Here is a 51,002-nt window from a genome sequence, read left to right as displayed (position 1 = left end):
GCCTCTGGTTGAATCCACAACATGACCAGCGCCGCAGCCGCCAAAACAGTTGCCAAAACCAAGGCCATTCGCAGGTTTTTGCGGTTCAGTAGGCCCAAGGCTTGTCGAGCGGATTGGATGGCGCTCAGGCCGTGTTGGTAAAAGCCGTCCATGCGAGAGCGGGCCTCAGACTTGGGCGACTTTGGAGCCGCCACAGCTTGTTTAATGGGTGCAGAGGGCGCGAAATCGTCGGGTGTCATCAGGGCAGGCGAAGCTGCGTCTGACCAAGCCCTGGACTGGATGCGCCGGAGAAGTTGTTGAACTGGCGCGATCCGACCCTCGGAGCGGGCCAACTCGAGAGCAGCTTGGCTTTGCTCTGGATTGGGTGCCTCGATTTCCCAGCGCAGTATTTTTCGACCAAAAGCCGCCAGGCTGTGGTGTGACCCGCGCACACCCGTCATGAGCAAAATGGCCCGGATGTTGGCGCCAGGAAAGTTTTGGATGAGCCGAGCCAGAAGCTGGATTTCGGTCTCGGGCAGTGCTTGTGCGTCATGCACCACCCAAATTTGCGCCTGACTCGAGGCCTCTGGGCTCTGCGTGGCCTGCGCCAGGGATTGGCGTGCCAATGCGTCGTTGAAACGCGCAAGCAGGGCGTCCGCATTGGTGGGGAAGTAGACCTCAATGCTGTGCTCGGGTGCTTGCTGCCTGAGCCGAGCCAGCAGCAACCCTAAATAGTGGTCAATCAAGGCTTCGTGTTCGCATTGCAAGGCGAGGCTGAGGCCCTCTCTGGCGATGGCGTTGGTGCAGCCGTCAATCCGCATGCGGTCGGCCGAGCGGAACACAAAATCGTTGACCGTCAGTGCTGCTGGGGTAATCGGGATGTTCATACGGCGGCAGCTTTCTCGGCGCTGGCGCGCAGGCCTTCAGGGCTGAATTCCATGTTGCTCGGTACTTTGACGGTGGGTCGAGGGCGCGCTGGGTTCATCGGCGATGCGGCTTCCAGGCTGAAGACGTAGGCAATCACCTGCGCCACAGCGTGATAAAGGTCTTCTGGAACTTGTTGTTCGACTTCAGTGGTGAAGTAAATGGCTCGAGCCAGCGGTGCTGCTTCAAAAATATGGATCCCATGCGCGGTGGCCTCAGCACGAATCAGCGCCGCCATGTGGTCAGAACCTTTGGCCACCATGATGGGGGCGCCCTCGCCAGTGGGGTCGTATTCGAGAGCAACCGCAAAGTGCTCAGGGTTGGTGATGACCACGTCGGCATCTTTGACACGCTCCATCATGCGAGCATTGGACATCTCGCGTTGGCGACGGCGAATTTGGGCTTTGACTTCAGGGCTTCCTTCCATTTGCTTGAATTCGTCCTTGATCTCTTGCATCGACATTTTCATGCGCTTGTTGAAGGCATATTTTTGATAAGGCACATCGATCATGGCAATGACAGCCAGACTCAAGGCGACCCATAAACCTGACTCGACGATCATGTAACCCGCAGCGCTGAGGGCGGGCTCCAAGTCCATTCGGCCAATCAGGACCAGTGTGTCCATGTGGGCCAACAGGGACCACCAAAGCACACCTGCTACTAAGATAAATTTAAGGATCGCTTTGCACAGTTCGACGATGGCATGGGTGCCAAAAATACGTTTCATACCGCCGATAGGGTCGATTTTCGAGCCTTTGGGCATGACCGCTTTGAAGGTGAAAACAAAACCTCCGGTCATGACCGATGAGATGAGGGCAGCGGCCACTGTGAAAGCAATGATGGGGAGTAACAGCACGAAAGCGGCCAACAGTTGTTCGCTAAAGTGAGCGGGCAGCAAAAGAGGTTTTTCGATGAGCTGTCGATCAAACACAAAGCCTTGTGCAAACACGGTGGAAAGGCGTTTGACCAACCAGCTGCCCGTCAACATCAGCAGCAGAAAGACACCAATGACGATCGCAGCAGCAGGCAACTCGATGGAGCGGGGGACCTCACCGTCTTCGCGCGCTTTGTTGAGCTTTTGCGCCGTGGGTTCTTCGGTTTTTTCTTGGGCGCTGTCAGACACGGGAAACCCCTAAAACATCACGCACCACCGAAAACCCTTGCACCCATAGCCAGTTGATCCGACCTCCAATGCTGTCCATGGACATGATCAAGATCACAAAGCCAGCCATGATCATGGCGGGAAAGCCAACGGCAAAAATGTTCAAACTGGGTGCAGCCCGGGTGACCACGCCCAAGCCCACGTTGATGAACAACAAGGCCACCATGACGGGCAGTGCCATGAGGACTGCACCTAAAAACATCATGGAACTCCATTGCAAAACACGGCCATAGGCCGCCTGGTTCATGATGGAGGTGCCAATGGGCAGGCTCTGAAACGATTCCACAATCAAACCGAGCATGATGGCGTGACCGCCGAAACCGACAAAGATCAGGGTGGACATCACAATCAGCAGCTGGGAGATCGTGGGCACGTTGCCCATGTTGGGGTCGATCATGTTGGCCATGGACAAACCCATGGCGGCGGCGATGCTTTGGCCCGCAACCACCACGGCGGCGACCACCACTTGCAAAATCAGGCCCATGGTGGCGCCGATCATGATTTGGTTGAAAACTTCCACCAAACCCTGAGCGGATGTGGGATCGATCACCGGCCAGGTGTGCAAGGGGTACACCAGCCACGTCAAGACCAAAGCCATCAGAATCCGCATGCGGGTGTTGAAAGCGCTGAGCGAAAAAATAGGGGCCGTGATCATGAGGGCCGAAATGCGCAGCATGGGCCACAAAAAGGTATAGAACCTTTCTACGATGTCAGCTGCTAAAAAGTTCATGCTGTACCCACGCTCGGATCAAAGGAACAGGGTCGGGATGCGCTGAAAAATATTGCGCGTGAAATCCACGAGTGTGTTGATCATCCAACCACCAAACAACAGCAAGGCCACGGCTTCGGCAATCAATTTGGGGATGAAGCTCAACGTCATTTCGTTGATGGAGGTGGCGGCCTGGATGATGCCGATGACCAAACCCACAGCCAATGCCACCAACAGCAGTGGGGCGCTGACCAAGGCAATGGTCCACATGGCGTGGCGGCTCAGATCGATGACGGTAGCGGTATCCATGGTGGTTCTCTTTCAGGGCATGGCGAAGCTGCCAGCGAGCGATCCCATGATCAGACTCCAACCGTCAACCAACACAAACAGCATGAGCTTGAAGGGCATCGAGATCATCATGGGGGACAACATCATCATGCCCATGGACATGAGCACGCTGGCGACGATGAGGTCGATGACCACGAAGGGGATGTAAATCAGAAAGCCAATGGTGAAGGCGCTTTTGAGTTCTGAGGTCAAGAATGCCGGCACCAAAGTGGTGAAAGGGACATCTTGCGGGCTGGTGAAATTGGTGTTGCGCGCGATCTCCATGAACATGGCGATGTCGTCTTCACGGGTTTGCAGCAGCATGAATGCGCGAATGGGTTTTTCGGCGGCGGCCAGTGCTTTGTCAAAGCTCAAGCCTTGGTTCATGTAGGGCAGCAAAGCGGTTTGGTAAACCTCGGTCAGCACCGGGGTCATGACAAACAAGGTCAAGAACAGGGACAAACCCACGATGACCATGTTGGGTGGCGTTTGGCCGGTGCCCAAGGCTTGGCGCAGCAAGGACATCACGATCACGATGCGCACAAAAGCGGTCATCATCAGCAACAGCGATGGCAAGACCGACAAGGTCGTCATCAAGGCCAACAACTGCAGTGTCAGGCTGTACTGCGTGCCGCGAGCGGTGTTGGTGGCTGTGATGGCGGGCAACTCGGGTGCAGCTTGGGCCAGCACGGGCAAGAGGCCAAAGACCAGGGTCAGGATCAGCCCAAGGCTGAGGTGGCGCTTCATGGCGGGGTTTCTTTGGAGAGGTGAGTTGGCATGGCCGAATGGGCAGGCCAAGTGGACAGGGCGGTCATTTGGTGTGCGGTCACGCCCACCAGGACATCTTGACCATCCACTTGAATCAGTAAAATTTTTTGCCGAGTGCCAACGGAGAGGGTTTCAACCGTGTGCATGCGCTGGTTTTTCTTGCGCAGCATGGTGGAGCCGTTTTGCATTTTCCGCAAAGTCCACAGCAGGGCCAGCAACAAGCCAATGACCAAAGCAAAGCTCAGGGCATATTGCAGCCAGTCGACGAAGGTCCATCCAGTGTTCATGGGGCGGTGCCGGCGTTCAGAGGTTGTCTAAGCGTTCGGACGCCGGGACAACCCGTGTCAAGCGAATGCCGTAGCGGTCGTTGACCAACACCACTTCGCCCTGAGCGACCACGGTGTTGTTGACCAGCAAATCCAGGGGTTCTCCTGCGATGCGGTCGAGTTCGACCACGCTGCCTTGGGTCAGTCGCATCAGGTCGCGGATCTTGATTTGGGCACGTCCCACTTCGATGGACAAGGTGACCGGTATGTTTTGCAACACATCAGTATGGATCTGGCCCTTGTCGCTGGAGTCAAGCTGCGGTTCGTTTTGATCGGTGATTTCGCTCATGGGAGGTCCTTGAAATGGAGATCAGGCCGGTGTATTGGGGCTGACGGCGTTGACAATTTTGACGGCCACCTGGCTGCCCATGGCGCCGATTTCGACGTCGTAAACGGGCATGTCTTCGATCATGGCGCGGGCAAAGTCGGCCTTTTTAAAGGGCAGGATGTCACCCGGCTGCATGGATTGAAGCTGGCTCAGTGAAACACTGAGTTTGCCCAGCAAAATTTGGATTTCCAGTTCGGCGTCATGCACGGCATCTGTGAGTTGCTCGCGCCAGACTTTGTCTGAATCTTCGTTGCCATCGCCGGTTTGAACCCGGCTGCGCAACAGGTCACGCACAGGTTTGAGGGCCACGTAAGGGATCACCATGTCGACAAAACCGGAGCCTTGCGAGGTTATCTCTGATTCAAAACGGCACAGGATGACCAAATCGTTTTCATCGACGATTTGTGCAAATTGTGGGTTGATTTCTGAGCTGACGTGCTCGAAATCTACGGCAGTCAGCGGTGCCCATGCTTCTTTGAAAGAGCGAAAGAAGACCTGCAAGATGATCTTGATGATGCGGCTTTCGGTCGGGGTGAAAAGACGTCCTGCGGGCAATTGCCCCACACCCCGCCCAAATCCACCAAAGAAACTGTCCAGCGAGCTGAACACCACGGTGGGCTCAATGACCACCATGGCGTAACCCCTGAAGGGGCTCATGCGCACAATATTGACCGACAAGGGCGCTTTGAGTTCTTTCACATAGTCCCCAAAACGAACCATTTGGGTTCGGGTGGGGTTCATGCGGGGGCTGGTGCGCAGCACCTCCAGCATGCCCAAACGGAACATGCGGATGAAGCGCTCATTGATCATGTCCAATGAGGCAACGTTCACGCCCAAACTGCTGTCTTCGGCGGCCAAGTCGTGCTTGCGAACTTGCACATCCACGTTGTAGCCAGGTTGGCTGTCCAGTGTGCCGTCGCTGAGGCTCGCCGACAAGGCGGCCAATTCTTCAGGGGACAACAGGGGTTGGGTATCGGACATGGTCAATGCACTGCTCTAACTTCAAGATGTTCACTGAACCACAAAGCTGGTGAAATAGACTTCTTCAATGCCGCCGAAGTCTTCGTACTTCTGAAGCACAGCGTTCATCTCTTCGCGGATTTTGGCCGCCAGATCTTTGCGAAATTCGGGCTTGGCCAAGTCGGCTTCGGTCATTTGGCGCATGACATCCAATGCCACCGAGCGCAGAGCGAACTCGTGTTTTTTGGCGTTCTTGAAAACCCGCTCGTCGTAGTGGGTCATGATGGCCAGGTTGAGCTGGATCACCTTGCGAGTATTGGTGAGGTTGGAGACCAGGGGCTTTTCCAGCTCCATGTAGCTGTTTTCAAAGCGCTGGAGCTCCGGTGATTCTTTGGCCACCTTCTGAGGACTTGCATCTGCCGCATTGGCGCCAGCCTTGTTGGCCGCACCGCTTTCGAGGTTTTTCAGGGCCTCTTCGGCTGCAACGGTGTCTTTTTTGTCAAAAAACCCGGTCACAAACAAGGTGCCGACCACAGTGCCGACCAGCAACAGGATGGCCACCAAGGCAATCACGATGATCTTGATGAGAGGAGATTTCTTTTTGCCTTCGACTTCAATTTCTTCATCAGCCATGTTGATTCCTTCTTGAATATTGCTTACACCAGCACATCCCAGCCATCAGTGCCCATTTTGTTTGGGGCAGCTACGCTTGAAAACACTGGCGCATCCGCCGAGTCGGTGGGTGCATTGTCCTTGAGTTGGGCTTGCCGGTCAGGTGTCGACTCTCCGCCACGTTGACGGCTTTGCCCATCGTCTACCTTGAGTGAAGCAACATCCATGCCCATTTGATTCAGGGTGTCTTTCAGTTTGGACATGCCTTCGTTCAGCAGTTCGCGGGTCAAGGCTTGTGGCGCGGTGAATACGGCATCCATTTCTCCACTGCGCATGCGCATTTCTACCTCGATATGTCCCAAGGTAGCAGGCCTCAAAGACAGTTTGAGGTGCCATTGTCCGCGCTCCAGCTCAGACAATATCCTTTGTCCCACGGCTTGCCCCATTTTTTCAGCCAAGGTGCTGATGTTCTCACGCCTTTGGGCGCTGTCTTGCTCGGCCGGGTTCATCGCATTCGAAGTTGAATCGGTGCGCGTCAACGGGTTGGCGTCTGATCGCCCGTTGAGCTGGCCTTGTCCTTGCGAGGGTGAGTCTTGACCAGAAGCGAAACCGTCCATGGCCATAGATTCCAAGCTGCCTTGAAGGTCGGCCGGCAAAAGGGCGCTCAAGTCCAAGAGGGCAGGCGTGGGCTCTAATTTGCTGCTGACATGGGCTTTGACCAGCTGGACCGCCAAGGTGTTGCTTTGCAGCCATTCGGATGCTGTTGTGCTTGCAGCAGCCCAAGTTGGTGGACTTTTCATCAAGTCAGTGGCGGATTGGAGTTTCAGGTGGGTGATTTCCAGGGGTTCCAATGAGGGTTCTGATTCTGGCTGCAAAAGCGCTGCCATCTTCATCGTGCCCCCGTCAAGGTCAGTCCCCGAGTTCGAACCGGTACCTGTTTTGTTTGGGCGGATCGTTTCAGGGGCCATGAGCACTTTGCTCATTTCAGCTGTGGCTGCAGGGGGGGAGAAGTTGCCTGATGGGGTGGGTAAAGTCAAGTCAAGGCTAGCCAGTTCTTGTGAGCCGCCCGCCGCTGGTGCTGTAGGGCTGGAAGGTGCAATGGGTAATTGTGCTGAAACTGAAACTGAAAATGGTGTTGGTGCTATTGCGGAGGCTGATGCTGGTGCTGGTGCTGGTGCTGGTACTGAGGCAGAGACAGAGGCTGAGGCTGAGGCTGAGGCTGAGGCTGAGGCTGAGGCTGAGGCTGAGGCTGAGGCTGAGGCTGATGTCGCGTTTGTGGGTGTTGTGTTCGTCAAGTGCGACGCACTGGATTGGCCCATCAACCACTGCAAAGCCGCCTCATCCAGACCCTGAGAGCGTGCAAAGACCTCTAAGCTCTGGCCTTCAGGTGCAGCGGTTTGGGGGGTGATGACTTGCAAATGAGGTCCGAGGTGAACGGCCGTCAAAACCAGGGTTTCACCGACAGTGACCAGACCTGGGGTCAGGTTCAGCATGTCGGCCAGTGCCTCTTCTGTCAGCGCCTCCGAGAGGGCCAGTGGGTCTTGGCGGGCATCGGAAAAAGAGGTCGATGCCTCTGCGACGCTGTTTTTGGCCAGCAAAGTGTTCATGACAGCGCCAAACTCTACAGTGGTGTTTTTGGATACTTTTTCATCCAATGTGGGCATCGCTTCCAGCGTACTGGTGCTTGTGGATCGCGTTGAAATGTCAATGGTTGTCAGGTTCATGGTCTTCACGCTTCAACGGGTGGGTTAGGGTCGGATGGCGGTGGCAGAGCTGCGGCAAAAAATGGCCGCTGATCACCTTCTTATCTGGTTACAGCAATTTGCGCACCAGTTTTACGGCGTGAATGCGAAAAAGGGCAGATCAATTTAGCGGGTTGTGGCACGCGACTTGCTTCAAGGTGTTGAAAAACCCACACCCCATCGCCTTGTTTGATTCCATCACTTCATGAACACTTTGACCCTGTCAGCGATTCGGCAGAACCTTTCCAGCTTTAATTTGGCGGGATTGGGCTTGCCGGCTTTGGTCTTGTTGATCATGGCCATGTTGGTGGTGCCTTTGCCGCCGTTGCTGTTGGACATTTTGTTCACCTTCAACATCATGATCGGCTTGGTGGTCATCATGATTGCCATTGGCACGCGCAAGCCTTTGGAGTTTTCATCCTTTCCGTCCGTGCTGTTGTTCGCCACCATGCTGCGTTTGGCTTTGAACGTGGCCTCGACCCGGGTGGTGTTGGTCAAGGGGCATGAGGGCCCAGAGTCTGCCGGCAAGGTGATTGCGGCGTTTGGCGAGTTTGTGATTGGTGGCAACTATGTGGTGGGCTTCATCATCTTTGTGATTTTGATGATCGTCAACTTCTTCGTGGTGACCAAAGGTGCCGGGCGTGTGTCAGAGGTCAATGCCCGATTCACGCTGGATGCGATGCCGGGCAAGCAAATGTCGATCGATGCGGACTTGAACGCGGGTGTGATTGACCAAGAAACCGCTAAAAAACGCCGAGAAGAACTCGCGCAAGAGTCGGACTTTTTTGGCTCGATGGACGGTGCTTCCAAGTTTGTCAGCGGTGATGCTTTAGCAGGCTTGTTGATTTTGATCATCAACATTGTGGGTGGCTTGGCCATTGGCATCGGTCAGCACGACTTGCCAGTGGGTGAGGCCAGCCGTATTTATGTGCTGCTGACCATTGGCGATGGCTTGGTGGCCCAGATTCCAGCTTTGTTCATGTCTTTGGCCACGGCGATCATTGTGACGCGGGTGACGACTTCCGAGTCGATGACCGAACAGGCCGGCAGCCAGTTGTCCAATGTGCCTGCCCTGTTCATCTCGTCAGGTATTTTGATGGTGATGGGTTTGGTGCCTGGGATGCCTCATTTGGTCTTTTTGACCTTGGCCGCGGCCACCGCTGGCGTGGGCTTCATGGTGATGCGCAAACAAATGTTGTTAGAGCAGGGCGCCGCTGCGCCGCCTGCTGCGCTCGATTCAACGCCGAAAGAGCTCGATTGGGACGATGTGGAGCAGGTGGATTTGATCGGTCTTGAAATTGGTTACGGTTTGATTCCTTTGGTGAACGTGGAGTCGGGTGGGCAGCTGATGACCCGTGTCAAGGGCGTGCGCAAAAAACTCTCTGCTGAGTTGGGTTTTTTGGTCCAGCCAGTCCGCATCCGGGATGCGCTGAACTTGGAACCCGATGCCTATCACATCGTTCTCAACGGTGTCGTGCGCGGTCGCGGCGAGGTGAAAGTCGGCCGAGAGTTGGCCATCAACCCCGGCAAGGTTTACGGCAAAGTGGAGGGGCAGGCGACCAAAGAGCCCGCTTTTGGTCTTGAGGCGGTGTGGATTGAGCCCGCATGGCGAGATCAGGCCCGTGCACTGGGTTACACCGTGGTGGATCCGAGCACGGCCATTGCCACGCACATGAACAAAGTTTTGCGCGAAAACGCATCTGAACTGCTCAGCCATGATGAAGCGCAAAAGTTGCTCGATAAATTGGCCCTGAAATCTCCCAAACTGGTCGAAGAATTGGTGCCGGGTAAGCTCTCATTGGGTGTCGTGACACGGACGCTACAAAACCTCTTGCAAGAGTCTGTGCCGATCCGTGACATGCGCAGCGTGGTGGAGGCCCTGACGGAGGTCTGCGGGCGTACTCAAGACCCAGATCAATTGGCGCAATTGATTCGCCCCAAGATGGGCCGGATGATTGTGCAAGGACTTTTGGAGAGTCGGGATACCTTGTCTGTCTTGACATTGGACCCCCAGTTGGAGCAACTTTTGCACAACGTCTTGCAGCAGAACAGCGGTTCTGCGGGCATGGTGTTGGAGCCCGCTTTGGCAGAAAGTTTGTTCGCCGCGTTACGCGACAGCACCCGTACCACCGAAGAGCAGGGCTTGCCAGCCGTCTTGGTGGTTTCGCCGGCCATTCGACCCTGGATGTCCAAGGCCGTGCGGTACCGGGTGAGCGATTTGACGGTGCTGTCCTACAGCGAAATCCCAGATGACCAGCCCGTCAAGGTGATCAACACCGTGCACGCCGACCCCCGAAACAACCCCTCAGCGACCAAGGCTTGATAGATCATGGAACTCAAACGCATTTTGGCTCGTGACAGCCGCTCGGCCAACGAAAAAGCCATTCAGTTGTATGGCAACGACGTCCTCATCATTTCGAGCCAGCGGTTGGACAATCAAATCGAGTTGATCGTCGCCACCGATGTCGATCCTGCGGTGTCGCCTGCTGCCGACGCGTCTTTGCCGAAGGCTGAATCTTCATCGCATGCCAAAGCTCAGATGCCCTTTGTGCCGTTTTCCCAATTGCTTGACGAAGTCAATTCCGAGCAGGAGATCGGTGTATCAGAAGACGGGTTGCAAGAACACAAAAAAAATCAGACAAGCTCAAGGGCGGTGTCAGCCTTGCCACCTGTGACAAACGGTGAACGCTTGAACAGCGCCCACGAGAGCCAGAGAAGTTTGGAGATTGTGGACATGTTGCGGCAAGAGATGGCATCTTTGCGAAAAGAGTTCACTTTGTCGCGTCAAATGCAGCCTTGGCAAGATGGATTACGACTCTCGCCAGACATCCAGCCCCTGATGCAAGCCATGAATGAAATAGGCGTTCCCGCCGCTTTAAGAGCGCTTTTGACAGACAGCATCCAGCCGCTGCACAGCAAGGACGAGGCCATGGAGGTGATGCAGCGTTTGTTGGTGACTTCTTTGATGCGTCCGGATTATGAGTTGCAGCCTGCAGTCGCGCATGCCCTGTGTGGGCCCTCCGGATCTGGCAAAACATCCATGGTCGGGCGCCTGGCGTTGGCCTCGGCCCAAAAGCTCGGTCCAGAGAAGCAGGCGATGGTGAGCTTTGCTGACCACCGTCCCGGGGCTTGGGCGCAGATGCAACTTTTGGCTTCGCAATCGGGGGTCGACTGCTTCCGCGTTTCGGATGCCGACATGTTGAATGCTTTGTTAGAGGATTTGCAGGGTAAAACGGTTTGGATTGATACTTGTGGCGTGGATTTTGGAACACAAGCAGCCCAGTTGCATTTGCATTGCCCACAAGTTTTAAGGCATGCTGTTTTGCCGGTTGATGCGACGGTCACCAGCGTGCGCAAAATTCTCCAAATATCAGCGATACCTTGGGCATCTTTGATGCTCAGCAAGATGGACGAGGCAGCTCACCCTTGGGCCTTGGTTCAAGGTCTGACGGAAAACAGCTTGCCTGTATCTTGGGTAGCGGGAGACAGTCGAATCTCTACTCAGGCACATGGTTTTGATCCAGCGCAATTGGTGGCTTTGGCTTTGTCACCCATGATGCCTTTGTCTGGCTTGAGCACTGTGAACGAGTCCGTTCCAATGGTTTTAGCGGATCAGCCGAAACCCCCTGTGGCGCACAAAAAACCGGTGCTTGCAGCGCCTTATACTGTCCCCATCAGTGATGTTGCCGCTGCCGTGGCTGCGAAGCCCAAAGTGAGGGCCAAGGTTCAAGTCAAACCAGTGGTTTCAGATGAGATTGAAATTCCCACGCTGATGGGCCCAAGCGTTTCAACCCGTTCACCTGTCCGATCCAAGCCATCACCCTCAGCATAAGAAGCGACAACATGGATTTCAAGTTTCCTCAAGTGATCGGTGTGGCCAGCGGCAAGGGCGGGGCTGGAAAAACCACCGTGGCCATCAATTTGGCCGTGGCCCTGTGCATGCGAGGTCACAAGGTCATGCTGATGGACGGTGATTTGGGCATGGCCAACGCGCAAATTGCTTTAGGCGCGCACGCGCCCTTCAACATCAGCCATGTGTTGACCGGTGAAAAGACTTTAGACGAGGTCATTGTGACCACCAAGCAAGGTGTTCGCTTGGTGCCAGGGGCTTCAGGTTTGCGCGACATTGCCGCACTGGATTCCATCCAAATCGCCAGCATGGTCCGTGCTTTTGACAGCCTTCAAGAGCCTGTTGACTATTTGGTGGTGGACGTGGCGGCCGGTATTGCACCGGCTGTTTTGGAGTTCATGGCGGCATGCCAGCGCCGATTTGTGGTGGTGTGCAACCAGCCCTCATCCATTGCAGACGCCTATGGTTTGATCAAGGTGATGGCCACAGAGCAATCGCTCGATGAAATTTACCTGATTCCAAACATGGTCTCTGGCGCTCAGGAAGGTCGCCAATTGCACCGACGCCTGAATGACGTCTGCAACCGGTTTCTGGGTGTGTCGATCAAATTTTTGCAATCGATTGAGGCCGATGAAATGGTGTTGCAATCACTCCGAAAGTACACCTCCGTGATGGAGTTTGCGCCAGGCAGTGCCGCTTCGCGCGATTTCAGAGGATTGGCGGAGGCCATCGACCAGCTGCCCCCCACGGACGGCCCGTCCGGGCGTGTGCAGTTTTTCTCCGAACGCATGCTGCGAGTCTCGCAGCCAGGGGAGTGACCGTGGCCCATACCATTTCTCATTACGAGCAGGCTGAAAATCGCCATGAGTCCCTGATCTTGGGCCATATGGCCATGGTCAAGCGGGTGGCGGTGCACCTGAAAGCCCGACTTCCCCCCTTCATGGAGCTCGATGAATTGGTTCAGGTGGGTATGGTGGGCCTGATTGAGGCGGCACGCTCGTTCGACCCCACCAAAGGTTTTGAATTTGAGCACTTTGCCTTGAGCAGGGTCCGTGGCGCGATCTTGGACGAAGTCAGGCGGCAGTCATTCTTGCCCAGATCGGCCGTAGCATTCAACAAAAGTGAGAACGAGGCGGTTCACGTGTTGGCAGCAGAGTTGGGCCGTGCCCCATCCCAAGCCGAATTGGCTTTGTTCATGGGCAAGGACATCGAAGAGTTTCACCGTGAGCGCGGTCAGGCCAAGCGCTTTGAGACCTTTTCCATGGAGGTTGTGACCGATGAGGTCATGAGCATGCCCGCTGACAGCGCCATGCAGCCTGAAATCATGGTCGAAGAAGCGGAATTCATGGAGGCTGTGGTGGCGGCGATTGATCAGTTGCCCGAGCGTGAGCGCTTGGTCATGTCGCTTTACTACGTCGAGGAGTTGAACCTCAAGGAAATCGGTGAAGTTCTGGGGGTCAGTGAGTCCCGTGTTAGTCAAATACTTTCTGCAGTTGTTAAAAAATTACGGCAAAATCTACAAATCTCTTAGATTTAAAAAAAGTTCAAACCTATGCTCGGTTTTTTTAACAAAAACAATCCCGCTGAAGAAATGAAGCGGGCTGTTGCAGCATATGAAAAAGTCGTGAGTTTGAAGTCCGACACGCACGACGCACGCATCGTGCGCATGCGAATGGGCATGCTTTGCCGAGCGCACTTGGACAAAACCTTCATTGCGGGCGCCGAACAAACCGCCCTTTGGCAAGAGCATGCCAACTTGGCTTTGATGGAAGGTAAACCCGCGCCAGATTTGCCTGTGCCTTCAAAATTTCAAAAAATCCGCGCTGGCGAAACCGATATTTACGTTTACCTGCCCGAAGAACATGCCAACGAGGCTTTTGGGCTCGGAGCGAAGTACCAGAAAATGGAGATGACGGCTCCCAAAGCCATTGAGGCCATGCAGGCGCTGGCCAATCAGATCAGTTACTACGACCTTCGGCTGAAAGAGCCGTTTCAGGTGATGAATTTTTTGAGAGAAGAATTGGCTTCACAAGATGTCCCGGAATCTGGCGAAGAAGGTTCTTTGAGCACACCGACCGATCCCGAGGCAGGCGTTCGCTGACGCCATGGATGCTTTGATGAACGCACTCATGGCCATTGGTTTATTGGTCATCTTGGTGTTGATCATTTACCTGATTGACAGGGTCAGCACCATCGAAAAAGAAACCCGCCAAGTCCTCTCATCCATTCAGCAACAAAAACCAGCACAAGCTGTTTCATTGCCTTTTTTGGGGATGTCGTCCAAAAAGCTTTGGGATGCCATGACGGGTCGACCTGACAGTGACATGGACCCTTTGGCTATTTTTGATTTGCAAGGTCCGTACCAAGTGGTTTTGTCAAAACATGTGGAGGCCTTGTACAGAGAAGGTTTTAAAGATGGCCAAAGGGGCATGTCTGGTGAGCCCAAAAACGCACGGCAGATCACCACCTCGGCCGGTACGGTGGAGTCGTGGATACCGCCCGCCCAAGCCAATGCCATTTACCAGTGTGGTGTACAAGCCGCTCAAACGCCTGAGGCCAATTGGGGGCCCCTGCGCGTGGCTTTGGATGAAGCGGGGAGTTATCTTTATGCCAAGGCGCAGCTGGATATTTCCAGCCCATTGTCGGAGTGGCTCATGCCATCCGCTTCTGGCCTCAAGGCCGATGCCACGGACACCGTCTGAAGACAAGCTTCTGCGGTTTTGGTTTCGGCGTCCTGAACCCTGAAAACTGTTTTGACTGGGGCCGTCATTCCCACAATTTTCTCCTCAAGTTTCCAATCGCCGGGTCGATTCTCTTAGTACTGAAGTTGTTAAGGGTTTTTTCCATGCGCGCTTATTCCAAATTTGCTGAAAGCTACGGCTCTGTTCAAGTGGTGACTGGGGTTGCCACTGCTGACAACATCCAACTCATTCAAATGCTGTTCGATGGCTTGACCGAGAGCCTGGCGTCTGCAAAGGGTCACATCCAAAACAACGCCATCGAGGGAAAATCCAAGGCCTTGTCGCGTGCGGGTCGCATCGTGGTGGGTTTGCAAGGCGCGCTCGACTTTGAGCGTGGCGGTGAGTTGGCTCAAAATCTCAATGAACTGTATGCCTATGTCACCCGCAGGTTGCTCCATGTCAACGCCTACAACGATTTGTCGGTTTTGGAAGAAGTTCAAGGTTTGATTCAAGACATCGCTCAGGCGTGGCAAACTCTGCCAAGTTTGCTCAACCAAACTCAATCTGTTCGACCCTACCCCAACTGAATCGCGTCAGTTCGACCACCCTAAAAAGCCTCTTCTAGAGGCTTTTTTGGTTTTTAAACAAAAAAATGGTCTGCCCGACAGGGATCGAACCTGTGACCCACAGCTTAGAAGGCTGTTGCTCTATCCAACTGAGCTACGGGCAGTGAAAACACAAAAGGCCCTAGAGTGGGCCTTTATTGTTGGATCAACGGTGTCAATGCGCTGGTTGGGCATTGAATAAATGGTCGGAGCGGCGGGATTCGAACTCGCGACCCTCTGCTCCCAAAGCAGATGCGCTACCAGGCTGCGCTACGCTCCGACTGCACGTATTCTAACCTCCAAACACAGGCTTTTCATGACCTGCGCCGCAAAAATCTAAGCCCCCCTTGCGACAGCCTTGCAACCGTGCAGGGAAGGCCTCAGTGCTTCAACTGCCGCGCGTGATGGGCATGCCCATGTCACCGGGAAGCGCCAATTGCTTGGCCAGTTCCAGCTTGGCCAGCGAGTTGCGGTGCACCTCGTCTGGGCCATCGGCCAAGCGCAAAGTGCGCTGGTGCGCGTAGGCATAAGCCAGAGGGAAGTCTTGCGAGACACCGCCACCGCCGTGGGCCTGAATGGCCCAGTCGATGATTTGGCAGGCCATGTTAGGGGCCACGATCTTGATCATGGCGATCTCGGCCTTGGCCACCTTGTTGCCCACGGTGTCCATCATGTAAGCGGCTTTGAGCGTGAGCAAGCGGGCTTGCTCGATCATGCAGCGCGACTCGGCGATGCGCTCTTGCCACACAGTTTGGCGAGCCACTTCGCGGCCAAAGGCGACGCGTTCGTTCAGGCGTTTGCACATCAGCTCGAGGGCACGCTCGGCAATACCGATGGTGCGCATGCAGTGGTGGATGCGGCCAGGGCCCAAGCGGCCTTGGGCGATTTCAAAGCCACGGCCTTCGCCCAGCAAGATGTTCTCAGCTGGCACGCGCACGTTTTTGAGCAGCACTTCCATGTGGCCATGTGGCGCATCGTCGTAGCCGAACACAGACAAAGCGCGCACGACCGTGATGCCTTTGCTGTTGGCGGGCACCACGATCATGGACTGTTGCTCGTGACGGCCCGCATCGGGGTTGGTCTTGCCCATGACGATGTAGACCGCGCAGCGTGGGTCACCCGCGCCGGACGACCACCATTTGCGGCCGTTGATGACGTACTCGTGACCGTCCCGGCGAATTTCACACTCGATGTTGGTGGCGTCTGATGACGCCACATCCGGCTCGGTCATCAAAAAAGCCGAGCGAATTTCGCCACGGAGCAGGGGCTCGAGCCATTCGTCCTTGAGGCTTTCGCTGGCATAGCGCTCCAGTGTTTCCATGTTGCCCGTGTCTGGCGCGGAACAATTGAACACTTCAGCAGCAAAAGGCACGCGGCCCATGATTTCACACAATGGCGCGTATTCCAAATTGGACAGGCCCTGTGGGGCGCGGGTCGACTTGGGCAAAAAGAGGTTCCACAAACCAGCAGCCAGGGCTTTGGGTTTGAGTTCTTCGACGATTTTTGTAGGGACCCAGGCATTGCCTTTGGCGCGGTTCTCAGCGATTTCAGCGAAGAAGCGGGCTTCGTTGGGGTAGATGTGTTCGTCCATGAAGGCCAGCAAGCGCGCTTGCATGTCTTTGACCTTGGGGGTGTATTCAAAATCCATGGTCTCTCTCCTGAGGGTTGGGGTGGTGGTTTGGTAATAAAAGAATCAGGCTTGGCAGGCAAATCGCCAAGCCAATTCGGCCATGGGCCTGGCGCCTGCGCCTGAGGTTTTGGCTTGATCGCTCGATGCGGTGCCGTCTTCGACACGTTTGGCAATGCCCTGCAAGATGGCCGCAATGCGGAACATGTTGTAGGCCAGGTAGAAGTTCCAGTCCTTGGCCAAAGCTTCTGGCGTCGTGAATCCGGTGCGCTCACAGTAGCGGCGAATGTATTCGGCTTCAGATGGGATGCCCAGTGCGGCCAGGTCGAGCCCACCAATCCCTCGGAAAGTGCCCGGTTGGATGTGCCAAGCCATGCAGTGGTAGCTGAAATCGGCCAGAGGGTGCCCCAAGGTGGACAACTCCCAGTCGAGCACCGCCAGCACGCGGGCCTCTGTGGGGTGGAACATCAGGTTGTCCAGCCGGTAGTCACCGTGTACAACGCCGACCAAGGATTCGTCTTTGGCACTGTCGGGAATGTTTTTCGGCAACCATTCGATCAATCGGTCCATCTCGGGGATGGGCTGCGTGATGGACGCAGCGTACTGCTTGCTCCAGCGGCCAATCTGGCGCTCAATGTAATTGCCAGGCTTGCCGTAACTGGCCAAGCCTTGTTTGGCCACATCGACCCTGTGCAGCGCCGCCAGCACCCGGTTCATCTCGTCGTAAATCGCTCCGCGCTCGGCGGGTGTCATGCCAGGCAAAGACTGGTCCCACAGCACACGGCCAGGCACGAAATCCATGACATAAAACGCCCGGCCAATGACGGACTCGTCATCGCACAGCACATGCATCTGGGCCACCGGCACGTCGGTGCCGTGCAGGCCCTGCATGACCGCGAATTCGCGCTCGATCGCGTGCGCTGATGGCAACAACTTGGCAACGGGGCCGGGTTTGGCCCGCATCACGTATTGGCGCGATGGGGTGATGAGCTTGTAAGTCGGGTTGGATTGACCGCCCTTGAACATCTCCACGCTCAAAGGGCCCAAAAAACCGGGAAGCTTGGCGCTGAGCCAAGTTTCAAGCGCCGAGATATCGAAGGCGTGAGAACCCGTGACAGGCCGGGTCCCCACAAAATGATCAAAAGCACTCATGGGTGGACCCGTTCTAAGTCTTGTGCCGCAGTTCGGTGCGGAGGTGTTGAAAAGCCTGCCGGTGTCAGTGGTCGGCGTTCACGATCAGCAACAGTGCATCGCGGTCCAGCACCACCAAGCCGCCCGGCTCTATGCGAATGATCTGCTCGCGCTCCATTTGCTTGAGTTCTTGGTTGACCCGTTGGCGCGATGCACCCAGCAGCTGGGCCAGCTCTTCTTGGGCCAACTGCAAGCTGATTCGGATCGCCTTGGCATCCGACAAACTGGGCACGCCGTAGCTGCGCAGCAAGTGATTGAGCTGTTTGGCCAGCCGGGCCCGCAAGGGCAGGGTGTTGAGGTCTTCCACCAAGCCGTAGAGCTGGCGAATGCGCCGAGCATGCAAACGCAGCATGGCATCGTAAAACTCGACGTGCTGAGACAGGATTTTCTTGAAGTCGGCCTTGGCCACGTTCAAGGTGGTGGTGTCGCCGTGTGCATAGCAGTCGTGTGTGCGCCGGTCTCCGTCGAAAATCGACACATCGCCAAACCAGATCCCCGGCTCCACATAGGTCAGTGTGATCTGTTTGCCCGACACCGAGGTTGAACTCACGCGCACCGCCCCCTTGGCACAGGCAAACCACTGTTCGGGTGGATCGCCGCGTGCTGCAAGCATGTCGCCGTCTTTGTGGCGTTTGACGTAGGCGCATCGGAGTATGTCGTGACGAAGTGAAGGGGAGAGGGTAGAAAACCAGCGACCATTGTTGATCGCTTCTCTTTCCTCCATTGTCAGAATCGGTTCGTCCATGCTCTGTCCTTTGAGTGACTGGTGTTCAGATTTATGTCGCCTGGGGGACCAGGCGACTCAGTTGTATTGAGGGTTTTGCTTGTTTAAGAAAGCAGAAATGCCGATGCCAGCATTGGCATGGTGCAGATTTTTGACAAAGTGGTCGCGTTCGCGGGCCAGCTGGGCATTCAAACAGCTGCCATCCGCGTCTGCCATCAATTCTTTGATGCTGGCCAAGGCATTGGGTGCCCGCGCATTGATTTTTTCGCACAGATCCAATGCCTGCTGGAGTGCTTGGCCTGCTTCGGCCAAACGGTTCACCACGCCCAATTGCTGCAGGCGCTCGGCCCCGATGCGTTCGCCACACATCAGCAATTCAGTGGCCAACTGTCGCGGCATGGCGCGAGACAGGCTCCAACTGCCACCGCCATCGGGCGACAAGGCGATCGAGCTGTAGGCCATCACAAACACGCTGTTGCGTGCGGACACGATCATGTCGCAAGCCAGCGCCAAAGAGAAACCCGCACCCGCGGCAGGACCTTCAACGGCCGCAATCACGGGCTTGGGGAAGGTGCGTATCGCTTCGATCCAGTTGTGCAGGCCTTCGATGCTTTGCGCTTGGTGCTCGGGTGGCAACTGCCGGTTGTTTTGCAGGCGCTGCAAATTACCACCTGCACTGAAAATGCCATTGGCACCCGTGATCACGACGCTGCGCACATCGGCGCTGGATTCGGCCACGCTCAAGGCTTCGACGCCAGCGGCGTACATCTCGGGGCCGAGTGCGTTGCGAAACTCAGGGTTGCTGAGGGTCAGGACCAGAGTCTGGCCTTCGCTGGTACTGAGCAGTTGGGCAGTCATGTTGTTTCCTTAAGCCGGATTCAGCGCCGAAGCACGGTTGAACAAAGGCCTCATTCTTCGGTGTGCATGAGGGACAGGCCAATGGCGCCACGGCGACGCAACCAAGGGCTGGGGCGATAGCGTGGGTCGCCATAGACGGTTTGGAGGTTGAACAAAACTTCAAGGATGCTGTCAGGCCCCAAGCGGTTGCCCATGGCCAGTGGGCCCATGGGGTAGGCCAGGCCCAAGGTGACCGCTGTTTCCAGGTCTTGCGGACTGCAGATGCGTTGTTGACAGATGTCGGACGCGATGTTGACTATTGTTGCCACCACGCGCTGAGTCACAAAGCCCCCGCTGTCGCGGATGACGGAGACCGCTTTGCCGTCGCGAGCGAACAGCGCATGCGCAGCGTCGCGCATGTCGTTGCGGGTGGCGGGGTTGGTGGCCAACACACGGCGCTGGGTGGCGCCGTCGTCAAACAACATGTCAATGCCGACGGTGCGGGCCGGATCCAAGCGCTCGACCACAGCCACGGTGGTGATGTCAAAACCAAGTGGTGCCACGATCGTGAGGGCCTCGGGTGAGGGCGATGCACCGGTTTCAATGTGTGCGCCGAGGTTTTTCAAGAGTTGCAGCAATTCCATGCGGCGTGCGGCTCGAGGCGAGACCCAAACCGGCGGGGTGTTCTCAACCACGGGGACAGGCGGTTCGGCGGGCACTTGCGCCACGCCCTCTGCGTATTTGTAAAAGCCTTCGCCCACTTTTTTGCCGACCACGCCACCTGCTAAGCGCTGGGCGGTGATCACGTTGGGACGGTAGCGAGGCTCTTCGTAATACTGGTGGTAGATCGCTTCAATAACAGGGTGCGAGACATCCAGTGCCGTCAAATCAAACAGTTCGAAGGGGCCGAGTTTGAAACCCACTTGGTCACGCAAGATGCGATCGATCGTGGCGAAATCGGCCACGCCCTCGCTCACGATGCGCAGCGCTTCGGTGCCATAACCGCGACCTGCGTGGTTGACAATGAAGCCGGGTGTGTCTTGCGCCTGCACAGGCGTGTGGCCCATTTGGCGGGCAAATTCGGTCAGGCGCTCGCACACCTGCGGGTTGGTTTTAAGACCCGCAATCACCTCAACCACTTTCATGAGAGGCACGGGATTGAAGAAGTGGTAACCCGCAAATTGTGCTGGGCATTGCAGCGCGGCTGCAATGGCCGTGACCGACAGCGATGACGTGTTGGTCGCCAAGACGGCCTCGGGGTTCAACACCTTTTCCAAATCGATGAACAGGCTTTTCTTGATCTCGAGCTTTTCGACGATGGCTTCGACCACCAAATCACATTCGGCCAAGTCTTGCAAGCTGCTGGCAGCCCGCAAACGGCTTTTATACCCCTCCACGGCTTCGCTTGTCAGGCGGCCTTTTTCCTGCAACTTGTCCCATTGTTGGAACACGGCGAGACGTGCTTTGGCAATGGCCTCAGGCTGGGTGTCATAAAGCCAAACCTGACTTCCGGCTTGTGCTGCGATTTGGGCGATGCCCCGGCCCATGGCCCCTGCGCCAATCACGGCGACTTTTTGAAATGAAACGGTCATTGTTGTGTGGCAGGGCCGAAAGCCCTGATCAGGGTCGTTTTTGGATTCAGAAGGTTGTCAGACAGGGGAATCTGTCAGTAGTTAACAAAACAGCCAATTATGAAGCGGCTTTCAGCGACGAACTTGCAAGGCGCCGGGGTTCACGATGTTGGTGGGCGTGCCTTTGATGTAGTTCACGACGTTGTCGAAAGCCGTGCCAAAGTAAAGTTCGTAGCTGTCTTTTTCAACGTAACCGATGTGCGGGGTACAAATGCAGTTTTCCAGCCTGAGGAGGGCCGATCCCTGCAAAATGGGTTCTGACTCAAAGACGTCGATGGCGGCCAAGCCTGGCCGACCGCGGTTCAGGCCACCGATCAGCGCAGTGGGCTCAATCAGCTCTGCGCGTGAGGTATTGACCAAGAGCGACGTGGGTTTCATTCGGCCCAAGTCTTCGGCAGTCACGATGCCTGTGGTCACCTCGTTCAGACGCAAGTGCAGCGACAAAACATCGGCATTTTCAAAAAAAGATTCGCGGCTGCTTGCAGCGGTCAAACCGTCTTTGACGGCGCGAATTCTGGATTCATCGCTGCCCCAAATTTGGACATTCATGCCAAAAGCACGGCCGTAGCCCGCCACCATTTGGCCAATTTTTCCGTAACCCCAGATGCCCAGTGTTTTTCCTTTTAGAACCGTCCCCATGCCAAAGTTGGTGGGCATGGCGCTGGATTTGAGGCCAGACTGTTGCCAGGCGCCATGTTTCAGGTTGCTGATGTACTGCGGAAGCCTGCGGGCAGCGGCCATGGTCAATGCCCATGTCAATTCAGCCGGTGCCACGGGTGAGCCGACACCCTCTGCCACGGCAATGCCCCGCTCGGTGCAGGCTGCCAAGTCAATGTGGCCACCCACTCGACCCGTTTGCGCGATCAGTTTGAGACGGGGCAGCTTCTCTATCAGGGCCTTATTCAGTGCGGTTCGCTCGCGAATCAGAACAAGTACGTCAGCGTCTTTCAGCCTGACTGAAAGTTGGCCGATGCCCTTGATCGTGTTGGTATAGACCTTGGCGGAATAGTTCTCGAGCTTGGACGCGCACTCAAGTTTGCGGACGACATCTTGGTAGTCGTCAAGGATCACAATGTTCATGCCCGACATTGTGCCTTGTCCATCAAAGGATTTGAGCGGCTGGGCAAGACAATGGCTTGCCCATTGTCTTGTGAATCAATGGCTCAGATGACGCATTTCGAGTGCGGCCAGTCGGTCCAGTTCGGCGCAGACGTCGGCCATGCGGCCAGAAATCACCATTCTCCCTGAAGTTTGAGGTCCATCACCGGATTCGCGCACCCTCAATACCTTCAGGCATGGGGCTTTGGTCACAGTGGGTGTGACTTTGGAGACCGGTGTGGCACAAACGCCCGTTCTGGTGGCCCAGCTGGGGTGAAGGCGGCCAGATGAGCGAGGAGTGGTTGAAGGTCTCTGGTTTTTGGCACCCGAAAAAGCCTTGAAAAAACCAGAAAGAGCAAGCAGAGCGATTCCCATGTGAAACCTTTCAAAAGCATGGAGGTTGGACACAGACAGGATTTCACAAAAGAGTCTTTGCGTTCAGGGCTGTTGAACAGCGCCCGCCACCTGCACGCAAGACAAATGCTTTACATCAAGGCGCTGTTCCGGATCAAGCCCACGGCCAAACCCTCGATGTCAAAGGGTTCACCAGGGTGAACGCGGATCGTGGGGTAGTCGGGGTTTTCGGGCAGAAGTTCAATGCCACTGGCGGTTTTGTTGAGGCGTTTGACCGTGACTTCGTCGCCCAACCGGGCGACCACAATTTGCCCGTTGCGCACCTCTTTGGTGGATTTGACGGCCAAAAGATCGCCATCCATGATGCCTGCATCTCGCATGGACATGCCTCGGACACGGAGCAGGTAGTCGGGTTGCGTTGAGAACAAGCTGCTCTCGATTTGGTAAGAGCGGTCAACGTGCTCTTGGGCCAAGATGGGCGACCCCGCCGCAACCCGGCCCACCAAAGGCAAACAAAGTTGGCCCAAGCCGGGCAAACTCAGGCTGAAGAGGTCGCTGTTGGCCCGCTGGCTGTTGCGGTTGTTGCCTTTGAGACGAATACCGCGTGAGGTGCCACTGACCAGCTCGATGGCGCCTTTTCGAGCCAATGCTTTGAGGTGTTCCTCGGCTGCGTTGGCTGATTTGAAACCCAGAATGTTGGAGATCTCAGCGCGCGTAGGAGGCGCGCCGGTGTTGGCGATGGTGTTCTGGATGAGCTCCAGAATTTCTTGTTGCCGTGCGGTCAGTTTGGGGCTGTCGGTCATGGTGTCTCCGTGAATGGCTGTTTTTTCATCCAGTGACTGTATTTTTAACCAGCTTTTTGATTTGTGCAAGCAGTTTCCATCAAAATTTTCCATGTCGTGCCATCCGGCCCTGAAAACAACAAAGCCCCTGAACGGGGCTTTGACAAGAAGGTGCTGCGAAAGTGGCAGCGTATCGTGCAATCCGGTTCAGGCCGACAGCGCCTGAAAAGCCCGAACGGTGATGTCTTCCACACTGCCGGTGCCGCTGATGGCGCGGTATTTGGGGGCAATGCCCGCGTCGGTTCGGGCCCAAGAGGCGTAATAGTCCACCAAAGGACGGGTTTGGGCGCTGTAAACCTCCAGGCGTTTTTTGACGGTTTCTTCCAAGTCATCCGCACGTTGCACCAGCGGTTCACCCGTCACATCGTCCATGCCGGCCACTTTGGGCGGGTTGAACTTGACATGGTAAGTGCGGCCAGATGCGGGATGTGAGCGACGGCCGCTCATGCGCTCAATGATGGCGTCAAAAGGCACATCAATTTCAAGCACATAGTCGAGCTTCACGCCCGCAGCCTTCATGGCGTCTGCTTGAGGTATGGTGCGGGGGAACCCGTCAAACAAAAAACCATTGGCGCAATCATTTTGCGCAATGCGTTCTTTCACCAAGTTGATGATCAGTTCATCACTGACCAAACCACCGGATTCCATCACGGATTTGGCTTCCAGGCCCAAGGGGGTTCCCGCTTTGACCGCTGCCCTGAGCATGTCGCCGGTCGAAATTTGAGGGATATTGAACTTCTGGCAAATGAAGGTGGCTTGCGTACCTTTGCCGGCGCCGGGTGCACCCAACAGAATCAGTCTCATGGGGGGGTCCTTGTCGTTGGTGTTTATTTTGGTCGATCCGGCCAAAAGACCAGATGCATCTACTTTTCAAGAATATCACGCAATCCTCAAAGCTGGCTTACGAGCCAATGGGGGTTTGGGCGCTGAAAATCATCTGCCCATCAGCCCAGCATTTGCCTGACGCGCTCCAGATCTTCGGGTGTATCGACGCCAGGGCCTGGGGCTTGTGGGGTCACATGAACCGCAATGCGGTAACCGTGCCAAAGGGCGCGGAGCTGTTCAAGGGACTCCATGGTTTCCAAGGGGGCGGGCGGCAAAGTAGGGAAAAGTGACAAAAAACCTGCCCTGTAACCGTAAATACCAATGTGCCGCAGAGGGGCAGGGTTGGGCAAAGTGTGCAGAGAAGCGTTGGGGGCGCCATCACGCCACCAGGGAATCGGTGCTCGGCTGAAATAAAGCGCCAATTGGCGAGCATCCATGACCAGTTTGACCACATTGGGGTTCGTGAACTCCTCCAGTGAACCGATGGCATGGGCCGCAGTGCTCATGCTCGCCTCAGGGCGATGCGTCAGCAACAAGGCGACTTCGTCGATCAGTTCTGGGCGTATCAAAGGCTCATCGCCTTGCACGTTGACCACCACTTCATCTGCTTCAAGCCCCAGCAATTGACAGGCCTCGGCCAAACGGTCGCTGCCGCTCAAGTGGTCCTGGCGCGTCAACAAAGCGGTCACCCCATGCAACTGGCAGGCCTGCACGATGCGCGCATCGTCTGCTGCCACCACCACTTGCCTTGCCAGTGATTGCTGAGCGCGATGGGCAACCCGAACCACCATGGGCAAGCCAACAATGTCGGCCAATGGTTTGTTGGGCAATCGGCTGGAAGCCATGCGAGCCGGGATCACCACCGTGAACCGCGACGCTGTTGCGCTTTCTTTCATGCGGACGCCTTAAAGCGGTGGCCGCAAAGCGGCAAGTTTGTCTATTTCTTCGTCGCTCAAGGTGCGTGCTTCGTTTTCAAGCAAGATCGGTATGCCTTGGCGAACCGGATAGGCCAAGCGGGCACTGCGCGAGAGCAATTCCTGACGCTCACGGTCAAAATTGAGCGGGCCTTTGGTGACTGGGCAAACCAGCAATTCAAGCAATTTGATGTCCATGGTGCAATGATAACGGGCGCTTGTCAGCGCTTGGGCAGAGCCCCCATCAAGCGGTCAAGCGCCGACCAAAAGGCGGGCTCTGGTGTCAGCTCCAATGGCACAGCCAAGGCCAAAGCTTGGTGCTGCCAAAGTTTGGCAGCGTCCTTTTCGGTGCAAAGCAAGGGGCGCAGCAAGGCGGCTTTTGGCCAAGCCGCAAAGTCAAAGTGATCGGGCAGGGGGGTGGTTTGGTGCAGCGACAAGCCCTTGTCGCCAAGCAAATTGAAAAAACCTTCGGGTCTGGCCAGACCGGCCAAGGCATCAACGGGTTGGCCCCTCAGGCTGTCCAGCGCCACCCGGCGACCTTGGCCATCCACGGCCCAGTCCGCAAGCTGTCTTCGGGCTTGGAATCCACCACCCACGTCGTTCTGGCCGGTGTGCAGCAACAGGTCCACCTTTCGGGGCCAGTTTTCTCGCAGCGGTCCCGCAGGCATCAACCACCCGTTGCCAATGCCACGTTCGTCCATCACACAAACTTCAATGTCCCGGGCCAAAGCTCGATGTTGCAAACCGTCGTCGCAAACCAGGATGTCGGTTTCCGGGTGCGCTTGCAGCAAGGCAAGTCCGGCATCGGCGCGCTTGGGACCGACCCAAACCGGCACCCCGGTCTTTTGGTGGATCAGCAGGGGCTCATCGCCCACCTCTGCAGGGGTGCTGCTGGACTGAACAGCGCAGGTGTCTTGTGTCGGTCTGCCGTGGCCCCGAGACAACACGCCAGGGTGCCAACCTTGTGCAACAAGGTGCTGAACAATCGCCATGGTCAAAGGGGTTTTCCCAGCGCCACCGGCCACCACGTTGCCCACCACCACCACGGGCACCGGCAAACGGACATTTCGAAACAAGCCCAGACGGTACAGACCTTGACGAATGGCCAACAGACTGGCGAAAAAAACGGACAAAGGCAGCAGCAAACGGGCCAGCCCGTTGCGCGACCGCCACACTTTGGGCAGGTTCAGGTGCAACCAACGGCTCACCAACATGCCAACCCCGGCACGTTTTGATTCGCAAAGTGTGAAAATCTCCGCACAGAATGGTTGTTCTTGGCGGTCAAAGTGAACGGAGTGGCGGTCATGTTGACCCTGATTATCCGTGAACCGATGCTGCGAGCATGCATGAAAATGTGGGCGATGCGACTGACTCGGCCAGCTGTGGATAACTTTGTGTAAAACTTTTCCACGCGGTCTGATTTTGAATACGCAGGTACAGAGCTAGCTGGCGAAATTCACACTGAAAAATTTAAAATGTTTCATGAGATCAATGACTTGCATAAATTCATTAAGATCATTTTTGAAACCCCTTGAAAACCAAACCACTGCCTTGGCTTGTGGAGTACTTGGCCCTACACGGCCTGATCTCTCACTTGAAATGTGCTTCAAACACCCATCAAACCTGAGCCCATGTCTGAAAACAACGAATTGACGCCCCGTGCGTGGACAGTTTCTGCACTGTGCCGCGCCGTTGCTGATGCTTTAGACGGTCAATTCAACCCCGTCAGCGTGCGGGGCGAGATTTCGGGCTTTGCGCGCGCAGCCAGTGGGCATTGTTATTTTTCAATCAAGGACGAAACGGGGCAGATTCGCTGTGCCATGTTTCGGCGTGCGGCCAGCTTGATGGGTTTTGTCCCCCGCGATGGCGAATTGGTGGAGGTGAGGGGTCGCCTGGGCGTTTACGAGGCCCGTGGTGACCTGCAGTTGATCGTCGAGTCCATGGAGCGGGCCGGGCAGGGTGCTTTGTTTGAGCAGTTTTTGCGCCTCAAAGCCAAGCTGGAAGCCGAAGGCTTGTTTGACCCCCTCCACAAACGGGCGTTACCCGCCCAACCCCGAGCGATTGGGGTAGTGACCTCGCTGGGGGCTGCAGCTTGGCACGACGTGGTGACGGCTTTGCAGCGGCGCGTGCCGCACATCCCTGTGCTCATGGCCCCGGCCTTGGTGCAGGGCGCTGGTGCTGCGGCCACGCTGGTACAGGCTTTGCAAAACATCTACGCCCTCACGGCAGAGGACAACCCGCTGTGCCCCCCCGTGGACGTGATCTTGTTGGTGCGCGGTGGTGGCGCCATGGAGGACCTGTGGTCTTTCAACGACGAAAACTTGGCCCGGTTCATGGCTCAAAGTCCGGTGCCGATCATTTGCGGCGTGGGCCACGAGACCGACTTCACCATCGCTGATTTTGTGGCCGATGTGCGCGCCCCAACGCCCACGGCGGCGGCTGAGATGGCTGCGACCGACCGTGGCGTGGGCCTTGAAGCACTGTTGGTGCTGGAGCATCGCTTGAGCCGGGGCTTGATTCGCCAGCAAGACCGCCAAGCGCAACGCTTGGATGCTGTGGCAGCCCGGTTGGGCGTGGGTTTGCTCCGTCAGCAAGAGCGCCAGAGCCAACGCCTGAGCGCCATCGCGACCCGATTGAGCCGCCCCCAAGCCTTGCTGGGCCAGCACCAGCAGTGGCTGGACCGCTTGGCCGGTCGTTTGAACAGTGCAGTTCAAAGCCAATTGACAGGGCAAGCGCACCAGTTGGACCGCTTGAATGACCGTTTGGGTTTTAACCGGGCTCAGCAGGTGCCGCTGCGCGCCCAGCGTCTAGAGCGGGCCGCTTTGCGTTTGTCGTCGGTGGACCCACACCGGGTGCTGGAGCGGGGTTACGCTTGGCTGAGCGACGACAACGGGCAGGCTTTGACGCATGCCGCGCAGTTTCAACCGGGTCAAGCGGTTCGAGCGACTTTGGCGGATGGGGATGTGCCGCTGACCGTGACCCCTTGAGTTTTTGCTGAACACGTCAGCCGTTGTGGGCCGGGGCCTGTGCACCTCATGAGGGAGTACCCAAAATCGGTGCCCAAGCCCCGGCCCACAACGGATGTGGGTCACTGGGCCCTCCCCTCTAAGGCCATGCTTTTCCAATCCCCGTCCTTGCATTGCCCTTGAGTGACCCTGAATACGGTAAGGGGCATCGCGCTCCCCTAAAATGCGTCAAACATTTTTTCAACCCGCAACAACCAAAGGATCCCTCATGGAACACACCTTGCCCGCACTGCCTTACGCCATCGACGCTTTGGCCCCTCATTACAGCCAGGAAACCCTGGAGTTCCACCACGGCAAGCACCACAACGCTTATGTGGTGAACCTCAACAACCTGCAAAAAGGCACTGAATTCGAGAGCATGTCCCTCGAAGAGATCATCAAAAAGTCCAGCGGTGGCGTTTACAACAACTCTGCGCAGATCTGGAACCACACCTTTTTCTGGAACTGCATGAAGCCCAACGGCGGCGGCGAGCCCTCTGGCGCTTTGGCCACGGCCATCAACGCCAAGTTCGGCAGCTATGCTGCTTTCAAAGAAGCCTTCGTCAAGAGCGCCGTGGGCAACTTCGGCTCCGGCTGGACCTGGTTGGTCAAGAAAGCCGACGGCTCGGTCGACATCGTCAACATGGGCGCTGCCGGCACCCCTTTGACGACGGGCGACACCGCCTTGTTGACTGTCGATGTGTGGGAGCACGCCTACTACATCGACTACCGCAACATGCGCCCCAAGTTTGTCGAGACTTTCCTCGACAAACTGGTGAACTGGTCGTTCGCCGAGAAGAACTTCGGCTGATCGAAGTCTTTCCCAGAACAAAAAGCCCGCTGATGCGGGCTTTTTGCTTTTTGGAGGGTTCGCGCTAAGCCAAACCACAGCCCATGCGCTGCGGTGCCCGCAGCATCGGGCACCCAGCACAGTCAGCGAATCATCATGCCCCCATCTGCCACCACCGTCTGCCCCGTCACGTAACGCCCCGCGGGACTTGCCAAAAACACCGCAATGCCACCAATGTCGTCCGGCTCGCCCATGCGGCGCAAGGGTGTCTCGTTGTTGTACTTGGCAATCAGCACCGGGTCTTCGTGCAAGGCTTTGGCAAAGTCGGTTTTGATCAATCCCGGTGCAATGCAATTGATGCGGATATTGTCCGGGCCCCATTCCACCGCCAGGTTGCGCGCCAGCTGCATGTCGGCCGCCTTGGACAGGTTGTAAGCGCCAATCACGGGTGAACCGTGCAAGCCCCCGATCGATGACACGATCACGATGGCACCGTCCTTTTGGGCTTTCATGTCCGGATAAGCCAGATTGCACAGCCAGGCATTGGACAACACGTTGTTGCGCATCACCTTGTCAAACACCTCGTCACTCATGCCTGTGGCCGGACCGTAATACGGGTTGCTGGCTGCATTGCACACCAAAATGTCAACGGGTCCCCATGTTTCGCGGGTTTTGGCCATCAGGTGTTGCAGTTGCTCCTTGTTGGAAATGCTGGCCGCGATGGCCATGGCCTCACCCCCTGCAGCCATGATTTCCTGGACCACCACCTCGCACGCTTCGAGCTTGCGGCTGGACACCACCACTTTGGCCCCCGCCTTGGCCAGTTGGTGAGCGATGGACCGGCCAATGCCCCGGCTGGAGCCTGTGACCACCGCCACTTTGCCTTGCAGATTGAACAACGACATGTCAGTTTCTCCTGGTTGGTATGGCTTGCAGTCTGCACGGGGGCGCTGCAGCTGTCTGTCTTGCGGGCGTCAGCCCCGGCACCAGCATGGTCACTGGGCTGCGCCACAATCACGCTTTTCAACACTCTTTTGGGGCTCAAGTGGAACAAGTCGATGCAGTCGTGATGGGTGCCGGCGTGGTCGGCCTGGCTGTGGGTCGGGCGCTTGCTTTGTCTGGCCATGAGGTGTTGGTGCTTGAATCGGAAAACGCCATTGGCACGGGCACCAGTGCGCGCAACAGCGAAGTGATCCATGCCGGTATTTATTACCCCGCAGGTTCCCTCAAAGCCCGCTTGTGCGTGGAAGGCAAAGCCATGCTTTACGCCTATTGCCGTGAGCGGGGCGTGTCGCATCGGCAACTGGGCAAACTGATTGTGGCCACCAGCCCTGAGCAAGTTCAGGCCTTGGACGGCATCATGCGCAAGGCTGCGGCCAACGGCGTTCACGATCTGCAAAAACTCAGCGCCGCCGAGGCGATCGCTTTGGAGCCCGCACTGTCCTGTGAGGCGGCTTTGTTGTCTCCCAGCTCGGGCGTGGTGGACAGCCACGGTTTCATGCTGGCCCTGCAAGGCGATATGGAAAATGCGGGCGGTATGCTGGCGCTGCTCTCGCCCGTTCAGCACATTGGCCTGCATCAAGGCACGGCCAGCCACCCGATTCGGGTCCAAGCGCAGGATGGCACCGAGCTGGCTTGCCGGGTGTTGGTCAATGCAGCTGGCCTTCAGGCCGTGGCGATGGCCCGGTGCATGGCAGGCCTGAACCCCGATCTGTTGCCTCAAGCGCATTACGCCAAAGGCAATTACTTCACTTTGGCCGGCAAAGCGCCGTTTTCTCGCCTGATCTACCCTGTGCCTGAAGCGGCTGGTTTGGGCGTACACCTCACGCTCGATCTGGGAGGGCAAGCCAAGTTCGGCCCGGATGTGCAGTGGGTGACGGACCCCACCGATTTGCAAGTTGACCCCAGCCGGGGGGATGCTTTTTATGCCGAGGTGCGCAAATACTGGCCAGGCTTGGCCGATGGCGCTTTGTTGCCCGGCTATGCGGGCATCAGGCCCAAGATCAGTGGCCCTGCAGAGGCGTCGGCCGATTTTCTGATCCAAGGACCTGCCGAGCACGGTGTGCCCGGCTTGGTGAACTTGTTGGGCATCGAGTCACCCGGTTTGACCAGTTCGTTGGCCATTGGGGCCGAAGTGGTCCGGCGCTTGGCTTGATCCGCCCCCCCAAAAAATCTGGCCACCAGCGGTGCCCGGTGCTGTTGAGAGCGTTCCCATGTTCAGCCGATCTCGGCGATGAGTTCGATCTCGACGCAGGCCCCCAGCGGGATTTGGGCCACGCCAAAGGCACTGCGCGCGTGCGCGCCGACCTTTGCGCCAAACACTTGGCCCAGCAATTCGCTGCAGCCGTTGGTGACCAAGTGCTGTTCGGTGAAATCGCCCGTTGAATTGACGAGGCTCATGACTTTGACGATGCGGGTGACCTTGTTCAGATCGCCCACCGCGGCGTGCAGCGTGCCCATCAGGTCAATGGCCACAGCGCGGGCAGCCTGTTGACCTTCGGCTGTGCCGATGTTTTTGCCCAGTTGACCCACCCAGACTTTGCCGTCTTTTCTGGCGATGTGACCGGACAGGAACACCAAGTTGCCCGTTTGCACAAAAGGCACGTAGGCCGCAGCGGGCACGGCCACAGGGGGCAATTCGATGTGGAGGGACTTGAGGGTGTCGTAAACGTTCATGGTCATCTTTCAGAGGGGTTGAGTTTGTGGGGTGACGTTGCGTTAAATCTGTTGAGTTGGAACGGTTGAATCAGCTCAAGGCGTCCAATTCGGCTTCTTCAAAACCCGCCAGACGCCGCGCTGCCAGGTTGAAGGGTGGGCGCAGTTTGGGCGCATCGTACTGTGCCATCAACTCGGCATAGTGCCCGATGGGGTCCAGCCCACGTTGGGTACACAGGTGCCTGTACCAGTGGTTGCCTGCTGCGACATGGCCGATCTCATCGGCCAAGATGATGTCCAAAATCTCGCCAGCCCGGTGGTCGCCCACGCTGACCAACTTGTTTTTGACACCCGGTGAGGCGTCCAAGCCTCGCGCTTCCAGGGTGCGCGGCACGATGCCAATGCGGGCCAGAATGTCATCCTGCGTGCGCTCGGCCATGTCCCACAGGGTGTTGTGGGCTGGAAAATCGCCGTAGTCAAAACCCAGGCTGACCAAATGCTGGCGGAGCAGGCTGAAGTGTTTGGCTTCCTCTTGGGCGATGCGCACCCAGTCGGTGTAAAAATCATCGGGCATGCCTGCAAAGCGCCAGACCACGTCCAGTGCCAAATCAATGGCATTGAGCTCGATGTGTGCAACAGCGTGAACCAGCATGGCCCGGCCCTCGGGCGTGGCCATGGATTTGGCTTTGAGCTGGGTGTGCGGCAACAGCACCGGGCGGGCAGGGCGGCCGGGGCCAGCAGACGGGGCATCGAGGCTGTCTTGCGCACCCACGGGCAGGCTCAGGTCCAGCGCCAAAGTGGTCTGGGCTTTCAGGTTCGGGTCGGTTTGCGCCCAAGGCGTCAGGGCGGCGGAGCGCAGGGTGTGCATGGTGATCGTCGGCATCGCCCTCCACCGGGGGTGGGCTTGCCTACAATTGTAGTTTTACAAGAAGTCTCAACCAACAGGAAACCGATATGGCCATTTACCAATTGGATGATCAAACCCCCGAACTCGCCGAGACGGCTTGGGTGGCCGACAACGCGCAAGTCATGGGCGCGGTCAAGATTGGGGCCGATGCCAGTGTCTGGTTTGGCGTGACGGTGCGGGGTGATACCGAGACGATTGAGATCGGCGAGGGCAGCAACATCCAGGACGGCAGCGTGATGCACGCCGGCCACGGCAAGCCGATCAAAGTGGGCAAGCACGTCACGGTGGGTCATATGGTCATGCTGCACGGTTGCACCATTGGCGACGAGTCCTTGATTGGCATTGGCGCGGTGGTGCTCAATGGTGCGAAGATCGGCAAAAACTGCTTGGTGGGCGCTGGTTCGCTGGTGACCGAGGGCAAGGAATTTCCGGATGGTTCGATGATCATGGGCACGCCGGCCAAGGTGGTGCGCGAACTGAGCCCCGAGCAGATCGAAGGCCTGCGCCAAAGCGCTCGCCACTACGTGGATAATGCCCGCCGCTTCAAGGCGGGCTTGAAAAAAATCAGCTGATTTTTGGGGTGCCATTTTGGCCTGACCGACCGCTTTTTAAATTTTTGAGGATCGGCCCCACGGGGCTGTTGATTGCACTTTGTCCGAACTCCATAAATTCATTTTCGAAGGCCTGCCAGTGCGTGGCATGTTGGTGCGCCTGACCGATGCCTGGCAAGACATTTTGGCGCGCCGCGCCGCCAACTCTGAAACCGGCGCTTACCCCGCACCGGTACGCCAGTTGCTGGGCGAAATGGCTGCAGCCGGTGTGCTGATGCAGGGCAACATCAAGTTCAATGGCGCTTTGGTGCTGCAAATTTTTGGCGATGGCCCGGTGAAATTGGGTGTGGTCGAGGTGCAACCCGACCTGAGCCTGCGCGCCACTTGCACCCAAGTGGGCGAGGTGGCCGACAACGCGAGCTTGAGCCAGATGGTGAACGTGAACAACGAAGGGCGCTGTGCCATCACGCTTGACCCGCAAGATCGCTTGCCCGGGCAGCAGCCCTATCAGGGCGTGGTGCCGCTGTTTGGGGACCGGGGCGAAAAGCTGGAAAACATCAGTGAAGTGCTGGAGCATTACATGCTCCAGTCCGAGCAGCTGGACACCGTTTTGGTGTTGGCCGCCGACGACAAGGTGGCCGCGGGTTTGCTGATTCAGCGCCTGCCCATTGAGGGTCAAGGCAATTTGGCGGGCCGTGCTGATTCGTTGATGCGCGAATCGGTGTTGGGCCAAAGCGAAGATTTCAGCCGCATCTCGATTTTGACCAAGAGCCTCAAGCGAGAAGAGTTGCTGGGTTTGGATGCCGAGACGATTTTGCACCGTCTGTATTGGGAAGAGCCTTTGGCCCGGTTTGAACCCTTGATGGGCGAGTCGGGCCCTCGCTTTGCCTGCCGTTGCAACCGCGAACGCGTAGGCCACATGATTCGCAGCTTGGGCAGCGAAGAGGTGGACAGCATCATCGCCGAGCAGGGCCAGGTGGAAGTGGGCTGCGACTTCTGCGGTGCCCAATACCGCTTTGACCCGGTCGATGCGGCGGGTCTTTTTACGGGCCTGCCTGCCGACTTGCCGCCGGGCGCAGTGCACTGAAGCCGCCGCTCAAGCGGAGCGTTGCGTCAACAACCGGGTGAACAGTTTGTGTTCACAGGCCGGATCGCTGCAATCGTTGCACACCCATGTGTCTCGGCCGCCATTGATGTTGAACTGGGCGCGCTCGCGGTCCTGCCAAGCAGCGGTATGGACTTGTGTCAAACCCAAGGCGAGCAAGGCGTTGTTCAGACGGTGAACCCCCAGCCCGTAAACGATCCTGAAAGGGTTTTGGGTCAAACTCAAGCCTTGCCGCAATGCGCTGTCTTCGCTTTGTGATTCGGGACCAAGGCCCGGCAAGTCCAAGCCCATCAACAAAGTGGTCACGCCAAGGCCTGACACGGGCGAGGGCATTGAAGCCACGGTGATCCACCAATCCACTGCGGCCAGTGTGGTGCTGTTCGACCCATGGGACGGAGATTCGCCCAGCCTATCGGACAACCGCACGGGATGGCCTTGGGCCAACAATGCGCTGTTCAAGGACTGGGCCAGCCAAGATTTTCCGCTGCCCGCAGCTCCGACGATGGCGACCCACCGAGGGTTCATTGCCGTGGGCCGTTCCAACCCGTTTGGGGACACATCATTTGGCGACTTGAACGAAGACTTCGTTGGTTTTGACCATGCCCAGCTCATTTCGGGCGCGTTCTTCCACCATGTTCAGGCCTTGTTTCAAGTCGGTGACCTCCGCGCTCAGTTGCTCCATCTTGAGCCGTGCTTCCTCGTTGGCCAGTTTTTGCTGGTCCAGCTCCAGGCGCAAGGCGTTGACATGGGGCAAGCTGCCTTGCCCAAACCACAGCTGCACTTGAACAATGAGCAGCAAGGCAAAGAGCACGGCAGGGATCAAGCGATTGCCCATGGTGGAATCGTTTTAGCGCAAGTTGTAGAAAGCCGAACGGCCTGGGTAAACGGCCACGTCGCCCAAGTCTTCTTCGATGCGCAGCAACTGGTTGTACTTGGCCATGCGGTCCGAGCGGCTCATGGAGCCGGTTTTGATTTGACCGGCATTCAGGCCCACGGCGATATCGGCAATCGTGCTGTCTTCGGTCTCACCCGAGCGGTGGCTGATGACAGCGGTGTAACCGGCGCGTTTGGCCATCTCAATGGCGGCAAAGGTTTCGGTCAAGGTGCCAATCTGGTTGATCTTGATCAGGATCGAGTTGGCGATGCCTTTGTCGATGCCTTCTTTGAGGATCTTGGTGTTGGTCACGAAGAGGTCGTCACCCACGATTTGCACGTTTTTGGCCAAGCGGTCGGTCAGGATTTTCCAGCCGTCCCAATCGCCTTCGGCCATGCCGTCTTCGATGCTGATGATGGGGTATTTGTCGCACCAAGTGGCCAACATGTCGGTCCACTGCTCGGACGTCAAGCGGACGCCGCCTTCACCGGCCAACACATAGTGGCCCTCTTTGTAGAACTCGCTGGCCGCACAGTCCAGACCAATGGCGATGTGTTCGCCAGCGGTGTAACCGGCTGCGGCAATCGCGTCCAGCACCATCTGGATGGCCGCTTCGTGGCTTTCGATGTTGGGGGCAAAGCCTCCTTCGTCGCCCACGGCAATGCTCATGCCTTTGTCATGGATGATTTTCTTGAGGGCGTGGAACACCTCAGCGCCCCAGCGCACGGCTTCGCGGAATGAAGGTGCGCCCACAGGAATGATCATGAACTCTTGCAAGTCCAGGTTGTTGTTGGCGTGCGCGCCACCGTTGATGACGTTCATCATGGGGACGGGCATTTGGTTGGCGTTCATGCCGCCAAAGTAACGGTACAGGGGCAAGCCGGACTCTTCGGCCGCAGCGCGGGCCACGGCCATGGACACAGCCAACATGGCGTTGGCGCCCAAGCGGCTCTTGTTGTCAGTACCGTCCAGGTCGATCAGGGTGCGGTCCAAAAAGGCTTGCTCTGAGGCGTCAAGGCCCAGCACAGCTTCGGAGATTTCGGTATTGATGTGCTCCACAGCTTTGAGCACGCCTTTGCCCAAGTAGCGGCTTTTGTCGCCGTCACGCAGTTCAATGGCTTCGCGGCTGCCCGTCGAAGCGCCAGACGGCACCGCAGCGCGGCCCATCACACCAGATTCCAGCAACACGTCGCATTCGACGGTGGGGTTGCCACGGCTGTCGAGGATTTCACGGCCGACGATATCAACGATTGCACTCATTTTTGAACTCTCTCACTTTAAAAATAAAACGGGGTTTCAAAGCCATTGGCTCAGACGCCTTCGACGGCCACCATGCGCATGATGGCGGCACCTTCTCGGGCTTCACGGGCTTTGAGGTATTCGGGCAGTTCGTAAAAAGCCTTGGCGGCTTCAAAGGAGGGGAACTTCAAGATGACGATGCGCTCAGGAGCCCAGTCGCCTTCGAGCACTTGGACTTGGCCTCCGCGCACGCAGACTTCGGCACCTGCGGTTTTCATGGCCGCTGTAGACCATTTTTTGTACGCCTCGTATTGCACAGGGTTGGTGACCTGAACGTGGGCAATGATGTAGCCGCTCATGAAAAATCATCCTCTAAAAACGGGTTCTTTTTGGTGACGGCATCGAGCTGAACCAAGGTTTCGAGCAAGGCGCGCATTTTGCCCAGTGGCACCGCATTGGGGCCGTCTGACCAAGCTTCTTGAGGCTTGGGGTGGGTCTCCATGAAGAGACCCGCCACGCCTGCAGCCACGCCCGCACGGGCCAGCACCGGCACCATCTCGCGGGCACCGCCGCTGCTGGTGCCCTGACCGCCGGGCTTTTGCACCGAGTGGGTCACGTCAAACACCACCGGTGCACCGGTTTTGCGCATTTCGGCCAGGCTCGTCATGTCGGCCACCAAGTTGTTGTAGCCAAAACTCACGCCACGCTCGCAGGCCAAGAAGTTGTCTTCGGGCAAACCCGCTTCACGCGCAGCGCTGCGGGCTTTGTCGATGACGTTTTTCATGTCCCAAGGGGCCAAAAATTGGCCCTTCTTGATGTTGACCGGCTTGCCCGACTGGGCCACAGCGCGGATGAAGTCGGTTTGGCGACATAAAAATGCAGGCGTTTGCAACACATCGACCACGCTGGCCACGGTCTTGACCTGTGATTCATCGTGGACATCGGTGAGGATGGGCACGCCAATCTGGCGGCGAACTTCATCCAGAATTTTCAAGCCTGCGTCGATGCCCACGCCGCGTTGTGTGTGGCCCGACGAGCGGTTGGCTTTGTCGAACGAGCCTTTGTAAATGAACGGGATGCCCAGTGCCGTGCAGGTCTCTTTGAGGCGACCGGCCACTTCAATGGACATCTCCAGGCCTTCGATGGAGCAGGTGCCCGCGATCAAAAAGAACGGGTGGTTCAGGCCGACGTCGAATCCGCAGAGTTTCATGGCGAGTTCCTGTGCGTTGGGGGGGTCAGGCGGCCGCCTTGTGCTCGACAGTCGCTTTGACGAATGCATTGAACAGGGGATGACCGTCCCAGGGCGTGGACTTGAATTCGGGGTGAAACTGCACGCCGACATACCAAGGGTGAACCGTCTGCGGCAATTCGACGATTTCGGTCAGTTGCTCGCGCTGGGTCAAGGCGGAGATCACCAAGCCTGCTTTGCGCAAGTCGTTCAGGTAATTGACGTTGGCTTCGTAGCGGTGGCGGTGGCGCTCGGTGACCACGTCGCCGTAAATTTGGTGGGCGAGTGTGCCTTTGGCCACGTCCGAGCTTTGTGCGCCCAGACGCATGGTGCCGCCCAAGTCGGAGTTGGCGTCACGCATCTGGATGGAGCCGTCGGCGTCTTTCCACTCGTTGATCAGGGCGATCACGGGGAAGGGCGTTTCGGGCTCGAACTCGGTGCTGTTGGCGTCCTTCATGCCGGCCACATGGCGGGCGTATTCGATGGTGGCCACCTGCATGCCCAAGCAAATGCCCAAATAGGGCAGCTTATGGGTTCGTGCAAATTGTGCGGTTTCGATCTTGCCTTCGACACCGCGTTTGCCAAAGCCGCCTGGCACCAAGATGCCGTCGTAATGGGCCAAGCTGGCCACGGTCTCTGGGGTGATGGTTTCGGAGTCGATGTGTTCGATTTTGACGCGCACATGGTTGCGCATGCCGGCGTGGCGCAGTGCTTCGTTGACCGATTTGTAGCTGTCTGACAGTTCGACATACTTGCCCACCATGGCGATCGTGACTTCACCTTGGGGGTGCTCTGTGTCGTGAACCAGGTCGTCCCAGCGCTTGAGGTTGGCGGGCTGGGTGTTCAGGCGCAGTTTGTCGCAAATCAGACCATCAAGGCCTTGCTCGTGCAGCACGCGGGGCACTTTGTAGATGGTGTCCACATCGGGCATGGAGATCACGCCCCAGTTTTGCACGTTGGTGAACAAAGATATTTTGTCGCGCTCGTCCTCCGGGATGTAGCGGTCGGCACGGCACAACAGGGCATCGGGCTGGATGCCGATTTCGCGCAGTTTTTGGACGGTGTGCTGGGTGGGTTTGGTCTTGAGTTCACCGGCAGCCGCGATCCAGGGGACGTAAGTCAGGTGCACAAAGGCCGCATTGTTGGGCCCCAAGCGCAGGCTCAGCTGGCGCACAGCCTCTAAAAATGGCAGCGATTCTATGTCGCCCACGGTGCCGCCGATTTCAACAATGGCCACATCGACCGCTTCGGGGGTGCCAAAACCTGCACCGCGTTTGACGAAGTCCTGAATTTCGTTGGTGACGTGGGGGATGACCTGCACAGTCTTTCCCAGGTAATCACCACGGCGCTCTTTTTCGAGCACGCTTTTGTAAATTTGACCCGTTGTGAAGTTGTTGGCCTTCTTCATGCGGGTGTTGATGAAGCGCTCGTAATGGCCCAAATCCAGGTCTGTTTCAGCGCCGTCGTCGGTCACAAACACTTCACCGTGCTGAATCGGCGACATGGTGCCGGGGTCCACGTTGAGGTAGGGGTCGAGCTTGATGAGGGTGACAGACAGGCCGCGCGATTCGAGGAGGGCGGCGAGCGATGCGGAGGCGATTCCCTTGCCCAGGGAAGACACCACACCGCCGGTGACGAAGACGAATTTGGTCATGTCCAAGACGGGAGCCAACAGCCCCCGGTAGGTGGAAATCGTGATTATAGACAGTCACGTCTGCTACATTTCTGGGCATGAGCACATTGGCTGGAAAACACATCGTTCTGGGCTTGTCAGGCGGCATCGCGGCCTTCAAGTCGGCTGAACTTTGCCGCGCCTTCGTCAAGGCGGGCGTCACGGTACAGGTGGTCATGACCCAGGCGGCCGAGCAATTCATGACGGCAGTCACCTTGCAGGCCTTGTCGGGTCGGCCTGTTTACACCTCGCAATGGGACCCGCGCGAGGCCAACAACATGGCGCACATCAACCTCAGTCGCGAAGCCGATGCGATTGTGGTGGCTCCGGCCAGCGCCGACTTCATGGCCAAACTGCTGCACGGCGGCGCCGATGAGCTGCTCAGCCTGATGTGTCTTGCAAGGCCCATTGACCAAGTGCCCCTGATCGTGGCTCCGGCCATGAACCGCGAAATGTGGTCCAACCCGGCTACGCAGCGCAACGTGGCTCAGCTCAAAGCCGACGGCATCCATGTGCTGGATGTGGGGCAGGGCGATCAAGCTTGCGGTGAAACGGGTGACGGGCGCATGCTCGAAGCCGATGAAATTTTGGAAGATTTGGAGGCGTTTTTTGCCCACAAATCCTTGGCCGGTCGGTCTGTGTTGGTCACGGCTGGCCCCACTTATGAGGCGATTGATCCGGTGCGCGGCATCACCAATTTGTCGAGCGGCAAGATGGGTTTTGCCATTGCGCGGGCCGCGCGCATGGCGGGTGCCGATGTGACCTTGATCGCTGGCCCGGTGAGCTTGGAAACGCCCCGTGGGGTCAAGCGCGTGAACGTGCGCTCCGCCCGAGACATGTTGCTGGCGGTGCAGGCCCATGTTCCTGCACAAGGCGTTTTCGTGGCCACTGCCGCTGTGGCCGACTGGCGTCCGGCCAATGCGGCCGACCAGAAAATCAAGAAAGACGGCTCGGGTCAGACGCCTGAGCTGAGCTTTGTGGAGAACCCCGACATTTTGGCGACCGTGGCCCAGTCGGCCGCGGCGCAAAAGGGCGATCTGTTTTGTGTGGGCTTTGCCGCCGAAAGCCATGACCTGTTGGCGCACGCTACGGCCAAGCGCCTGCGCAAAGGGGTGCCGCTGTTGGTGGGCAATATCGGCCCGGCCACCTTTGGCCAAGACGACAACGCTTTGATGCTGGTGGATGCGACTGGGGCTAAGGAGTTGCCGCACGCCAGCAAGCAGGTTTTGGCGGTGCAGCTCATTGAAGACATTGCCCGGCGTCTGGGCTCACAACAGGGATGACCATGGACATTGATCTCAAGATTCTGGATGCGCGCATTGCCGCTCAAATGCCCTCTTACGCGACCCCGGGCAGCGCGGGCCTTGATTTGCGCGCCTGTCTCGAGGCACCGCTGACTTTGGCACCCAAGGCCTGGCATTTGGTGCCCACGGGCATGGCGATCCATCTCAAAGATCCTGGTTATGCGGCCATGCTGTTGCCTCGATCGGGCTTGGGTCACAAGCACGGGATCGTGTTGGGCAATCTGGTGGGCTTGATCGACAGCGATTACCAGGGCCAGTTGATGGTCAGCTGCTGGAATCGCAGTGAAGTGGCATTCACCATTGAACCGATGGAGCGAATCGCTCAGATGGTCATTGTTCCGGTGGTACAGGCCACATTCAAGGTGGTCAATGACTTTGATGCCACCAGCGAACGTGGTGAAGGCGGCTACGGCTCGACAGGTAAAAAATAAGTTGCCCGGTGAGCCGCTCAGTGAAGTGTCGGCCCCTTGGGCAGGCCTTCATCGCCCACTTCAATTTTGAAAAACCCCGTGCCGCAGCTGCCGCTGCCCACTTCGTTTTCGGTCGGCTCGCGAACCGATTCCACTTTCAGGTGCAAACGCAGCGCAATGCCCGACAGCGGGTGATTGCCGTCCAGCACCACATGCTCGGGGTAGATCTCGGTCACGGTGTAAAGCACGTTGCGTGGCGCGTCTGGGTGGCAGCCTTGGGGCAGGGCCGTGCCTTCGATGGTGAGGCCAGGTTCAAGGCCGGGCGGAAAAAGAGCGAGAGGCTCTAAAAAAAGCAGTTCTTCGTTGAAGTCGCCAAAGGCGTCTTCGGGCTCCAGGTGCAGGTCAACCTTGGCGCCTTTTTCGTGGCCTTGCAGGGCTTCTTCGATTTTGGGCAGCAGGTCGTGGCCGCCGATGAAAAATTCAACCGGTTCGTCCAGGGTGTCCAGAACTTCGCCCAGAGTGTCTTTGAGTGTCCAGGTCAGTGCGACCACAGAAGGTGTCTTGATTTCCATACGACAATTGTCGCAGTTTGGCAGCCCGTTTTGAGCTGCTTTGTCTTTGAGTGCAGGTCTTTTGGCTTGTGCAACTGGATCACCCCCATGAACACAGAACAACCCCTGGCCCTGCTCGGCGGTCTGAGCCCCACCCAATTCATGAAGCGTCATTGGCAAAAAAAGCCTTTGCTGGTGCGCAATGCCATTGCGGATTTTGTGCCGTGTGTGGGGCGCAACGACTTGGTGGCTTTGGCGGCTGAGGAAGGCGTGGAGTCGCGTTTGATCGTGGATTCGCCCAAAGGCTGGAAGATGAAGCACGGCCCGTTCCCAAAGCGCAGCCTGCCGCCATTTAGCCAAAAGAAATGGACTTTTCTGGTGCAAGGGGTGGACATGCACCACGACGGCGTTCATGCCTTGATGCAACAGTTCCGATTTGTGCCCGATGCGCGCTTGGACGATGTGATGATCAGTTACGCCAGCGACGGCGGTGGTGTGGGGCCGCACTTTGACAGCTACGACGTTTTCTTGTTGCAGGCGCATGGGCAGCGGCGTTGGCGCATCGGCCGACAAAAAGACCTGAGCCTGCAAGAAGGCGTGCCGCTCAAGATCTTGCAAAACTTTGAAGCCGAGGAAGAGTTTGTGCTCAACCCTGGAGACATGCTTTACCTGCCCCCTAAATATGCGCACGATGGCGTGGCCGAAGGCGAGTGCATGACGTGGTCCATTGGCTTTCGGGCGCCGCAAGAGGGTGAGTTGGCCCGCGAGCTCTTGATGGGCTTGGCCGACGAGGCCTTTGAAGGTTTGGGTGCTGGCCTTTACCGAGATCCGAAACAACCGGCGGTGATGGCGCCTGCGGCTATTCCGTCGTCATTGGCGGGCTTTGCACGTCAAGTGATCGACAAAGCGCTTCAAGATCCAGGATTGCTGGACAGTTTGCTGGGCGAGTATTTGACCGAGCCCAAAGCGCAGGTGTGGTTCGAGTGTTCGGAGGCTGCCTTTGATCTGTCTGGCGGGGTGCAACTCGATCGGCGCACCAAAATGATGTACGACGCGCAGCATGTGTTCATCAACGGTGAATCCTTCAAGGCGGGTGGACGCGATGCCCGCACCTTGAGAATTTTGGCAGACGATCGGTGCATTTCCGGCTCAAAATTCAAGACGTTGAGTGCAGATGCGCAAGAGGCCCTGAAGGATTGGGCTTCGGAGGGCTGGTTGCAGGCGCTCTGACCAAGGGTTTTAGAGTCCCCTTTTTCTCCTTTTTTGACTTGTCAAGCAATGGCCTGCACAAACTAGGGAAAACGCTATAATCGTTGGCTGGGTACAAAAGAGCTCGAGTGCTTTTGGCCTGGTTTGGACGGTGTCTTTGCCGTCTGAGCAATTTCCGGAAATTGTTTTCTCATTCTTACATTAGGAAAATCAAAATGAACAAGTCTCTCGTTCTGGCTGCCATCATCGCTGCTGCTGCTCTGTCCGCTTGCGGCAAAAAAGAAGAAGCTGCTGCTCCTGCTGCACCTGCTCCAGTGGCCGCTCCAGCTCCAGCACCAGCTGATGCAGCGCCTGCAGCTGCACCGGCCGCCGCGCCAGCTGCTGATGCAGCCGCCACACCTGCTGCTGCACCAGCCGCTGCGCCAGCTGCTCCTGCCGCTAAGTAATGTGTCAACTGCCCCGGTGCAAACTGGGGTAGACACAAAAAAACCCCGCTTTGCGGGGTTTTTTTGTGGCTCAAATGGTTTATCGCAGTTCTGTTGCGAGCAATTTGAGAATTCGCTCGGCCTGTGCCGATTGTTCTGGCTGACCATTGGTGTTCAGCACACGGATCACGGTTTGACCGGAAGCGCTTGCGCTCAGGCTGAGGCCGTATTTGGCCAAAACGCTTTGTTCTTTTTTGCTGCTGAAAAGCCTGGAAATAAAGCCGGGTTCTGATGGGGCGGTTTGTGGCGCCACATAGCGTACAAAGTAGCGCCCAGCGGCCATGTCGCGGTCTTCAACGGTAAAGCCACTGCGGTCGAGTGCAACGCCTGTGCGGCGCCAAGCGCGGTCAAAGGCTTCGTTCAGGCTGATGGTGGGTTGGCCGTCAACCATGACCACAGGAACGCCTGCTGGTGCTTTCGGGGCGGCGACTGCTGCGCTGGCTTCTTGGGGTGAGGTGCCCAGTTTGACCATGAGGCGACGCAAAAATTCAATTTCCAGTTCAGGGTCGCTGGGGCGGGCTTGCCAGATTGTGCGGTCCTTTTGTGCCGTGGCGTAGTTCTCGACCAGGCCGCGGTGGCTGATGTAGATCTCGACTTTACCCTTGGCATTGCGTTCAACACGAGTTCTGTACTTGTCGCGCTCACCTGTTGAATACAGCGAATCGAGCACCCTGCCCAAGCTTTTGCGAATGAAGTCCTGCGGCAACTTGGCCCGGTTTTCTGCCCAGTCGGTTTCCATGATGCCCAGCTCAGGGGAGTCGGTGGTCAGTGGAAAGCCGTTGGCTGTCCAAAATTCACGCAAGGCGGGCCAGACCTGGTCAGCAGGCATGGCCGCTACCAGCCAACGCTGGTCGCCTTGACGCTCCATTTTCACTTTGCCCAAGGTGTTCGAGGCGGTGCCTGCATCGGTCACTCGGGTGCTGGCACTTTGAAAGCCCGCGGCCGATGCCGAGGTGCTTTCAAAAGCAAACCGGGACTCTCTTCGCAGTTGAGTCAAGTCGGGCGGGATTTCCAAGGAGTGTGCTCTGACAGCACTCTTGTAGTCGATCTTGTCTTCTCTCAGAACTGAACAGCCGCTCAGTGCGGCCGTGATGGCCATGACGGTGAGCGTTCGTTGAAAAGGGAATCGGGCCGATGAGGCAATGGTGGCGATTTTCACAAACATCCTTGGGGTGTGTCAGATCAATCTGCTGGCTTTGAGGGCTGCTTCAACCAGAGGTTGCAGGGGTTCAGACAACTCGGTCATGGGCAGGCGAAGCTTGGGGCCGCAAAGCCCCATGCGCTGCATGGCCCATTTGACCGGGATGGGATTGGCTTCGACAAAGAGGTTTTTGTGCACCGGCAGCAGTTGAAACTGGATGCGCATGGCTTCATGGACATGGCCTTGAGTGGCTGCAACGCACAGTTCGTGCATCAAGCGGGGTGCCACGTTGGCGGTCACGCTGATGTTGCCTGCACCGCCGCACAGCATCAGGGCGACTGCGGTGGCATCGTCGCCGGAAAAAACTGAAAACGATTTGGGCACATCGCGGATCAGCCACTGAGCACGTTCGATGTTGCTCGTGGCTTCTTTGATACCGATGATGCCGGGTACTTGAGCCAGGCGCAGGACGGTGTCGTGCTGCAGGTCGGCTACGGTGCGGCCTGGGACGTTGTAAAGAATCACGGGCAAGCCGGGTACCGCCTCGGCAATGGCCTTGAAATGTTGGTACAGGCCTTCTTGGGTGGGCTTGTTGTAGTAAGGCACCACTTGCAGTTGGGCATCGGCCCCAACTTTTTGGGCAAACTTGGCCAATTCAATGGCTTCGGCGGTGGAGTTGGCACCGCAACCCGCGATGATGGGAATGCGTTTGGCAGCTTGCTCAACCGAGACGCGAATGATCTCGCAGTGTTCATCCACGGTGACCGTGGGGGATTCGCCTGAGGTGCCCACCACCACGATGGCGTCAGTGCCTTCGGCAACATGCCAGTCGATCAGTTTGCGCAAAGTGGCGTAGTCCACATGGCCGTCTTCGAGCATGGGGGTCACGAGGGCAGGAATACTGCCACGGATGGGGCGAGAGTCGGTGGTCATGTCAGGCATTTCTGATCAAGAAAAGAAACCATTTTAACGAGTGCCAAGGGCCTTCACCCTGAGCGGCTTCTGCTGTTTCAAGCCTTGCTTAAAAGCCATCGGCTGACATCTTCAGTTGACTGGAGACGGACAGCAACGATGCGCTGCACAAAGCGGTCGGGCGACGATTCAAATCCATCCTCGTAAGCCACGGTGCGCAAGCTTTGGGTGGCGCTCAGCAACTCGCCGGGTTGCAGCAAAAAGTCAGGTCGAGAGGGTTTGCCCACCGTTTCGTTGCCTGCTGCAAAGGTTTCGTAAACCAATACGCCGCCTGGCGCAAGGCTTTGCACGATGACCGGCAGCAAAGGGCGCCAAAGGTAATGGGTCACCACCACAGCCCCATAGGTTTGTCCAGAAAAGGGCCAAGGCCCGTTTTCAATGTCGGCACATGTGACTTGACCATGCACTTGGGCCAAAGCCAAAGCGTCTGGATTTCGGTCCACGCCATGCACGGTGTGCCCCTGCGCGGCCAGCCAACGCATGTGGCGACCGGCGCCGCATGCGACATCCAGCACTTGGCTTTTGTCTGCAATCAGGTGGGCCCAGCGTTGCAGCCAAGCGGAGGGGTTTTCGGTGCCGTGCATGGTGTGGAGCGGGTCAGGTTAAAAGCAAGACCACAATTGTTCGGACAACATGATGACCACATCCGGTTGGGTGTAGAGCCAAAAGCTGAGCGCCAAACCCAAGGCGCCAAGCCCAATGAGGGTGCGGCGTGTGCTCATGCGGGCAAAGGTGCTTTTCGCACGATGGGGCTTTCACGCACGGGCAGGTTCACCAATGCGGCAAAAACGCCCAAGGCCACAGCCAAGTACCAAACGATGTTGTAACTGCCTGTTTTGTCGTACAAATAGCCACCCAACCAGACGCCCAAGAAGGAGCCGATTTGGTGGCTGAAAAAGATGAAGCCACTGAGCATGGACAAGTGGGCCACACCAAAAATTTGAGCCACTGACGCATTGGTGGGGGGCACTGTGGACAGCCAGAGCAAGCCCATCACTGCCGAGAAAATATAAACACTGGTGGGCGTGAGTGGCGCCAGCAAGAACAAAACGATGGCCACTGAGCGGGCGGCATAAATGAAGGCCAAGATATTTTTCTTGGACATTTTTTGTCCCAAACTGCCTGCAATGTAGGTACCGAAAACGTTGAACAAGCCGATCAAGGCCAGTGCATAGCTGGCCACTTGCGGGGCCAAGCCGTGGTCTTTCAAGTAGCTGGGCATGTGAACGCCGATGAAAACGACCTGAAAACCACAGACAAAGTAACCCGCCATCAGCAACTGAAAGCTGGGGTACTTGAAGGCTTCTTTCAAGGCTTGTGCAATGGATTGGTCGCGCTGGATTTGGCCCGGTGCGTTCAGGGCTGGCTCGCGCAAGCCCCAAGCCAAAGGCACGATCAGCAAGGCTGCCGCAGCCAAAATCACCAAAGCCGTTTGCCAACCTGCCTGGCTGATCAACAGGCCCTCAACGGGCACCATCAAAAACTGACCAAAACTGCCGGCTGCTGCCGCGACGCCCATGGCCCAGGAACGCCGCTCGGCGGGGACGTTGCGGCCAATCACACCGTAGATCACGGCATAAGTGGTACCCGCTTGGGCCGTGCCAATGATCACCCCCGTGAACAGGGCAAAAACCCAGGGGTCTGTGGCCCAAGCCATGCCCAACAGACCCACGCTGTAGATCACGGCGCCCAGAGCAATCACGCGAAAGGCCCCGAACTTGTCAGCCACCATGCCGGCAAAAATACCCACAAATCCCCAAGACAGGTTTTGGATGGCCATGGCAAAGCCAAATTCTTGGCGGCCCCAGCCTTGGGCTTGGGTGATGGGCTGCAACCACAGGCCAAAGCCGTGGCGAATGCCCATGGACAAAGTGACGATGGCCGCGCCGCAAATGAGCACTTGCGCCAGTGAAAGGGGTTTGTGTTGCATCGGTCGACTTTAACCAATCATGGGCAAAAAAGTTGTCACTTGGGGACGTTCAGCGCGTAGAAGTCACAAATAGCCTGCCAAGCTTGCTCGGGCGTGTCCACGTAATGGAACAGATCGAGGTCACTCGGTGAGATCGTGCCTTCTTCAAGCAGCACCTCCACGTTGATCAGGCGTTTCCAGAACGCGGTGCCAAACAGCAAGATCGGCACTGGGCGTGCTTTGCGGGTTTGCACCAGCGTCATCACTTCAAACAATTCGTCCAGTGTGCCAAATCCACCCGGAAACGCCACCAACGCTTTGGCACGCATCATGAAATGCATTTTACGCAGCGCGAAATAATGGAACTTGAAGCTCAAGTCCGGGGTGACGAAGCGGTTGGGGTGTTGCTCATGGGGCAGTGCAATGTTCAACGCCACAGAAATGTCCCCCGCTTCTTGCGCGCCTCTGTTGGCCGCTTCCATGATGCCTGGCCCGCCACCTGTGCAAATGAACAACTTTTCTGCCTTGGGCAGACATGAACATGAGCGGGCCACGAGTTGCGCAAAGAGACGTGCGTTTTCGTAGTGTTCTGCGTTGCGCACCAAGGCATCGGCTCTGGCAATGTCTTGTGCCTGGCCGCTTTGCGCCGCAATTTGGCGTTGGGTTTGGGCGGTAGCCCGGTCGACAAATCGGGCGCTGCCAAACACCACCACGGTGTGTTCAATGCCCGCTTCGGTTTGAGCCAGATCCGGTTTGAGCATTTCAAGCTGGAAGCGAATGCCCCGGGTTTCGCGGCGCAGCAAAAACTCCGGGTCGGCAAAAGCCAGGCGATGCGCCTCAGGCTGAAGCCAGTCGCTGGACTGAGCGCCAGCCTGCAACTCGTCCCACGCATGGGGCAGTGAAGGGTCTTTGATGTTTTGAGTGCTTTCCATGGCCTTCATTGTGCATGGGCCTAAAGCGTTTTCATGGCCCATGCAAAAAGCCCCTTGCGGGGCTTTCACAGGGCGCGGTCTGAAGTTCTCAGACGCGTTTGCGGTATTCGCCTGTGCGGGTGTCGATTTCGATCTTGTCGCCTTGGCTCACAAACAAAGGCACGGGCACTTCCATGCCGGTCGCGATTTTGGCGGGCTTGAGGACTTTGCCAGAGGTGTCGCCTTTGACCGCAGGCTCTGTCCAGGTGATCTCGCGCACCACGCTGGTGGGCAACTCGACAGAAATGGCTTTTTCGTTGTAGAAAACCACTTCGAGTTCCATGCCGTCTTCCAGATAATTCAAAGCATCACCCATGTTGGTGGCTTCGACTTCGTACTGGTTGAAGTCGGTGTCCATGCAAACATACATGGGGTCCGCGAAGTAGGAGTAGGTGCAGTCTTTCTTGTCCAGAATGACTTGGTCCATTTTGTCGTCGGCGCGAAACACGACTTCGGTACCGAAGTTGGCGATCAAGCTCTTGAGCTTCATGCGCACGGTGGATGAGCCACGGCCGCCGCGTTGGTATTCGGTGCGCAGGACGACCATGGGGTCCTTGCCGTGCATGATGACGTTGCCAACGCGGATTTCTTGAGCGGTTTTCATAGGAATTGAGTCTGAAATGAAAGGGTGTGGCTTGTCGCCAAGCCCGCTATTCTAACCTGTGGGGCTGCTTTTGGGTTGAGGTTCCAGTTGGCAGGCTGTGTGAGGAACTGGCCCCTCAGCTGAGGGGAAGAGGGTTTCAATCCAAGTCATGGCATTCGATGAACCCTGCAGCGGACCTCAGGAGCTTGAGGACTGGGCTTGCACAAAGGCCATGAGTTGGCTGTGCAAAGGGTTTTTTAGGCGCAGTCTGGCGCGTGCTGCTGTGACGCACTCGGACCAAGTCTCCCGATGCTCGGCGTTCAATTTGGGCCAAGCCGTGTTTTCAATGCCGTTCCAAACCCGATGCGCCTGCCGCAGGCTCTGTGGCGCCCGCATCCACGCCAGAAACGCCTCCAGCTTGGCATGGTGTGCGTTGTCGTCTTGCGGGTAGATGTGCCAGATGAAGGGCTGGCCCGCCCACAGAGCGCGCGCCAGCGAGTCTTCGCCGCGCACAAAGTTGAGGTCGCAGGCCCAAAGCATCTCGTCAAAGCCGTTTTGGTCGGTGTAGGGCAGGGCGCTCCAGCTGGGGGGGGCAGGCATGTGGGGCAGCGCCTGCTGCACTGCCGCCAGCGGCCGGCCAGGGGTGACCAACAGGTGGTGGGGTGTGCCCACCAGTTGGTGCATCAGCTGGGGCAATGCAGCGGGTTCGTAGCAAAACAGGCTGACCAGCAGGCCGCCGGATTCTAAATCCGGGGCGTGCAGTTGGCGCCAGGCTGCTCGGTCAAAGCGGTGCTGTCGGGCCAGCAAATCGGTTTCGCGCAGCAGGCCGCCGGTGCCCTCTGTGAAGCCGGGATAGAAAAAGTCTTTGGTCCAGCCTTGGGCAGGGCCGCTCATCACGGGCGAGGGCAGGCGGTGCATGCGCGGCACCCAGTCTTCGGCGCTCAGATATTCCAGATTGATCCACGCCGGTTGTTGCGGGCGAGTGGCAACACCGTGGGCCACAAAGGCTTCGGGCAGGGTGCAGCCAAAGGCTTCGATCCACACGTCGGCCGGTGCAAGGCTTTGCAGCAATTCATGTTGGCTGGCGGCTGCCCAGTGCAGCACTTGTAAATGGGGCAGGGCATCTGCCTCGGGGGCCATCCAGGCGAGGGCCGATGCGTCATCGACCCACAGGCGCACCGATTGGCCTTGGGCCAGCAGCTCGCGAGTCAGGCGCCAGCAAACGCCCAGGTCACCGTGGTTGTCAATGACGGTGCAGAAAATGTCCCAAAGCCGATGCGTTTTCATGGTGGGGGATTGTCGGGGCAAATTGTTTCCCCGTCACAATATGCGCCATGACCGCGGTACACGACGAATCTTTGCTGGCCCAGGTGGCTGCCCTCCCGGCTTTGCCGGGGGTTTACCGCTACTTTGATGCGCAGGGCAATGTGCTCTATGTGGGCAAAGCCAAGCAGCTCAAAAAGCGGGTGTCGAGTTATTTTCAAAAGGACCATGGCGGTACCCGCATCGGTCACATGGTGAGCAAGATTTCCCGCTTGGAGACCACGGTGGTGCGCTCCGAAGCCGAGGCATTGCTGCTTGAAAACAACCTGATCAAGTCGCTCAGTCCCCGCTTCAACATTTTGTTTCGGGACGACAAGACCTACCCCTATCTCAAGCTCACGGGCAACGGCACCTTGTTTTTGACGCCCGTGCCCGCTGTTTCGGGTGCGCCCGAGCCACAAACCTTTCCGCGCGTGGCGTATTACCGGGGTGCGGTCGAGAAAAAGCACCGGTACTTTGGGCCTTTTCCAAGTGCTTGGGCGGTCAAGGAGTCGATTCAGCTTTTGCAAAAGGTGTTTCGCCTGCGTACCTGCGAAGACACGGTGTTTGCCAACCGAACCCGGCCTTGTTTGCTGTTTCAAATCAAGCGTTGCTCGGGTCCATGCGTCAACCTGATCACCCCGCAGGCTTATGCCGACGATGTGCATCACGCCGAGCGATTCTTGAAGGGCGAGACCCAAGCGCTGCTGCAAGAGATGGAGGCCCGCATGATGGCGCATGCTGAACGCTTGGCCTTTGAGCAAGCGGCGGAGGTGCGCAACCAAATGACCGCTTTGTCGCGTGTGCTGCACCAGCAGTCGGTGGACACTGGCACCGATACCGATGTGGACATTTTGGCCGTGCGCGTGCAGGGCGGCCGCGCCTGCGTGAACCTGGCCATGGTGCGCGGTGGACGGCATTTGGGCGACCGGGCCTACTTTCCGGCGCATGTGGAGGATGCGCAGGCTTTGCAGACGATGGAAGACGATGGGCACCCCTTGGTCGCAGTGGAAGTGCAGGTGCTCGAAGCTTTCATTGCACAGCACTACATTGGCATTCCGGTGCCCGCTGCCTTGATCACCAGTGTGGCGGTGGACAAAGCTTTGGTGGCGGCTTTGTCGCA

General features: G+C 57.4%; 57 protein-coding genes and 2 tRNA genes (1 of these 59 only partly in view). 19 read left to right on the top strand and 40 right to left on the bottom strand.

What is annotated here, in order from left to right:
* From B472_RS13620 to B472_RS13575, 10 genes are all read right to left on the bottom strand, one after another.
* The coding region (locus tag B472_RS13620) for a hypothetical protein (RefSeq protein WP_133176099.1) at positions 1 to 866 on the bottom strand (866 nt) is incomplete at its 3' end.
* Positions 863 to 2,026, bottom strand: coding sequence for a flagellar biosynthesis protein FlhB (flhB, locus tag B472_RS13615; protein ID WP_019428373.1), 1,164 nt, complete (start codon positions 2,024 to 2,026; stop codon positions 863 to 865). The genes B472_RS13620 and flhB, both read right to left, overlap by 4 nt.
* Positions 2,019 to 2,795, bottom strand: coding sequence for a flagellar biosynthetic protein FliR (gene fliR, locus B472_RS13610; protein WP_019428372.1), 777 nt, complete (start codon positions 2,793 to 2,795; stop codon positions 2,019 to 2,021). Before fliR ends, flhB begins: the two co-directional genes overlap by 8 nt.
* A gap of 18 nt (positions 2,796 to 2,813) precedes the next feature.
* Positions 2,814 to 3,083 carry a flagellar biosynthesis protein FliQ gene (fliQ, locus tag B472_RS13605; protein WP_019428371.1) on the bottom strand — a complete coding sequence of 90 codons (270 nt, stop codon included), beginning with the start codon at positions 3,081 to 3,083 and terminating at the stop codon, positions 2,814 to 2,816.
* Between the two features lie 12 nt (positions 3,084 to 3,095).
* The gene (gene fliP / locus B472_RS13600; protein WP_019428370.1) at positions 3,096 to 3,848 is read right to left on the bottom strand and encodes a flagellar type III secretion system pore protein FliP; all 753 of its coding nucleotides are present in this window, start codon (positions 3,846 to 3,848) and stop codon (positions 3,096 to 3,098) included.
* Entirely contained in the window at positions 3,845 to 4,156 is a 312-nt protein-coding gene (fliO, locus tag B472_RS13595) for a flagellar biosynthetic protein FliO (RefSeq protein WP_019428369.1), read from the bottom strand. Before fliO ends, fliP begins: the two co-directional genes overlap by 4 nt.
* Positions 4,157 to 4,172: 16 nt before the next feature.
* Positions 4,173 to 4,484: a flagellar motor switch protein FliN gene (gene fliN, locus B472_RS13590; protein WP_019428368.1), complete on the bottom strand. Its 312-nt coding sequence runs from the start codon at positions 4,482 to 4,484 to the stop codon at positions 4,173 to 4,175.
* Between the two features lie 21 nt (positions 4,485 to 4,505).
* A complete protein-coding gene (gene fliM, locus B472_RS13585; RefSeq protein WP_040506114.1) occupies positions 4,506 to 5,504 on the bottom strand; it encodes a flagellar motor switch protein FliM in 999 nt (332 codons plus the stop codon).
* A 30-nt stretch (positions 5,505 to 5,534) separates the two neighbouring features.
* A complete protein-coding gene (gene fliL, locus B472_RS13580; RefSeq protein ID WP_019428366.1) occupies positions 5,535 to 6,116 on the bottom strand; it encodes a flagellar basal body-associated protein FliL in 582 nt (193 codons plus the stop codon).
* Between the two features lie 23 nt (positions 6,117 to 6,139).
* Positions 6,140 to 6,895, bottom strand: a complete 756-nt coding sequence (locus B472_RS13575) for a flagellar hook-length control protein FliK (protein ID WP_157951981.1) — start codon at positions 6,893 to 6,895, stop codon at positions 6,140 to 6,142.
* A 166-nt stretch (positions 6,896 to 7,061) separates the two neighbouring features.
* Between B472_RS13575 and B472_RS17235 the strand changes: the two genes are divergently transcribed.
* From B472_RS17235 to fliS, 9 genes are all read left to right on the top strand, one after another.
* Positions 7,062 to 7,448, top strand: coding sequence for a hypothetical protein (locus B472_RS17235; protein WP_019428364.1), 387 nt, complete (start codon positions 7,062 to 7,064; stop codon positions 7,446 to 7,448).
* Between the two features lie 138 nt (positions 7,449 to 7,586).
* The gene (locus tag B472_RS13565) at positions 7,587 to 7,847 is read left to right on the top strand and encodes a hypothetical protein (RefSeq protein WP_019428363.1); all 261 of its coding nucleotides are present in this window, start codon (positions 7,587 to 7,589) and stop codon (positions 7,845 to 7,847) included.
* A 195-nt stretch (positions 7,848 to 8,042) separates the two neighbouring features.
* A complete protein-coding gene (gene flhA / locus B472_RS13560; protein WP_019428361.1) occupies positions 8,043 to 10,160 on the top strand; it encodes a flagellar biosynthesis protein FlhA in 2,118 nt (705 codons plus the stop codon).
* Between the two features lie 6 nt (positions 10,161 to 10,166).
* Positions 10,167 to 11,669 (top strand): hypothetical protein, encoded by a 1,503-nt coding sequence (locus tag B472_RS13555; protein ID WP_019428360.1) that lies wholly within the window; start codon positions 10,167 to 10,169, stop codon positions 11,667 to 11,669.
* Between the two features lie 11 nt (positions 11,670 to 11,680).
* Positions 11,681 to 12,505, top strand: coding sequence for a MinD/ParA family protein (locus B472_RS13550; RefSeq protein ID WP_019428359.1), 825 nt, complete (start codon positions 11,681 to 11,683; stop codon positions 12,503 to 12,505).
* 2 nt (positions 12,506 to 12,507) lie between these two features.
* Entirely contained in the window at positions 12,508 to 13,218 is a 711-nt protein-coding gene (fliA, locus tag B472_RS13545; RefSeq protein WP_192877872.1) for an RNA polymerase sigma factor FliA, read from the top strand.
* A gap of 93 nt (positions 13,219 to 13,311) precedes the next feature.
* On the top strand, positions 13,312 to 13,788 hold the full coding sequence (locus B472_RS13540) for a hypothetical protein (protein ID WP_133176098.1): 477 nt from the start codon (positions 13,312 to 13,314) through the stop codon (positions 13,786 to 13,788).
* Between the two features lie 4 nt (positions 13,789 to 13,792).
* Positions 13,793 to 14,389 (top strand): hypothetical protein, encoded by a 597-nt coding sequence (locus B472_RS13535; RefSeq protein WP_019428356.1) that lies wholly within the window; start codon positions 13,793 to 13,795, stop codon positions 14,387 to 14,389.
* Between the two features lie 143 nt (positions 14,390 to 14,532).
* Positions 14,533 to 14,955: a flagellar export chaperone FliS gene (fliS, locus tag B472_RS13530; protein WP_019428355.1), complete on the top strand. Its 423-nt coding sequence runs from the start codon at positions 14,533 to 14,535 to the stop codon at positions 14,953 to 14,955.
* A 66-nt stretch (positions 14,956 to 15,021) separates the two neighbouring features.
* Here the strand turns inward: fliS and B472_RS13525 are convergent.
* The 13 genes from B472_RS13525 to lpxK all read right to left on the bottom strand — a co-directional run bounded on the left by B472_RS13525 (position 15,022) and on the right by lpxK (position 26,230).
* Positions 15,022 to 15,098: transfer RNA gene (locus B472_RS13525), tRNA-Arg, on the bottom strand.
* A gap of 78 nt (positions 15,099 to 15,176) precedes the next feature.
* Positions 15,177 to 15,253, bottom strand: a tRNA-Pro gene (locus B472_RS13520).
* Positions 15,254 to 15,361: 108 nt separating this feature from the next.
* Positions 15,362 to 16,621: an acyl-CoA dehydrogenase family protein gene (locus B472_RS13515; protein ID WP_019428354.1), complete on the bottom strand. Its 1,260-nt coding sequence runs from the start codon at positions 16,619 to 16,621 to the stop codon at positions 15,362 to 15,364.
* 45 nt (positions 16,622 to 16,666) lie between these two features.
* Positions 16,667 to 17,752: a phosphotransferase gene (locus B472_RS13510; protein ID WP_019428353.1), complete on the bottom strand. Its 1,086-nt coding sequence runs from the start codon at positions 17,750 to 17,752 to the stop codon at positions 16,667 to 16,669.
* A gap of 64 nt (positions 17,753 to 17,816) precedes the next feature.
* Complete coding sequence (locus B472_RS13505) at positions 17,817 to 18,536, bottom strand: Crp/Fnr family transcriptional regulator (RefSeq protein ID WP_026039823.1); 720 nt, start codon at positions 18,534 to 18,536, stop codon at positions 17,817 to 17,819.
* A 57-nt stretch (positions 18,537 to 18,593) separates the two neighbouring features.
* A complete protein-coding gene (locus B472_RS13500) occupies positions 18,594 to 19,373 on the bottom strand; it encodes an oxepin-CoA hydrolase, alternative type (RefSeq protein ID WP_019428351.1) in 780 nt (259 codons plus the stop codon).
* Between the two features lie 50 nt (positions 19,374 to 19,423).
* Positions 19,424 to 20,944, bottom strand: a complete 1,521-nt coding sequence (locus B472_RS13495; protein ID WP_019428350.1) for a 3-hydroxyacyl-CoA dehydrogenase — start codon at positions 20,942 to 20,944, stop codon at positions 19,424 to 19,426.
* A 111-nt stretch (positions 20,945 to 21,055) separates the two neighbouring features.
* Complete coding sequence (locus B472_RS13490; RefSeq protein ID WP_026039822.1) at positions 21,056 to 22,063, bottom strand: D-2-hydroxyacid dehydrogenase family protein; 1,008 nt, start codon at positions 22,061 to 22,063, stop codon at positions 21,056 to 21,058.
* A 503-nt stretch (positions 22,064 to 22,566) separates the two neighbouring features.
* Positions 22,567 to 23,238 carry a transcriptional repressor LexA gene (lexA, locus tag B472_RS13480; protein ID WP_026039821.1) on the bottom strand — a complete coding sequence of 224 codons (672 nt, stop codon included), beginning with the start codon at positions 23,236 to 23,238 and terminating at the stop codon, positions 22,567 to 22,569.
* Between the two features lie 186 nt (positions 23,239 to 23,424).
* Positions 23,425 to 24,081 (bottom strand): adenylate kinase, encoded by a 657-nt coding sequence (gene adk / locus B472_RS13475; protein ID WP_026039820.1) that lies wholly within the window; start codon positions 24,079 to 24,081, stop codon positions 23,425 to 23,427.
* A gap of 140 nt (positions 24,082 to 24,221) precedes the next feature.
* The gene (gene kdsB, locus B472_RS13470; protein WP_019428347.1) at positions 24,222 to 24,998 is read right to left on the bottom strand and encodes a 3-deoxy-manno-octulosonate cytidylyltransferase; all 777 of its coding nucleotides are present in this window, start codon (positions 24,996 to 24,998) and stop codon (positions 24,222 to 24,224) included.
* A gap of 9 nt (positions 24,999 to 25,007) precedes the next feature.
* A complete protein-coding gene (locus tag B472_RS13465) occupies positions 25,008 to 25,214 on the bottom strand; it encodes a Trm112 family protein (protein ID WP_019428346.1) in 207 nt (68 codons plus the stop codon).
* A 23-nt stretch (positions 25,215 to 25,237) separates the two neighbouring features.
* Positions 25,238 to 26,230 carry a tetraacyldisaccharide 4'-kinase gene (gene lpxK / locus B472_RS13460; protein ID WP_019428345.1) on the bottom strand — a complete coding sequence of 331 codons (993 nt, stop codon included), beginning with the start codon at positions 26,228 to 26,230 and terminating at the stop codon, positions 25,238 to 25,240.
* Between the two features lie 417 nt (positions 26,231 to 26,647).
* Here lpxK and xseA point away from each other — a divergent pair, with 417 nt between their 5' ends.
* Positions 26,648 to 28,003, top strand: a complete 1,356-nt coding sequence (gene xseA / locus B472_RS13455) for an exodeoxyribonuclease VII large subunit (RefSeq protein WP_026039819.1) — start codon at positions 26,648 to 26,650, stop codon at positions 28,001 to 28,003.
* 247 nt (positions 28,004 to 28,250) lie between these two features.
* The gene (locus B472_RS13450; protein ID WP_019428342.1) at positions 28,251 to 28,832 is read left to right on the top strand and encodes a superoxide dismutase; all 582 of its coding nucleotides are present in this window, start codon (positions 28,251 to 28,253) and stop codon (positions 28,830 to 28,832) included.
* A 122-nt stretch (positions 28,833 to 28,954) separates the two neighbouring features.
* Here B472_RS13450 and B472_RS13445 read toward each other — a convergent pair whose 3' ends face one another.
* Positions 28,955 to 29,716, bottom strand: coding sequence for an SDR family NAD(P)-dependent oxidoreductase (locus B472_RS13445; protein ID WP_019428341.1), 762 nt, complete (start codon positions 29,714 to 29,716; stop codon positions 28,955 to 28,957).
* A 164-nt stretch (positions 29,717 to 29,880) separates the two neighbouring features.
* Between B472_RS13445 and B472_RS13440 the strand changes: the two genes are divergently transcribed.
* Positions 29,881 to 30,966, top strand: a complete 1,086-nt coding sequence (locus tag B472_RS13440) for an FAD-dependent oxidoreductase (protein WP_040506112.1) — start codon at positions 29,881 to 29,883, stop codon at positions 30,964 to 30,966.
* A 62-nt stretch (positions 30,967 to 31,028) separates the two neighbouring features.
* On the opposite strand, the gene B472_RS13435 is transcribed toward B472_RS13440, so the two are convergent.
* Together B472_RS13435 and B472_RS13430 are read right to left on the bottom strand one after the other, a co-directional pair.
* On the bottom strand, positions 31,029 to 31,487 hold the full coding sequence (locus tag B472_RS13435; RefSeq protein WP_026039817.1) for a RidA family protein: 459 nt from the start codon (positions 31,485 to 31,487) through the stop codon (positions 31,029 to 31,031).
* Between the two features lie 70 nt (positions 31,488 to 31,557).
* Positions 31,558 to 32,349, bottom strand: a complete 792-nt coding sequence (locus B472_RS13430; RefSeq protein WP_019428338.1) for a ferritin-like domain-containing protein — start codon at positions 32,347 to 32,349, stop codon at positions 31,558 to 31,560.
* A 71-nt stretch (positions 32,350 to 32,420) separates the two neighbouring features.
* Here B472_RS13430 and B472_RS13425 point away from each other — a divergent pair, with 71 nt between their 5' ends.
* Positions 32,421 to 32,945: a gamma carbonic anhydrase family protein gene (locus B472_RS13425; protein ID WP_019428337.1), complete on the top strand. Its 525-nt coding sequence runs from the start codon at positions 32,421 to 32,423 to the stop codon at positions 32,943 to 32,945.
* Positions 32,946 to 33,024: 79 nt separating this feature from the next.
* Complete coding sequence (locus tag B472_RS13420) at positions 33,025 to 34,011, top strand: Hsp33 family molecular chaperone HslO (protein WP_019428336.1); 987 nt, start codon at positions 33,025 to 33,027, stop codon at positions 34,009 to 34,011.
* A 9-nt stretch (positions 34,012 to 34,020) separates the two neighbouring features.
* Here B472_RS13420 and B472_RS13415 read toward each other — a convergent pair whose 3' ends face one another.
* Genes B472_RS13415 through B472_RS13390 form a run of 6 tightly spaced genes read right to left on the bottom strand, consistent with a single transcriptional unit; the run spans position 34,021 to position 39,024 of the window.
* Positions 34,021 to 34,554, bottom strand: coding sequence for a hypothetical protein (locus B472_RS13415; protein WP_019428335.1), 534 nt, complete (start codon positions 34,552 to 34,554; stop codon positions 34,021 to 34,023).
* A gap of 34 nt (positions 34,555 to 34,588) precedes the next feature.
* Positions 34,589 to 34,864, bottom strand: coding sequence for a septum formation initiator family protein (locus B472_RS13410; protein ID WP_019428334.1), 276 nt, complete (start codon positions 34,862 to 34,864; stop codon positions 34,589 to 34,591).
* Between the two features lie 12 nt (positions 34,865 to 34,876).
* Positions 34,877 to 36,163, bottom strand: a complete 1,287-nt coding sequence (gene eno, locus B472_RS13405; protein WP_019428333.1) for a phosphopyruvate hydratase — start codon at positions 36,161 to 36,163, stop codon at positions 34,877 to 34,879.
* Positions 36,164 to 36,213: 50 nt separating this feature from the next.
* Positions 36,214 to 36,501 carry a DUF1330 domain-containing protein gene (locus B472_RS13400; protein WP_019428332.1) on the bottom strand — a complete coding sequence of 96 codons (288 nt, stop codon included), beginning with the start codon at positions 36,499 to 36,501 and terminating at the stop codon, positions 36,214 to 36,216.
* Positions 36,498 to 37,352: a 3-deoxy-8-phosphooctulonate synthase gene (gene kdsA, locus B472_RS13395; protein ID WP_019428331.1), complete on the bottom strand. Its 855-nt coding sequence runs from the start codon at positions 37,350 to 37,352 to the stop codon at positions 36,498 to 36,500. Before kdsA ends, B472_RS13400 begins: the two co-directional genes overlap by 4 nt.
* Positions 37,353 to 37,377: 25 nt before the next feature.
* Positions 37,378 to 39,024 (bottom strand): CTP synthase, encoded by a 1,647-nt coding sequence (locus B472_RS13390; RefSeq protein ID WP_019428330.1) that lies wholly within the window; start codon positions 39,022 to 39,024, stop codon positions 37,378 to 37,380.
* 77 nt (positions 39,025 to 39,101) lie between these two features.
* Here B472_RS13390 and coaBC point away from each other — a divergent pair, with 77 nt between their 5' ends.
* Together coaBC and dut are read left to right on the top strand one after the other, a co-directional pair.
* Positions 39,102 to 40,325, top strand: a complete 1,224-nt coding sequence (coaBC, locus tag B472_RS13385; protein WP_019428329.1) for a bifunctional phosphopantothenoylcysteine decarboxylase/phosphopantothenate--cysteine ligase CoaBC — start codon at positions 39,102 to 39,104, stop codon at positions 40,323 to 40,325.
* Positions 40,326 to 40,327: 2 nt separating this feature from the next.
* A complete protein-coding gene (gene dut / locus B472_RS13380) occupies positions 40,328 to 40,777 on the top strand; it encodes a dUTP diphosphatase (protein WP_026039815.1) in 450 nt (149 codons plus the stop codon).
* 17 nt (positions 40,778 to 40,794) lie between these two features.
* On the opposite strand, the gene B472_RS13375 is transcribed toward dut, so the two are convergent.
* Complete coding sequence (locus B472_RS13375) at positions 40,795 to 41,328, bottom strand: peptidylprolyl isomerase (RefSeq protein WP_019428327.1); 534 nt, start codon at positions 41,326 to 41,328, stop codon at positions 40,795 to 40,797.
* Between the two features lie 87 nt (positions 41,329 to 41,415).
* On the opposite strand from B472_RS13375, the gene B472_RS13370 reads away from it, so the two are divergent.
* Positions 41,416 to 42,537 carry a cupin domain-containing protein gene (locus B472_RS13370; RefSeq protein ID WP_026039814.1) on the top strand — a complete coding sequence of 374 codons (1,122 nt, stop codon included), beginning with the start codon at positions 41,416 to 41,418 and terminating at the stop codon, positions 42,535 to 42,537.
* 194 nt (positions 42,538 to 42,731) lie between these two features.
* Positions 42,732 to 42,962, top strand: a complete 231-nt coding sequence (locus tag B472_RS13365; RefSeq protein WP_081505000.1) for a hypothetical protein — start codon at positions 42,732 to 42,734, stop codon at positions 42,960 to 42,962.
* A gap of 79 nt (positions 42,963 to 43,041) precedes the next feature.
* On the opposite strand, the gene bamC is transcribed toward B472_RS13365, so the two are convergent.
* From bamC to earP, 7 genes are all read right to left on the bottom strand, one after another.
* On the bottom strand, positions 43,042 to 44,166 hold the full coding sequence (bamC, locus tag B472_RS13360; protein ID WP_019428324.1) for an outer membrane protein assembly factor BamC: 1,125 nt from the start codon (positions 44,164 to 44,166) through the stop codon (positions 43,042 to 43,044).
* Positions 44,167 to 44,178: 12 nt separating this feature from the next.
* Positions 44,179 to 45,075: a 4-hydroxy-tetrahydrodipicolinate synthase gene (gene dapA / locus B472_RS13355; protein WP_026039812.1), complete on the bottom strand. Its 897-nt coding sequence runs from the start codon at positions 45,073 to 45,075 to the stop codon at positions 44,179 to 44,181.
* Positions 45,076 to 45,152: 77 nt separating this feature from the next.
* Positions 45,153 to 45,698, bottom strand: coding sequence for a bifunctional 2-polyprenyl-6-hydroxyphenol methylase/3-demethylubiquinol 3-O-methyltransferase UbiG (locus tag B472_RS13350; protein ID WP_019428322.1), 546 nt, complete (start codon positions 45,696 to 45,698; stop codon positions 45,153 to 45,155).
* 134 nt (positions 45,699 to 45,832) lie between these two features.
* Positions 45,833 to 47,044, bottom strand: a complete 1,212-nt coding sequence (locus B472_RS13345; protein ID WP_019428320.1) for an MFS transporter — start codon at positions 47,042 to 47,044, stop codon at positions 45,833 to 45,835.
* A gap of 35 nt (positions 47,045 to 47,079) precedes the next feature.
* Positions 47,080 to 47,955: a TIGR00730 family Rossman fold protein gene (locus B472_RS13340; protein ID WP_026039811.1), complete on the bottom strand. Its 876-nt coding sequence runs from the start codon at positions 47,953 to 47,955 to the stop codon at positions 47,080 to 47,082.
* An 88-nt stretch (positions 47,956 to 48,043) separates the two neighbouring features.
* Complete coding sequence (gene efp, locus B472_RS13335) at positions 48,044 to 48,598, bottom strand: elongation factor P (RefSeq protein ID WP_019428318.1); 555 nt, start codon at positions 48,596 to 48,598, stop codon at positions 48,044 to 48,046.
* A 177-nt stretch (positions 48,599 to 48,775) separates the two neighbouring features.
* Entirely contained in the window at positions 48,776 to 49,864 is a 1,089-nt protein-coding gene (gene earP / locus B472_RS13330; RefSeq protein WP_019428317.1) for an elongation factor P maturation arginine rhamnosyltransferase EarP, read from the bottom strand.
* 47 nt (positions 49,865 to 49,911) lie between these two features.
* Here earP and uvrC point away from each other — a divergent pair, with 47 nt between their 5' ends.
* On the top strand, positions 49,912 to 51,002 hold the 5' portion of the coding sequence (gene uvrC / locus B472_RS13325) for an excinuclease ABC subunit UvrC (protein WP_019428316.1). Its footprint extends 850 nt past the window's final position; the window shows 1,091 of its 1,941 coding nt (coding positions 1-1,091); the start codon lies at positions 49,912 to 49,914; its stop codon lies beyond the right edge, outside the window.

Source organism: Limnohabitans sp. Rim28, from assembly GCF_000293865.2.
Taxonomy (GTDB): Bacteria; Pseudomonadota; Gammaproteobacteria; order Burkholderiales; family Burkholderiaceae_C; genus Limnohabitans_A.
Note: the sequence above shows the minus strand (reverse complement) of the source record. Positions and strands in the feature narration are given on the sequence as shown.

Coding starts and splice junctions, on each gene's coding strand:
- coaBC (WP_019428329.1), top strand. CDS start 39,102: ATGAGCACATTGGCTGGAAAACACATCGTTCTGGGCTTGTCAGGCGGC.
- B472_RS13555 (WP_019428360.1), top strand. CDS start 10,167: ATGGAACTCAAACGCATTTTGGCTCGTGACAGCCGCTCGGCCAACGAA.
- B472_RS13550 (WP_019428359.1), top strand. CDS start 11,681: ATGGATTTCAAGTTTCCTCAAGTGATCGGTGTGGCCAGCGGCAAGGGC.
- B472_RS13515 (WP_019428354.1), bottom strand. CDS start 16,621: ATGGATTTTGAATACACCCCCAAGGTCAAAGACATGCAAGCGCGCTTG.
- B472_RS13365 (WP_081505000.1), top strand. CDS start 42,732: ATGAACAAGTCTCTCGTTCTGGCTGCCATCATCGCTGCTGCTGCTCTG.
- B472_RS13500 (WP_019428351.1), bottom strand. CDS start 19,373: ATGACTGCCCAACTGCTCAGTACCAGCGAAGGCCAGACTCTGGTCCTG.
- B472_RS13565 (WP_019428363.1), top strand. CDS start 7,587: ATGTCGGCCAGTGCCTCTTCTGTCAGCGCCTCCGAGAGGGCCAGTGGG.
- dapA (WP_026039812.1), bottom strand. CDS start 45,075: ATGACCACCGACTCTCGCCCCATCCGTGGCAGTATTCCTGCCCTCGTG.
- B472_RS13465 (WP_019428346.1), bottom strand. CDS start 25,214: ATGGACATCAAATTGCTTGAATTGCTGGTTTGCCCAGTCACCAAAGGC.
- B472_RS13430 (WP_019428338.1), bottom strand. CDS start 32,349: ATGCCGACGATCACCATGCACACCCTGCGCTCCGCCGCCCTGACGCCT.
- B472_RS13410 (WP_019428334.1), bottom strand. CDS start 34,864: ATGGGCAATCGCTTGATCCCTGCCGTGCTCTTTGCCTTGCTGCTCATT.
- lexA (WP_026039821.1), bottom strand. CDS start 23,238: ATGACCGACAGCCCCAAACTGACCGCACGGCAACAAGAAATTCTGGAG.
- B472_RS13505 (WP_026039823.1), bottom strand. CDS start 18,536: ATGGACGAACCGATTCTGACAATGGAGGAAAGAGAAGCGATCAACAAT.
- bamC (WP_019428324.1), bottom strand. CDS start 44,166: ATGTTTGTGAAAATCGCCACCATTGCCTCATCGGCCCGATTCCCTTTT.
- adk (WP_026039820.1), bottom strand. CDS start 24,081: ATGAGACTGATTCTGTTGGGTGCACCCGGCGCCGGCAAAGGTACGCAA.
- efp (WP_019428318.1), bottom strand. CDS start 48,598: ATGAAAACCGCTCAAGAAATCCGCGTTGGCAACGTCATCATGCACGGC.
- B472_RS13350 (WP_019428322.1), bottom strand. CDS start 45,698: ATGCACGGCACCGAAAACCCCTCCGCTTGGCTGCAACGCTGGGCCCAC.
- B472_RS13375 (WP_019428327.1), bottom strand. CDS start 41,328: ATGGAAATCAAGACACCTTCTGTGGTCGCACTGACCTGGACACTCAAA.
- B472_RS13340 (WP_026039811.1), bottom strand. CDS start 47,955: ATGGAAAGCACTCAAAACATCAAAGACCCTTCACTGCCCCATGCGTGG.
- eno (WP_019428333.1), bottom strand. CDS start 36,163: ATGAGTGCAATCGTTGATATCGTCGGCCGTGAAATCCTCGACAGCCGT.
- B472_RS13510 (WP_019428353.1), bottom strand. CDS start 17,752: ATGAGTGCTTTTGATCATTTTGTGGGGACCCGGCCTGTCACGGGTTCT.
- B472_RS13345 (WP_019428320.1), bottom strand. CDS start 47,044: ATGCAACACAAACCCCTTTCACTGGCGCAAGTGCTCATTTGCGGCGCG.
- B472_RS13495 (WP_019428350.1), bottom strand. CDS start 20,944: ATGACCGTTTCATTTCAAAAAGTCGCCGTGATTGGCGCAGGGGCCATG.
- B472_RS13390 (WP_019428330.1), bottom strand. CDS start 39,024: ATGACCAAATTCGTCTTCGTCACCGGCGGTGTGGTGTCTTCCCTGGGC.
- kdsB (WP_019428347.1), bottom strand. CDS start 24,998: ATGAAAGAAAGCGCAACAGCGTCGCGGTTCACGGTGGTGATCCCGGCT.
- fliO (WP_019428369.1), bottom strand. CDS start 4,156: ATGAACACTGGATGGACCTTCGTCGACTGGCTGCAATATGCCCTGAGC.
- B472_RS13535 (WP_019428356.1), top strand. CDS start 13,793: ATGGATGCTTTGATGAACGCACTCATGGCCATTGGTTTATTGGTCATC.
- fliP (WP_019428370.1), bottom strand. CDS start 3,848: ATGAAGCGCCACCTCAGCCTTGGGCTGATCCTGACCCTGGTCTTTGGC.
- fliS (WP_019428355.1), top strand. CDS start 14,533: ATGCGCGCTTATTCCAAATTTGCTGAAAGCTACGGCTCTGTTCAAGTG.
- B472_RS13400 (WP_019428332.1), bottom strand. CDS start 36,501: ATGAGCGGCTACATCATTGCCCACGTTCAGGTCACCAACCCTGTGCAA.
- B472_RS17235 (WP_019428364.1), top strand. CDS start 7,062: ATGAGCACTTTGCTCATTTCAGCTGTGGCTGCAGGGGGGGAGAAGTTG.
- B472_RS13425 (WP_019428337.1), top strand. CDS start 32,421: ATGGCCATTTACCAATTGGATGATCAAACCCCCGAACTCGCCGAGACG.
- lpxK (WP_019428345.1), bottom strand. CDS start 26,230: ATGTTGGTGAGCCGTTGGTTGCACCTGAACCTGCCCAAAGTGTGGCGG.
- fliR (WP_019428372.1), bottom strand. CDS start 2,795: ATGAACTTTTTAGCAGCTGACATCGTAGAAAGGTTCTATACCTTTTTG.
- B472_RS13575 (WP_157951981.1), bottom strand. CDS start 6,895: ATGAAAAGTCCACCAACTTGGGCTGCTGCAAGCACAACAGCATCCGAA.
- xseA (WP_026039819.1), top strand. CDS start 26,648: ATGTCTGAAAACAACGAATTGACGCCCCGTGCGTGGACAGTTTCTGCA.
- earP (WP_019428317.1), bottom strand. CDS start 49,864: ATGAAAACGCATCGGCTTTGGGACATTTTCTGCACCGTCATTGACAAC.
- flhA (WP_019428361.1), top strand. CDS start 8,043: ATGAACACTTTGACCCTGTCAGCGATTCGGCAGAACCTTTCCAGCTTT.
- B472_RS13440 (WP_040506112.1), top strand. CDS start 29,881: ATGGGTGCCGGCGTGGTCGGCCTGGCTGTGGGTCGGGCGCTTGCTTTG.
- fliN (WP_019428368.1), bottom strand. CDS start 4,484: ATGAGCGAAATCACCGATCAAAACGAACCGCAGCTTGACTCCAGCGAC.
- dut (WP_026039815.1), top strand. CDS start 40,328: ATGGACATTGATCTCAAGATTCTGGATGCGCGCATTGCCGCTCAAATG.
- kdsA (WP_019428331.1), bottom strand. CDS start 37,352: ATGAAACTCTGCGGATTCGACGTCGGCCTGAACCACCCGTTCTTTTTG.
- fliQ (WP_019428371.1), bottom strand. CDS start 3,083: ATGGATACCGCTACCGTCATCGATCTGAGCCGCCACGCCATGTGGACC.
- B472_RS13450 (WP_019428342.1), top strand. CDS start 28,251: ATGGAACACACCTTGCCCGCACTGCCTTACGCCATCGACGCTTTGGCC.
- B472_RS13445 (WP_019428341.1), bottom strand. CDS start 29,716: ATGTCGTTGTTCAATCTGCAAGGCAAAGTGGCGGTGGTCACAGGCTCC.
- B472_RS13370 (WP_026039814.1), top strand. CDS start 41,416: ATGAACACAGAACAACCCCTGGCCCTGCTCGGCGGTCTGAGCCCCACC.
- B472_RS13435 (WP_026039817.1), bottom strand. CDS start 31,487: ATGAACGTTTACGACACCCTCAAGTCCCTCCACATCGAATTGCCCCCT.
- B472_RS13415 (WP_019428335.1), bottom strand. CDS start 34,554: ATGAACCCTCGGTGGGTCGCCATCGTCGGAGCTGCGGGCAGCGGAAAA.
- fliM (WP_040506114.1), bottom strand. CDS start 5,504: ATGTCCGATACCCAACCCCTGTTGTCCCCTGAAGAATTGGCCGCCTTG.
- B472_RS13490 (WP_026039822.1), bottom strand. CDS start 22,063: ATGAACATTGTGATCCTTGACGACTACCAAGATGTCGTCCGCAAACTT.
- fliL (WP_019428366.1), bottom strand. CDS start 6,116: ATGGCTGATGAAGAAATTGAAGTCGAAGGCAAAAAGAAATCTCCTCTC.